Below are 57,671 nucleotides of genomic sequence, written 5' to 3' on the forward strand. Positions count from 1 at the left end.
GCCGTCAGGGCGTTGGACACGGCCGTGACGGCGTTCTGGATGCCGTTGGTCAACGGCGGCAGCGCCATGATGATCAGCAGGACGATTGCGCCTGAGATCACCGCGACCTCAATGGTTTCGAGACCATTCTGCGTATGCAGGCGTGCCGTCCACGCGGGGGTGTCGCGGAACGGGCCCGGCCCGCCGGGGGGCACGGAACCAGCCGTGTCGTCGTCCATGGCACATCCGCCTGTGCCCCCTCAAACGGACTCCCTCATGACGATGGGCGCAGCCCTCCGCTGCGCCCGGCACCGCGACGGCTCAGTTGACGTTGCCCGCGGCGGTGGTCAGCTGGTTCGCGATCGCCTGGAAGATGGCCTGCACCGGGCCGGCGGGGCCCTGGATGAGCGCAAAGGCGGCGACGATGATCGCGGCGACCAGCGCGGCGATCAGCGCGTACTCGATGGCTTCGATGCCCCGGTCGGACCGGAGTCGGGTGCGCAGCGGCGCGGTGAACGTCAGCAACGCGAGGTATAGAGCGGTCATGGTGAATGTCTCCGAGGTGGTGTGACAGTGATGTGACAAGACCCGCTACAGCCACGGCGGATCTGACCTTGCGCGCCAGTCTCGGAGCCGGCGTCACAGCCTTCATCATCAATTCTGATGAAGGGGCCCCCATCAGTGGGTCACGGGTGGCTCCCACCTGGCCTGTTGGGCACGTGCGACGGCGGCCAGTTGAGAGTTGACGCCGAGCTTTCCGAGGATCGAGCGGATCTGCGTCCGGATGGTCGCCACCGAGACGACCGATTCCTCGGCGATCGTGTCGGCCGCCTTGCCCTGCATCAGCTCGCCGAGCACCTCGGCCTCGCGTGCCGTGAGGTCATGGAACACCCGCAGCTGCTGATCCCGTTCGGCACGATGCAGGCGGAGCTGGGACAACAGCTCCTCGCGCTCGTGGCGGGTCATCAGCTGTTCCCCGCGCAGCGCCGCGTGGATCTGCTCCAGCAGCTCGTCGAAGCTGACCGACTTGTTGATCACGCCGACCGCGCCCTCCTCGAGGCACTGGGCCAGGACCAGGGGGTTGCGCTCGCCGGTGAGCATGACCACGTCGAGGCCCGCCGCGCTCATCGGCTCGATCAGGCCGAACGCCACGCCGACGTGGTCGCCCAGATCGAAGTCGAGCAGCAGCAGCCCGGGCGCGTTGGCGATCGCCTGTTGCGTCAGGTCCTCGCGATCGTCACTCCACACCCGCACGACATCGACGTCCTCGGCCTTGAGCGTGAGCTGCAGGCTCTGTGCGAGCAGCTCGTGGTCCTCGATCATGATCACACGCATTGCTTGTCCGTCTCCGCGCTCGTTCCCTCACGTGCGCAGTCTCTGCCCACGATCCGCTGTATACATGGGCCATGGAGGTGCACGACGCGACGAGGCGGCTGCTGATCGCGGTGGAACCACGGCTGCTCGCCGACACGCTGGCGCGTGCGTTCGCAGATGACTACGACGTTCTCGTCGCAGACACTGCCACATGGCACACCGATCCCGCCACCGCGCAGCACTTCACCGCGGCCATCGTCACCGAGGAGCCGCTGCCCGAACGGATGTCAGTCGATCGGGTCCTCGTGCTCGCGGCGCCGAGCCCGAGCCCGGACGTCGGCGTGCTCCGCACCCCCCAGGGTGAGTGGTCGGTGACCGTTGGCGGGCTTGCCGCCCTCGCCGCCGTGCTTGACGGGCCGGAGTCGCCCGCTGTCGGTGAAGGATGACGCCGTAGCCGTGGGACCGGCCGGTACGGCCATGATGAACGCCGCGCCCCCGTCGGCGGCATCCTCGACCCACAGGTTGCCGCGCTGCTGCTTCATCAGCTCGCGGGACACATAGAGACCCAGGCCGCTGCCCGGCGCGTGGGATGCCCGTCGGCCGCGTTCGAAGATCTCGTGACGCATGTCCTCAGGAACGCCGGGGCCGCGGTCCTCGACCGAGACGAGGATGTGATCGTCTCCGAGGGTCGCGCGCACGGTGATCGGGCCACGCCCGTGGATCCGGGCGTTGATCAGCAGGTTCTGCAGCACCTCGGCGAAGTCGGCCGGCTGCCCGTACGCGACGAGGTCGCCCGGCGTCGACGCCGACACCTGCGCTCCTTGTGCACGGGCCAGCTCCAGCTGTGGCGAGATGATGTCGGCCAGCCGGAACGAAACCGGGTGGTTGGTCCCCGCCGACGCGCCGACCAGCCGTTGCAGGCGGCCGATCTCGCTCGACACCGCCACCGCGAGGGACTGTCGGGTCTCGTCGTCGAGGTTCTCGCGGAACCGTTCCAGTGTCTGCGTCGCGCCCTCGATGGCGGTCAGCGCGTTGCGGGCCTCGTGGGCCATCTCCTGCTGGTGCTGCTGCGCGGCACGCAGGGACGCACTGGTCGACAACGTGTCGACGGTCGTCTGCAGCAGGCGGCTGCTCTGACTGGCGAACATGGTCTGCAGCTCGCGGGTCACACCGATGACGGCGTAGAGCAGCGCGATGGAGCGGATGAGCGCTGAGCCCAGTGGCAGCACCTGCCCGGTCGGCAGCACGCTGGTCAGCTCGGCAAGGGTCAGTCCGAACATCGTCAGGCCGTACCAGGCGAACAGCAGCCGTTGGTCGCGCATGCCGCGCAGCACGTAGATCGTTGCGAAGGTGGCCCACGCCACCCCGATCGCCGTCGAACCTGTCCCTGGGCCGAACAGCACCTGCGCGGCGAGAGCATCTTGCCCGACCCGCAGCAGCAACAGGATCGCGATGCTGATCGCGGTGAACCCGACGATCGCCAGGCCGAAGGTCCGCCCCGGCCGTAGCCGCGCGTCCACCTCCGGCGACCGCAGGACATGGGCGAACAGCGCGAGCGAGACGAGCAGGCTCGCGGGCCGCACCCAGTCGACCTGTTCACCGAGTGCGACAGGCAGCAGTTGGGCCAGGGCGATCGACAGCGCCGCGTAGGTCCCGACCGCGGTGCCGAGCCACAACGCTCGCGCGTCTCCGGCAAGGCGCCAGCGCACGACCAGCAGCGTTGCGGCCACGACGCCGAGGGCACCCGCGCTGAGCTCGAAGCTGGCAGCCAGCGTGGTGAGCTCGTCCCGCGCCGTAGCGGATGCCTGCAGCACGAACACCACGGCCGTGAGCACCACGAGACCGAAGCCGGCAATGAAGAACGGCCGCCCGGTCGCATCCGGGCGGGCGTTGATGATGCCGCGGCGGTCCCGCCCCCGGTAGGGCACGGCATCGTCGCGCGTGTATTTCCTGGGCTTGGGCACGAGGCGATCCACGAGGATTCGACGGCGTGACTGGCGCTATCGACCGGCACATGTCGCCGATCTCCGCATGTTGTATCGGCTGTCGTCGCGCCCGAGTGCATTGTCACCGTGGCCATGTGGACAGTCCCGCCGGCGCACGGCCCGTGGCTCGACCCACGGCTCGACCCGGACGGCGTGGCGTCGCCATCGCCCACCGTCACCCGACGCGCGCGCCGTCATCGCGCGCGTGTCGACGCTCCGCGCCAAGCCGACAGATGACATCCACACCAGACGCATCACGGATTACAATCCGCTGCAACGTGTGCGCAGGTCGTGCATGGGACATCAGGTCGGTGTGAGCGCGAACGGATGGAGAAGCCCATAAGGTCCGAGCACGCGTCCGGCCGGCGTGCCGATCGACGGGCGCTGGTCGAGATCGACGACCTCATCGACGATGGCATCTACGATGCTGCGAGCGTGCTGGCCTGGGAGGTTCAGCGCATCGCCCCCGGCGACCCGGCCGTCTGGCTGCTGCTGGCGCGCATCGATTACCTGCGCGAGCGGTTCGCCGCCGCGATGTACGCCGCGCGCATGGCGACGCGACTCGACCCGTCGTCGTCGGAGGCATGGCTCGCGCTGGCGATGACGGCTGTCACCCGCGCGCGCTGGCGCACCGAGGGCCTCGACGCCGCGCTGCAGGCCACGGCGCTCGCACCCTCGGATCCGCGCGGCTGGACGGTCCTGTCACAGCTGCACCTGGCCGGAGGTGCCGTCTACGATGCCGCGGTCGCCGCCGAACAGGCCATCCGTGTGGATCCGAATGACCGCGGCGGCCATCTGATGCTCGGTGAGACGGCGCTCGACGCCGGGGAGCTGGCGCACGCCGAGGCGGCGTTTCGTCGTGTGCTCGAGCTCGACAGCGAGGACCCCGACGCGCTCGAGGCGCTCGCCGAGGTGCTCGACGCGAGAGAGGTCCACGAGGTGGACCCGTCACCACGCGACGACGCACCCGACACCGGACGGGAGACCGCCGCGCCGGCCGACGCAGGCCACGTGCCCACGGACGCGGCGACGCGATCCGAGCTGGTCGGTCGGCGCATCGCCGCGCTCGCGGTCGCCGGCAGCGTGGTCGTGGGGCTGCTCGCCGGACTTGCGATCCCCGGACTGGGGGTCGTGCGCGGACTGATCGGCGGCATCGCGGTCGCGTTGATGTGGATCGCCGTCGGACCGGTCCGTGACCCGCGCCGCGACCGTCCGGTCAGCGTCGCGCAGGACGTCGATGACGCCCCCGAGCCCAGTGGTCGGCGATGGCGACCGGCGAGATCGCTCACGCGCGAGCTGGCGTCTGGGCAGGAAACGGCAGATCCTGGCGCCGGCCGGTCGGCCGCGTCCGGTGGCGCCCGTGGGGAGGATGCCGAGGTGCCAGCCCCGACGGGCACGGGTTCGGCGCTGGCGGTTCCGGGGTCCGCCGCTGAACAGCTGCCCGATTCGCGCGAGGAGCTGATCGAGCTCAGTCGCGAAGGCCTCGCGGAATCCGATGTCGAGCTGGCGCACGCGGCGGCGTCACGCCTCGACGCCGTCGCGCCCGACAGCGCGGAGGCACACCGGGCACTCGGAGCCGTGGCCCTCGCCGAGCAGGACTACGAGCAGGCGGCCCTGCACTACCGGCGGCTGCTGGAGCTCGAACCGGGCGACCGGGAGGCCACCGAACGGCTCGAGGTCATCGGCGACACGCCGGAACGCCGCGTCTCGCGGCTCACGCGCCGGGGGCAGTGGAGCCGGCGGTGAGCGCCGGGGACTGGTGCGTGGTCACCGTGCTGCCGCACATGGCCGCAGTGCTGGCGCGGGGCGCCCTGCTGGCGGAGGGCGTCGAGGCGCAGTTGGGTCGCGACGCGCTCGGTGCCGTCTACGGCCTCGACAGCGGTGGGCACGCCACCCGTGTGCTGGTGCGCACCGGTGACGCGGCGCGGGCCAGGCAGCTGCTGGCGGACCTCGACACCTGATCGTCGTCCGCACCGGTGTGGGTGGCCCGTGCCAGCCGGTCGCAGCCGCGCCACGGCTATCCTGCTACACGCCCGCCGGCGCCGGGGCGCCAGGGCCTCCACGCATGCCGACCAACGAGGTGATCATCGTGTCCAGCATCGTCGTCGCGCTGCCCGACGGGCGGACCGAGACGGTCGAGGCGCCCACCACGGTCGCCGACGCGCTGTCGGTGCTCGAGGCGCGGCGCGGGCAGGTGATCGCCGCGCTGGTCGACGGCGAGGAACGGGATCTCGACGCTCACCTGACGGCGTCGGCGACGGTCGAGCCGGTGCGGGCGGACAGCGACCGCGGGCGTCAGATCCTGCGCCATTCGGTCGCCCACGTCCTGGCCCAGGCTGTGACGGACCTGTTCCCTGACGCCAAGTTCGCCATCGGGCCACCCATCGCCGACGGCTTCTACTACGACTTCGACGTCGCCACGCCGTTCACGCCCGACGATCTCGCGCGCATCGAGGCCCGCATGCACGACATCGTCCGCGAGGCCCAGACGTTCGAGCGGCGGTCGCTGTCGCGTGGCGAGGCGCTCGAGCTGTTCGCGGACCAGCCCTACAAGCGGGAGATCATCGAGGCGGTCGACGCCGACGAGGGTGCCGTCGGCAGCGAGGTGAGCGTGTACGCCAACCTGCGTGCCGACGGCACCGAGTGGGTGGACCTGTGCCGCGGTCCGCACCTGCCGTCGACCCGCTGGGTGCCGGCGTTCGCGCTGCAGCGCGTCGCCGGCGCGTACTGGCGCGGCGACGAGTCCAACCGGCAGCTGCAGCGCATCTACGGAACCGCGTGGGAGTCCGGCAAGGCGTTGCGCGCCCACCTGGAGCGGCTCGAGCAGGCGCGCGCCCGGGATCACCGCAAGCTCGGACGCGAGCTCGACCTGATCAGCTCGCCGGAGGAGCTCGGCACGGGGCTCACGCTGTTCCACCCGAAGGGCGGTCACATCCGCCTGGCCATGGAGGACTACAGCCGCCGGACGCACCTGGAGCGAGGGTACGAGCCGGTCTACACCCCGCACGTGGGCCGCAGCACCCTGTGGGAGACGTCAGGGCACCTCGACTTCTACGCCGAGGGGATGTTCCCGCCGATGCGGATGGCTGACAAGGGCCACGGCGAGGTCGGTGACTACTACGCCAAGCCGATGAACTGCCCGTTCCACGTGCTGATCTTCCGCAGCGGCACGCGCAGCTACCGCGAGCTCCCGCTGCGGCTGGCCGAGCTCGGCACCGTCTACCGCTACGAGCGCTCCGGCGTGGTGCACGGGCTGCTGCGTGCGCGGGGGTTCACCCAGGACGACGCGCACATCTTCTGCACCGACGAGCAGGTGGTCGACGAGGTCGTCGAGGTCATCGACTTCACGCTCGCGCTCTACCGCGACTTCGGCTTCGTCGACGGCCCCTCGCGCGTCGCGTTGTCGACGCGACCGCCCAAGGCGGAGACCGTCGGTACCGACGAGGGCTGGGCGCACGCCGAGGCGGCGCTGGCCGAGGCGCTGGACCGGTCGGACCTGGAGTACGTCGTCGACGAGGGTGAAGGGGCATTCTACGGCCCGAAGATCGACTTCCAGGTGACCGACGCGATCGGACGGTCCTGGCAGCTGACCACGATCCAGGTCGACTTCAACCTCCCGCAGCGCTTCGGCCTGCGCTATGTCGCCCCGGACGGCAACGCCCGCCAGCCGTTCATGATCCACCGGGCGCTGTTCGGCTCGCTCGAGCGGTTCTTCGCCATACTCGTCGAGCACTTCGGCGGCGCGTTCCCGACCTGGCTCGCGCCGGTGCAGGCCGTCGTCGTCCCGATCGGCGAGGCGCACCAGGACTACGCGGTGCACGTCGGCCGGCGCCTGGCGGCCGCACAGGTGCGCCTGGACGTCGATCGCAGCGACGACACCCTGGGCGCGAAGATCCGTCGCCACCAGATGGACAAGGTGCCCTACCAGCTGATCGTCGGTGACGCGGAGGTCGACGCGGGCACGGTGGCGGTGCGCGCGCGCGACGGGCGCCAGCGCAAGGGCGTCGACGTCGCGACGTTCGTCGACGAGATCACCGCAGAGATCGCCGAGCGGCGCGGGGGCGGCTCGGCGTGAACGCCGACCCGGCGGACGTCGCCGGCAGCGAGCAGCGCCTCGACACGCTGCAGCGGCTGTGGACGCCCTGGCGGGCGGCTTACGTCACCGACCCCGACGCGTCGTCGCACGGGTGTCCGTTCTGCCGGCTGCCCGGACGTGGGCGGGAGCACGACGAGCAGGCGCTGATCGTCCACCGCGGTACCAACGTGTTCGTGATCCTCAATGCCTTCCCCTACAACCCGGGACACCTGATGGTCGTCCCGTTCCGACACACCGATGACTACGTGGGCCTGACGGACGCGGAGCTGCAGGAGATGGCGTTGCTGTCCCGACGCGCTGTCCGCGTGCTGCGGCGCACCGTGGGCGCCCACGCCTTCAACCTGGGCATGAACCTCGGCGGTGTCGCGGGGGCGGGCATCGCCGACCACGTGCACCAGCACGTCGTGCCCCGCTGGGGCGGTGACACCAACTTCATGCCCGTCATCGGCCAGACACGCGTGCTCCCCGAGCTGCTGGCCGAGACGTACGCACGTTTGGCTCCGGCCTTCGCCTCTGCATGAGGCGCTACGCTGCCAGTCGAGGCATCCCGTCGAACAAGAGTGTCCGCCGTGGTCATCAACGCGCACGCCCGCACTGCAACCGACCGTCTGGTCGTGCCCATCGGGCGCAGCCTCGCCCGGCTGGGTGCGACGCCCGACGGTCTGACGACGTTCGGCGTGGTCGCGACGCTGGCCGGAGCCGCGGTGGTGGTGTCGGGCCACCACCTCGTCGGCGCGTTGGTGCTCGCCGTGGCCACGGCTGCGGATGCGTTGGACGGCACGGTCGCCCGCTTGCGCGACGGCGCCACCCCCTGGGGGGCGTTCTTCGACAGCGTCAGCGACCGCGTGAGCGATGTGGCGCTTTTCGGTGCCGCGCTGTGGGTCGTGCGCGGCGACGCCGTGCTGTTCAGCGTCGGTCTGGTCGCGCTCGCCGCGGCGGTGGTGACGTCCTACATCCGGGCCAAGGCGGAGTCGCTCGGCTGGGAGGCGACCGTCGGCCTGCTCGAACGTCCCGAGCGTGTGATCGTGCTGATCGCGGGCATCGGCCTCGGTCTGTTGACCCTGGCCCTGTGGGTGCTGGCGATCGGTGGGTCGATCACCGTGGCACAGCGGCTGCGGGCCGTGCGAGGCCAGGCCGTCGCGCGGTGACGGTGGCGCGCACGGTCCCGAACGGCCGACGGCGATGGCGGTGACCGACAGGACCGACGCACGGCCGTCCGCGTACCGGGGCACGGGGATGCCCGGCAGGGGGGTGGACCGCCGGCCCGGCGCTGCCGGGCGGGTGCCACCGCGCCGTCCCGACACCGCGCGGCAGCGCGCGGTCGGCGCGATGTGGCTGGCCGCGTGGCAGATCGTCCGGTGGCTGCCCGAGGCGGCTGCGTTCGGCGTCGCTGACGTCGCCGGGCGGGTCGCCGCGTGGCGTGGTGGGGCCGGCAGCGAGCGTCTCCGCGCCAACCTGGGCCGTGTGGTCGACCGTGATGCCCTGGATGCCGCGGTGGTCGACGCCCACCGGTCGTACGCGCGCTACTGGGTCGAGGCCTTCCGGGCCGCGGACATCGGCGAGGACGACATCGCGCGGCGCGTGACGACCGACGGGTTCGAGCACCTCGATTCCGTGCTTGACGAGGGCCGCGGTGCCGTCGTGCTGCTCGCCCACCACGGGTCTTGGGACATCGCCGCCCGTTGGGCGGAGGTCCACGGCTACCACCTCGCCGTCGTCGCCGAGATCGTGCGACCGCGCAGGCTGTTCGCCCGGTTCGTCGAGTTGCGGGAGGCCATGGGGTTGGAGGTCGTGCCACTCGAGCCGCGCGCACGCATCGGCGGCCGTGGCATCGGCCCACGGCTCGGAGAGGTGCTCGCCGAGAACCACCTCGTCGGCCTGCTGACGGATCGGGATCTGTCGGGCCGGGCACCACTCGTCGACTTCTTCGGCTCGCCGTGCCGCATCCCCATCGGTGCGACCGTGCTCGCCAGGCGCCATGACGCGCCGATCGTGCCGATCACGATGTTGCAGCGGCCGGGACGCCGGTGGCACCTCCAGGTGCTGGAGCCGCGCCGCATCCACGACATGGAGATCCACGACGCCCAGCAGCAGGTGGCCGTCGCGCTCGAGGAGATCATCCGCCTGGACCCCACGCAGTGGCACGCCTTCCAGCCGATCTGGTCCAGACCGACCCGGTCGGACGGCCCGTGAGGATCGCACTGGTCTGCCCGTACGACTGGAGCCGCCCCGGCGGCGTGCAGGCGCACGTCGCCCAGTTGGCGACGCACCTGTCGTGCAGGCACGAGGTCGCGGTGTTCGCACCGCACCGGCGGGGCGCACCACCGGCCTTCCCCGCGCCGGCGGTCGTCGACGTCGGGCGCCCGACGCCGTTGCCCTACAACCGGTCGGTCGCGCCGGTCGCGATCGCGCCCACCTCCGCGGCGCGGGTCCTGCGGCAACTCCGCCGGTTCGCGCCGGACGTGACGCACGTGCACGAGCCGCTGTCGCCGCTCGTGTCGTCCACAGCAGCGGCGCTGGGGCGCCATCCGGTCGTCGCCACCTTCCACTCGTGGTCCGACAGCGACCGCCTCTACCGCCTGATCGCGCCCGTCGGACGACGCGTCGTCCGACGGCTCGATGCGTGCGTGGCGGTCTCACCCTCGGCGCAGGTCTACGCGGCCGAGGCGCTCGGCGTGCCGATCGGTGCGTTCCGGGTGATCCCCAACGGCATCGATGTCGGTGGCTTCGTCGCCGAGCCGATCGACGCCCTGCGCGACCCGGAGCGGCCACTGCTGCTGTTCGTCGGCCGGCTCGAACCACGCAAGGGTCTGGACGTGCTCGTCCGTGCGTTCCTCCGCGTGCGCGCCGCCATGCCGACGGTGCGCCTTTGTGTGGTCGGTGAGGGCGCGCAGCGCGAGCGCTGCCAGCGGATGATCCCCGGCTCGATCCGCCACGACGCGTTGTTCGTCGGTCACGTCGACGAGGCCGAGAAGCCGCGGTACTTCGCGAGCGCCGACCTGTTCGTCGCACCGAACACCGGTGGTGAGTCGTTCGGCATCGTGCTGCTCGAGGCGATGGCTGCCGGACTCCCGATCGTCGCGAGCGACATCGCGGGGTTCCGCAACGTCATGCGCGACGGGCAGCAGGGCCGGTTCGTGGCCCCCGACGATGCTCCCGCGCTGGCCGAGACGATCCTGACCCTGCTGTCGAACGACAAGCTGTGCCACGCGATGGCCAGCGAGGGCCGACGCCACGCCGCCGAGTTCGACTGGGGCGTCGTGGCCACCCAGCTCGAGGAACTGTACGAAGCTGTCGCCTGATCCGGTCGGCGGCGTTGCCCGATGGACGCGGCGTCTACGTACAATCGGGGTCCCGGTCATCACGAAAGGTCGGTCCGATGTCGACGCTCGCCATCATCCTGGTCGCGATCCCCCTCATCCTCGTGGTCGTCGCCCTGGTCTGGGCGGTCGCGGGCTACAACGGGCTCGTCACGCAGCGCAACCGCGTGCAGAATGCGTGGTCGACGATCGACGTCCAACTCAAGCGGCGCTACGACCTCATCCCCAACCTGCTGGAGACCGTCAGGGGATACGCGGAGCACGAGCGCGACGTGTTCACCGCGGTCACCGCAGCGCGCTCCAGCGCGATGGAGGCGCACGGGGTTCGGGAGAAGGCGGACGCCGAGAACGAGTTGTCGCGGGCGCTGTTCGAGCTGCGCGCGACGGCCGAGGACTACCCCGAACTGCGTGCCAGTGAGCAGTTCGGGAAGCTGGCGGACGAGCTGACGAACACCGAGGACCGGATCTCGTTCGCGCGTCAGGCCTACAACGACACGGTCAACCGCTACGACACGAAGCGCCAGCGGATCCCGACGAACATCATCGCCAACCTCGCCAACTTCGACGCGTACGAGTACTTCGAGGCCGACACCGACAGCCGCACGCCGGTCCAGGTCAAGTTCTGACGCCGCACGATCGACTGCACGGCCGGTGGTGTCAGCGCGTCGGCGTGCGCTGACCACCCTCGTGGCGGCGCTCATCGTGGTGTCGTGCACGGCGCCCGGCCCTGCCGACCGGGTCGCGCCGACGCCATCACGTGCGGCCAGGCGTGACCACGCGCCCACGCCGACCCGGCCGGCGGCGACGCCGCCGGCCGGCCCGGAGCGGTCCGCGCGGATGTTGGCGGTTCCGGTGCGCGTCGACGGACCATCGGCGTCGCTGGCCGGGTTGAACTCCGCCGACACCGTCGTCGAGTACCCGCGGCGGCGGGCGGGGACCGCGGTCGTCGCGCTCACCCGCGAGACCGGGGGCGTGGTCGGGCCGCTCCGGGATGCGACGGCGGACGACGTCGCGGTCGCCCGCGCCTGGGACGCCGCGATCGTCACGACCGTCGCGCCGGTCTCCGCACGGCGGAGCGGCGCGGTCGTCGCGGAAGAGGGTGCGCCGCCCGGCGTCGTCGTGCGCGATCCCGCACGGCGGGCTCCGCACAACGCCTATGCGGTCATCGAGGAGGCGCGCGCGCTGCGGCCGTCGCGTCGGGAGCAGGCCGACGAGGCTGGTGGCTGGCCGACCGGTCCGCCGCCGGTTGCGGCCGGTCGGCCGGTCACCGAGATCGTCGTCGCGGCCGGGGCGTCCGCGCGCGCCCGATGGGCGTACGACCCCCGCAGGGGCGCCTGGATCCGTGGTGCCGCAGGCGGCGACGCGCCGGCATCGCAGATCGACGGCGTCGCCGTGGCCGTGGGCACCGTCGTCGTCGCTGAGACGAGCCGGGGCACCGGGTGGCGGGGCGCTGGCCCCGCCGTGGTGCTCAGAGCCGGGCGTCGCCACACCGCGCGATGGGTCGCCGAGGCACCCGGATCGCCGCCGGACATCGAACAGGCGGACGGCACGCCGTTCCCGATGGCCGGCACGGTGTGGCTGCACCGGTGTCCGACCCCGTGCGCGCAGCAGATCGCACCCTTGACGCGGCGCCCGGACGGTGCCCCACGATAGGCTCGAAAGGGACGCATCAGGTGTCCCCCAGCCGTCACGACGCCGGGGGATGAGCGTCCACATCCCAGCGGCAGAGCCCGTCGCGCACCCACCGTGCCGGGACGTGGCTCCGCCGCACACCGCACGTGCGTGAAAGGCCGGCAATGACCGATGCAGCAACGCCCGCGACCGCCGCCGGGACGCCGCAGCGTGGCACCGACCGGGTCAAGCGTGGCCTGGCCGACATGCTCAAGGGCGGCGTGATCATGGACGTCGTGACCCCCGAGCAGGCACGGATCGCCGAGGAGGCGGGCGCCGTGGCGGTCATGGCCCTCGAGCGGGTCCCCGCCGACATCCGCGCCGACGGCGGCGTCGCGCGCATGAGCGATCCGTCGGTGGTCGACGCCATCATGCAGGCCGTGTCGATCCCGGTGATGGCCAAGGCCCGCATCGGCCACTTCGTGGAAGCGCAGGTGCTCGAGTCGCTGGGTGTGGACTACGTCGACGAGTCGGAGGTGCTGACCCCGGCCGACGAGGCCCACCACATCGACAAGCACGCGTTCACCGTCCCGTTCGTGTGCGGCGCCACCAACCTCGGCGAGGCGTTGCGACGGCTCGCCGAGGGCGCGGCGATGATCCGCTCGAAGGGCGAGGCCGGCACGGGCGATGTCAGGGAGGCCGTCCGCCACATGCGGGCGATCACGACGGGGATCCGGCGGCTGACCGCCATGTCGCCCGACGAGCGCTACCGCGCCGCGAAGGACCTGCAGGCCTCCCACGACCTGGTCGACGAGGTCGCGCGGACCGGCAGGTTGCCCGTCGTGCTGTTCACCGCCGGAGGCATCGCGACGCCCGCGGACGCCGCGCTGATGATGCAGCTCGGTGCGGACGGCGTGTTCGTCGGGTCGGGCATCTTCAAGTCCGGTGACCCGGCCAAGCGTGCCCGCGCCATCGTGGAGGCGACCACCTATGCCAACGACGCCGAGATCGTTGCGAAGGTCTCCCGCGACCTCGGCGCGCCGATGGTCGGCATAGCGAACGAATCGCTGGCCGAGGGACAGCGGCTCGCCGGTCGTGGCTGGTGACGTGCGGCTCGGTGAGGTCGCACGACGCCGGGTGACTTCTGTGACCCCTGACCACCACCGGCAGCGGGCGCGGCTCCCCGGTCAGCCGCTGATCGCCGTCGACGACGAGCGTCCGCTGAGCACGCTCGGCCCCGTCGTCGGCGTCCTCGCGCTGCAGGGTGACGTGCTCGAGCACGTCCGCATGCTGTCCCTGGCGGGCGCGCGGGCCGTCGCCGTGCGTCATGCCGAGCAGCTCGACGACCTCGACGGCGTGCTGCTGCCAGGCGGCGAGTCGACGACGATCGGCACCATGCTCGAGCGCTTCGGACTGCTCGAGCCCCTGCGGGCCCATCTCACAGCGGGCCTTCCGGCACTCGGGACGTGCGCGGGTGCGATCCTGATGGGGACCGAGGCGCTGCTGCACGACGGGACCCACAGCGACCAACCGCTGCTCGGCGTGATGGACACCACCCTGCGGCGCAACGCGTTCGGACGACAGGTCGCCAGCTTCGAGGGCACGCTCGACGTCGAGGGCATACCCGCGCCGGGGTTGCGCGCCGTGTTCATCCGAGCGCCCTGGTTCGAGCGTCTCGGTCCGGACGTCGAGCCGCTCGCAGAGGTCGACACACCGCTCGGTGCTAAAGTCGTGGTCGCGCGCGCGGGACACCTGCTGGCCGCCGCCTTCCACCCCGAGCTCACCGGCGACCCGCGCCTGCACGCGCTGTTCGTCGACGTCATCCGCGCGCGGCAGCGCTGATCCACCGTACCAGCCGAAGAGGAGCAGCTGTGTCCGGGCACTCCAAATGGTCAACGATCAAGCACAAGAAGGGCGCTGCCGACGCGAAGCGCGGCAAGCTGTTCGCGCGGTTGATCCGCGCCATCGAGGCGGCCGCGCGCGACGGTGGTCCCGACCCCGACGCCAACCCCACGCTGGCAACCGCGGTGCAGAAGGCGAAGGACAACTCCGTCCCCAAGGACAACATCGAGCGGGCGCTCAAGCGTGCCGCCGGACGCGACGGCGGCGGCGTCAGCTGGGAGACGGTCTACTACGAGGGGTATGCGCCCGGCGGCGTGGCGATCTACGTCGAGTGCCTCACCGACAACCGCAACCGCGCCGCGAACGACGTGCGGGCGGCCTTCAACAAGCACGGTGGTGCGCTGGCCGAGCCGAACGCGGTCAACTACCTGTTCACGCGCACCGGTGTCGTCATGGTGCCGGCCGGCGAGGTCGACGAGGACGACATCCTCATGGCCGGACTCGAGGCGGGCATCACCGACGTGGTGGTGGAGGGTGACAGCTACCGGATCACCTCCGAGCCCGCCGACGTCAACGGGGTGCGCGAGGCGCTCGCGTCGGCCGGCGTGCCGATCGAGTCGTCGGAGTCGACCATGCTGCCCAGCGTGAACGTGCCCGTCGCCGAGGAGAGCGTCGCACGCCAGGTGCTCCGGCTGGTCGAGGCGCTCGAGGACTGCGACGACGTGCAGAACGTGTACGCCAACTTCGACATCCCCGACGAGGTCCTCGAAGCCGTCGCGTGACGGTTGCACAGGATGACGGTCCCGTCGTCCGCTCGACGGCGCCCGGCGGCCGAACCGTTCGAACCGCCGGCGCCCGTCACGACGTGCGGACGCTGAGGCGCCGGCCGTGCTAGGGTCCGGAACGAACATGCGTTCGCCTCATGCCGCAACACCGCGTGGCATGGTGAGGAGTGGGATCGTGCGGGTGATGGGCGTCGACCCCGGTCTCGCACGCTGTGGCGTCGCGATCGTCGAGGGCGATGTCCGGGCCAGCGCGCTCGTCGCCCACCACCTCGTGCGCACCGCGGCGGACGACGCCGACGAGCAGCGCCTCGCCGCCGTGCACGATCAGGTGGTGGACCTGGTCGCCACCCACCGGCCCGACGTCCTCGCGATCGAGCGCCTGCTGTTCAACGCCAACGCCCGGTCGGCGATGGCCGTCGCGCAGGCGGTCGGTGTCATCCTGCTCGCGGCCGCGCACGCCGACCTGCCGGTGGTCCACTACACACCCACCCAGGTCAAGGCGACGGTGACCGGCCACGGCGACGCGGACAAGGCCCAGGTCAAGTACCTCGTGCAGGCGCAGCTGCGCCTCGATCGTGCGCCGCGCAGTGCCGACGTCGCGGACGCGGCGGCGGTCGCGCTGTGCCACATGTGGCGCAGCGGAGGCATCGCGTCGGACACCGCACTCCAGGGCGCGGGGTACGCCACCCGGCTTGCCGCAGCGATCGCCGCGGCGGGTCCGGGCGCGCAGGTCGTGCAGCGAGCCGGTGGGAGCGAGACAGGGGTGAGGGCGAGCGTCAGCGAGCCGCTGGGCGGGGAGTGTGCATGATCGCGCGGTTGCGGGGCCAACTGGTCGACGTCGACGTGTCCGGTGTCGTGGTCGACGTGTCCGGTGTCGGGTACCGGGTGCTCGTACCGGCCGGCGCGTTCCCACAGCGGTTGGGTGAGCAGGTCGTCATCCACACCCACCTCGCGGTCCGGGAGGACGCACTCACGTTGTTCGGGTTCCCGGACATCGACGCACTGCGCCTGTTCGAGCGGCTGCTGGGGATCAACGGCATCGGACCGAAGCTGGCGCTGTCGGCCCTGGCCACGCTGGGCGCCGGCGGCCTCCGCGACGCGATCCTGGCGGAGGACACCAAGGCGCTGGTGACGGTGCCCGGTCTGGGCCGCAAGACCGCGCAGCGGTTGATCCTCGAGCTCGCCGGCACGCTGACCTCCGACCGCACGGGCGCGGGAGCGCCGCCACCCGCCACCGACGACGATCCCCGCGCGGAGGTGCGCATTGCGCTCGCGTCGCTCGGCTACGAACCGTCCGAGATCACGCGCGCGCTGCAGACGGTCGGCGACGGCGGCGCACAGGACGCCGAGACGCTGCTGCGCCGGGCCCTGCAGGTACTGGCGGCCGCACGATGACCGGTCCCGCGGGCGCCGACGACCAGGAGATCCTGACCGGTCAGCCAATCCAGGGCGACCGTGAGCTCGACGCGTCGCTGCGCCCCCGGCAGCTCAACGACTTCGTGGGGCAGGAACGGATCAAGGAGCAGCTCGCGCTCGTGATCGAGGGTGCACGTGCGCGGGACGGCGCCGTCGATCACCTGCTGTTCAGTGGACCGCCCGGGCTGGGCAAGACCAGTCTCGCCGGCATCGTCGCCGCCGAGATGGGTGCCGACATGCGTGCGACCAGTGGGCCCGCACTGGAACGTGCCGGCGACCTCGCGGCGATCCTGTCCAACGTCGCGCCTGGGGACGTGCTGTTCATCGACGAGATCCACCGGCTGCCGCGCGCGGTCGAGGAAATCCTGTATCCGGCGATGGAGGACTTCTCCCTGGACATCGTGATCGGCAAGGGCCCTGGTGCGCGCGCGATCCGCCTGCCGCTCCCACCGTTCACCCTCGTCGGCGCCACCACCCGTACCGGGCTGATCACGTCGCCGCTGCGCGACCGGTTCGGGTTCTCGGCACACCTCGAGTTCTACGGCGCCGTCGACCTCGCCGAGATCCTGCTGCGCAGTGCCGCGATCCTCGGTGTCGAGGTCGAGCGACCGGGCGCCCGGCAGATCGCCGCGCGCAGCCGGGGCACCCCGCGCATCGCCAACCGCCTGCTGAAGCGCGTCCGTGACTACGCCGAGGTGCGGGCCGGCGGCGTGGTCAACGCCGACGTCGCGGCCAGCGCGTTGGAGCTGTTCGACATCGACGGTCGCGGTCTGGATCGGCTGGACCGTCGCGTGCTCGACGCGCTGTGCCGCCACTTCGCGGGTGGGCCGGTGGGCCTGTCGACGCTGGCGGTCGCGGTGGGGGAGGAGTCGGACACGATCGAGGACGTCGTGGAGCCGTTCCTCGTGCAGCAGGGGCTGCTGGCGCGCACGCCCCGCGGCCGCGTGGCGACGCGGAGCGCGTTCGCGCACCTCGACGTACCGGCGCCCGATCCCGACACGACGGTTTCGCTGTTCGACTGACGGGCGGGAGCCCACCGGGCGTGAACGCAGGAACGCAGCGTGTCGACACGCGCGCCGTCGTGCTGTCGCCCGCGCCCGCCATGGTCGTCGAGGACGGCGGGTGCGACGGTGGCGGTGGGGACGTTCGCCGTGGCGGCCTGCGCTATTGTGGTGAGCCCGCAGGCTGCAGGCGGCCGCGGGCTTTCGCATGGTCGTCGCCGGGATCGTTCCACCAGGAACAGGTCACACGCGACGCGACGACGCGCAACCGTCCCAGATCGAAGGCGTCATGGAGATCTCGCATCTAATCGCTCAGCAGTCCGGTGGGGGGCTGGGTCAGTTCATCCCGATCCTGCTCATCGGTGCGCTCTTCTACTTCCTGCTCATCCGTCCTCAGCAGAAGCGGGCACGTGCGCAGCGTGAGTTGCACGGCTCGATCGAGATCGGCGACATGATCGTCACGATCGGTGGCCTCCACGGTACGGTCAAGACGGTCGACGAGGGGACCGTGCGGCTCGAGCTGAACCCCAGCACGGTCGTGACCCTGTCGAAGCAGGCGATCGCGCGTCGTGTGGTGCCGTCGAGCGCCGACGCCGAGGAATGAGCGATCGTTCACTGGATGTGACGTGGACACCGAGCTGCTGACGAACCCGGACGGCGTCCCGGTCGGCGGCCGCACGGAGAGCGGTCACGAGCAGGTCGAGCCAACCGGTGGCGACGAGCGCATCCGGCTGCTGCATCGCGTGCGCGAGCACGCCATGATCAGCGCCTTCATCGACGCGGCCGACGAGTTCCTGGACGCTCAGGGCTACACCGAGCACGGGCGTCGTCATGCGAGCCTGGTCGGGCACATCGCGTACAACGTGCTCACGCACCTCGGACACGACGACAGGTCGTCGGAGCTCGCCGCGGTCGCGGGCTACCTGCACGACGTCGGCAACGTCGTCACGCGGACGAACCACGGCATCTCGTCGGCGTTCCTGGCCCTCGACGTCCTGCGCGGGCTCGACGTCCCGCCGCGCGACATCGCCCACGTGATGAGTGCGGTGGGCAACCACGAGGAGCACTACGGCGAATCGGTCTCGACGATCGGCGCGGCCGTCATCCTGGCCGACAAGTCCGACGTCCACCGCAGCCGCGTACGCAAGAACGCATCGATCGAGATGGACATCCACGATCGCGTCAACTACGCGGTCGAGTCGAGCTTCCTGCGCGTCGACCCGGCGGCGCACACCATCACGCTGGAGCTGTCGATCGACACCAGGATCAGCCAGGTCCTGGAGTACTTCGAGATCTTCCTCGAACGCATGGTGATGTGCCGCCGTGCCGCACGGACCCTCCGGTGCGACTTCAAGATCACGGTCAACAACGTCCCGGTCCTCTGAACGGGGTCTGAGATGATGACGTCACTCAACGAAGCGGTAGGACGCACCTCATGAGCAGGCAGGCACTGATCGTGTCGCTGGTCGCGTTCGTCGTCGCGGTCGGCGCCATGTGGGGCGTCATCCTCACGCTGGGGTGGCAACCGCAGCTCGGTCTGGACCTGCGCGGCGGCGTCGCGATCACGCTGATCCCGGCCCCCAACCAGCAGGAGGTCGACGAGAAGCTCGACCAGACGGTGTCGGTCATCCGTCAGCGGGTGGACGCGCTCGGGGTCGCCGAGCCCGAGATCGCGCGCCAGGGCGAGACGATCCAGGTGCAACTGCCCGGTGTCGCCGACCAGGAGCGCGCCGAGGACGTGATCGGCCGCACCGCCGTGCTGCAGTTCCGGCGTGTGCTCGAGGTGCTCCCGCCGGATGCGCCCGGGTATGAGGACGCAGGGGACTGCGACGCGTTCGTTGACGCGCCTCCACCGGCCGGCGAGGAGGTCGTGCTGTGCGGGCAGGATCCGCTGGCTCCGGACGCCGAACAGGACGCCGAGTCCGCCGCCGTGCCGCAGATCAAGTACCGGCTCGGCGTCGTCGAGGTCGGTGGTGACGACGTCGAGGACGCCACCGCCGAGCTCGAACAGACCGGTCTGAGCTGGTTCGTGTCGCTCGACTTCTCGCGCGCCGGCGACCAGGCGTTCCAGCAGCTGACGGGTGAGCTGGCGTGTGAGGAGCTGGGATCGCCGACCCGGCAGCTCGCGATCGTGCTGGACGGTCGTGTGGAGTCGGCGCCCGAGGTCGCGCAGGACGTCGCCTGCGGTCAGGGGATCAGCGGCGGCGGCATCATCACCGTCGGCGGTGAGCAGGAGGCACGCGACCTGGCGGTCGTGCTGCGCACCGGAGCCCTCCCGCTGCAGCTGGAGTTCGCGCAGTCCCAGTCGATCTCGCCGACGCTGGGTCGTGATTCGCTCGTCGCGGGCCTGCAGGCCGGCTTCATCGGACTGCTGCTCGTGGCGCTGTACATGATCGCGCTGTACCGGGGTCTTGGTGCGCTCGCGGTGCTCGAACTCGTGATGTTCGGTGTGATCGTCTACGGGCTGATCATCGTGATGGGCAACACGGTCGGGTTCACGCTCACGCTGGCCGGCATCGCCGGTGTTATCGTCTCGATCGGCATCGCAGCGGACTCGTCGATCATCTACCGGGAGCGCTACCGTGACGAACGCCGGGCGGGTCGGACGGTCCGCAGCGCCGCCGAGCACGCGTTCGGCAAGGCGTTCCGCACCAACCTGACCGGCAACACCGTGTCGTTCCTCGCGGCGGTCGTGCTGTGGTTGCTGGCGGTCGGCCCGGTCAAGGGCTTCGCGTTCACCCTGGGGCTGTCGACGTTGATCGACACCTTGCTGTTCGCGACGTTCACCAGGTCGACGTTCGGCCTGCTCGCGCGGTCGCCGAGGCTGGCGAACGCGTCGTGGACGGGCCTGCGCACCGTGGTACCCGTCAACGACAACCGCAACCGCCGCCAGCGGCAGAAGGTGAAGTCGCGATGAGCGCGCGGCAGCGCGGTCATCGGGCAGGCCGGGGGGCAAGCTGCTCGCGTCAGCGAGGAGGTTGGGCTATGACCTCACGAGGTGGCACCTCGACCATCGGCAGCGGGAGGACGTGCACGTGACGACGACGACGGCGGAGGGCACCGGTTCGCGCGTGCGCCGGTTCTTCGAGGGTCAGACCGACTTCGACATCGTCGGCCGGTCGCGCATGTGGCTGATCGTCACGCTGATCGTGCTGGCCGTGTGTGCACTGGCACTGGGGGTGCGGGGACTCAACTTCGGCATCGACTTCACCGGCGGCACGTCGATCATCATCGAGGACGCGTCGGTGTCGTTCACGGCCGACGATCTCCGCGACGCGTTGGGAGGGCTCGGCGTCGGCGAGGCGAGCGTCCAGCTGACGACCGACGGCGCGGGCGCCCTGATCTCGACGACGGCGTTGGACGAGGTCGCGGGCGTGCAGCAGCGCGAGGTCATCGGTGCACTCGCGGAGCTCACCGGCACCGACCGCGAACGCATCGAGGTCAGCTCGATCGGGCCGCGCTGGGGCCAGGAGATCAGCCGGCAGGCAGTCGAGGGACTGATCGTGTTCCTGCTGCTGGTGACCGTCTACATCTCGATCAGGTTCGAGTGGCGGATGGCGATCGCCGCGCTGCTCACCCTGCTGCACGACGTCGCCGTCACGATCGGCATCTACGCGCTGGTGGGGTTCGAGGTTACACCCGCCTCGGTGATCGCGTTGCTGACGATCCTCGGCTACTCGCTGTACGACACGGTGGTGGTGTTCGATCGCATCACCGAGGACACCCAGCAACTGGGTTCGAGCGCCTCCCGGACGTACTCCGAGGTCGCCAACGAGTCGTTGAACAGCGTGCTTGTGCGGTCGCTGTCGACGTCGGTCACGTCGCTGCTGCCGGTCGGCGCGCTGCTGTTCATCGGCGCGCAGCTGTTGGGTGCGACCACGCTGGAGGACCTGGCGCTGGCACTGTTCATCGGCATGGCCGTCGGCACGTACTCGTCGCTGATCGTCGCGACGCCCATGCTGTGCTGGCTCAAGGAGCGCGAGCCGCGCTGGGCGGAGCTCCGCCACCGTCTGGAGACGCGCCGAGGCAGGACGGCCTGACGTGGACGTCGGGTACGTCGTGGAGAGCGACGCGATGATGACGCGCGCAGGAGGGTGCGACCGTTGAGGATCCAGTTCGACGCGACGATCCTGGCGGATCACGTGCGGGACGTGCCGGACTTCCCGACCGACGGGGTGACGTTCAAGGACATCACGCCGCTGCTGGCGAACCCGACGGCGTTCTCGAGCGCGGTCGACGCGATCGTCGTGAGCTTCGGTCGTGGTTCGATCGACAAGGTCGTCGGCATCGAGGCGCGCGGGTTCATCGTCGCCACACCGGTGGCGTACCACTTTGGGGCGGGCTTCGTGCCCATGCGCAAGCAGGGTAAGCTCCCGCGCGCCACGTATGACAAGACCTATGAGCTCGAGTACGGCACGGAGACGATCGAAGTGCACGCCGACGCGTTCGCCGCTGGTGACCGCGTGCTCATCGTCGATGACGTGCTCGCGACCGGGGGAACGGCGGCGGCGGCGTGTGAGCTGGTCGAGCGTGCCGGTGGGCAGGTCGCCGGATTGGCCTTCCTGGTCGAGCTGAGCTTCCTCGAGGGCGCGGCGCGGATCGCCAGGTACGACTACACGAGCCTGCTGACCTACTGATCGGGGGGGAACGCCCGCGGCCGGCGCCGTGCGACGGGCAGTCAGATGAGGCTACGTAGCGTGACGTCGTTGTTGGGTCGTTCGGGCCCTGGCTATCATGGTCTTCGAACAGCCCGGCAACGAAGGATCGTTGGGCGTGGATGATGGTGTAGCGCACTCGGAGGGCCGCAGCGCGGCCGACATCATCAGTGCACACCACGATTCCACCGCTCTCGAGATCACCCAGCCGCTGCCGCGGATCACCAGCGGCGGCGTGGCTGCATCGAGTGTCCAGGACCGGCGCGAGGCCGCCGAGCTGATCGAGGGGCTGCCGCGCGCCCGACCGTCCGGCGTCAAGGCCGTCCTGTCGCGCCTGCCGTTCGACATCGGCCTGCAGGTCCCCGAGCTGCTGCAGCCGTTGGTCGGCAAGCTCAAGCAGCACTCGCCGAAGGTCGACGTCCGTGAGGTCGTCCGCGCGTACATCTGCGCGGAGCGGGCCCACGAGGGCCAGATGCGCAAGTCCGGCGACCCCTACATCATCCACCCGGTCGGGGTCGCGGAGACCCTGGCCGAGCTGGGCATGGACACGCCCACGATCGTCGCCGCGCTGCTCCACGACACGGTCGAGGACACCGTCATGAGCTCCGCGGAGCTGGCGGCCGAGTTCGGTGACGAGGTCGCGATGCTCGTCGACGGGGTCACCAAGCTCGACAAGGTGCAGGTCAGCTCCTCGCTCGAGCGTCAGGCCGAGTCGCTGCGCAAGATGCTGCTGGCGATGGCCCGCGACTACCGCGTGCTCCTGATCAAGCTGGCCGACCGGCTGCACAACATGCGCACCCTGCACCACATGCCGCGGCACAAGCAGGAGCGGATCGCCGACGAGACGCTGCAGATCTACGCCCCGCTCGCGCACCGCCTCGGCATGCAGAACTTCAAGTGGCAGCTCGAGGATCTGGCGTTCCAGACGCTGCACGGCAAGCGCTACGACGAGATCAAGGCGATGGTCCGCGAGCGCCAGCCCGAACGGGACCGCTACCTCGATCGGGTGGTCGGCGACGTCGAGCAACTGCTCAAGGGCGTCAAGATCAAAGCCGACGTCAGCGGTCGGCCCAAGCACTACTACTCGATCTACGAGAAGATGGTGCGGCGCGGCAAGGAGTTCTCCGACATCTACGACCTCGTCGGCATCCGCGTGATCGTCGACAGTGTCAAGGACTGCTACGGCGCGCTCGGCATGATCCACTCGCGATGGCATCCGGTCCCGGGCCGGTTCAAGGACTACATCGCGATGCCGAAGTTCAACCTGTACCAGTCGCTGCACACGACGGTCATGGGTCCTGCCGGCATGACGCTGGAGGTGCAGATCCGCACGCAGGCGATGCACCGCACGGCCGAGTTCGGCGTCGCCGCCCACTGGAAGTACAAGCAGGCCAGCCGCTCGGAGCAGTCCGAGGCGCAGTGGCTGACGCAGATGATCGACATGCACCAGACCACCGCGGAGCCCGACGAGTTCCTGTCGAACATCCGCCTGGACCTCGACGCCGACGAGGTCTTCGTGTTCACGCCCGACGGCGACATCAAGTCGCTGCCGAAGGGATCGACCCCGGTCGACTTCGCGTACGCCATCCACACCGAGGTCGGACACCGCACCGTCGGCGCGCGCGTCAACGGGCGCCTCGTGTCGCTCGAGTACGAGTTGCACAATGGCGAGACGGTCGAGATCCTGACGTCAAAGGCGCAGGAGGCCGGTCCCAGCCGCGACTGGCTCGACTTCGTCGGGTCGTCGCGTGCGCGGGCGAAGATCCGCCAGTGGTTCTCCCGTGAGCGCCGCGTCGACGCCATCGAGAAGGGCCGCCAGGCGCTGCGGGGCGAACTCGGTCGACAGAGCACGGGCTGGCGACGGCTGATGACCGGGTCGGAGCTGTCCGCTGTCGCGGCGGACATGAACTACCACGACCTCGACGCGCTGTACCGCGCGATCGGCGAAGGCCACCTGTCGGCCCAAACCGTGATCGGTCACCTCATCGGCAGGCTGACCGACGAGGAGGAGGGCGAGGAGATCCTTCCGCCGACGATCGTCGGCCCCCCGCCGCGGGACATCAACGCGGTGCTCGTCGACGGCCTCGACGATGTCATGGTCTCGCTGGCGCAGTGCTGCCACCCTGTGCCCGGCGACGACATCCTCGGGTTCATCACCCGCGGTCGCGGTGTCAGCGTCCACCGGTCGGACTGCACGAACGCCGAGGACCTGCGCAGGCAGTCGGACCGGCTGATCGATGTGACCTGGGACACCGGTGTCCTGGCGATGTTCCGCGTGACCATGCAGGTCGACGCTCTGGACCGCAAGCACCTGCTGCGCGACATCACGACGGTGCTCGGCGACCTGCACGTCAACATCCTGTCCGCCCAGGTGACGACCCGGCGCGACCGCGTCGCCAAGCTGCGGTTCACCTTCGAGCTGGCCGACATCGCCCACCTCGACCACATCCTGGCGCAGGTGATGCGCGTCGAATCGGTGTACGACGCCTTCCGCGTCATCCCCCGCAAGAACGGCGGCTGAGGCTCACCCGGGGGCAGTTGCCGACGCTCACCGATCCGGCTCGTCCGGCGGTCGCTGTCCGTCCGATCCACCCGCCGGTGGCTCCGCGCCCTGCAGGTTCGGCGTGTTGCCCGTCTCGGTCGCCTGTGCGATGTGCTCACGCCGTTCGATCTCGCGCTGCGCTTCGATCGCGTCGCGGTGGGCGGCCTCACCGGTCGCGCCCGTGCGACGATCGTCCAGCTCGGCGAGACGCTCGACCGGCCCGTAGACCATGAGCGTGTCGCCGGTGCGCACCAGGTAGCTGCCCTTGGGCGCGCCGAAGTAGTGGTCGCCGCGGATGATGCCCAGCACCAGCAGCCCTTCGTGGGACAGATCGAGCTCCGCCAGCGTCTTCTCGGTCATCCAGTCGTCCGTCTCGACCAGGAGCTCGGAGATCCCGTAGTCGCCGGACAGGCGGAGCATGTGCCCGTAGTCGCGGATGTCGACATCGGTCATGCGCTTGACGATCCCGGCGAACACGCGGGCCAGGGTGCGGTCCAGGGTCGGGATGCGCAGGATCAGCCACAGCACGAAGACCCCGCCGATGATCATGAGTCCGCGCTCGAATCCCGCGCCGAACCCTGACACGTTCCACATCGATGCGATCAGCGTCGCGATGATGGCCGCGCTGCCCAGGCTGCCGACCGTCATCAACATCATGACGATGCGCCGGCGCGCCGGATGGCTGACGACCGACTCCGACTCGTTGGTGGTGTAGCCCGCGCCCGACAGCGCCGACCGTGCCTGGAACTTGGCGATCGGTCGCGGGAGGCCCGTCGCGGTCAGTGCGATCGTGCCCAGCCGGCCGATGAGCAGCGTGAAGGCCGCCACGAGCAGCAACGAGACGACCTGGAACACCGTCGCTCCTTCCACGCTCCCGCGCGCCAGGTGAGGTTGTGCCGAGTGTGTCCGCGGCCGGCCCGTGGCGCCAGGGGTATCGTGCGATCGACCGACCGGAGACGACGTCGTGCCCCGACCGTGGGCAGCCCGCTGGTCACGGTACCGCCGCCGCCGTGGTCACGGGAGCAGGTTCGGCGCCAGAAGGGCAGAGGATGTCGGAGCGTGTGATCGACCGTTTGGTGCTGGGGATCTGGCAGGCGAACTGCTTCATCGTGGGTGACCGCGAGCACGCCACCGCGGTCATCGTCGACCCCGGCCAGGACGGTGCCGAACGCATCGCCGGCCGGCTCGACGCGCTCGGCCTGACGTGCGAGGCCGTGCTGCTGACCCACGGCCACCTCGACCACCTGTGGTCGGCGCCGACGTTGGCCGACAAGCTCGACGTCCCGGTGCTGCTGCATCCCGAGGACCGCTGGCTCTGGGACAACCCGGCCGCCGGCTTCGGGGCGCCCCTGGCGGGGCTGGAGCAGCAGTTCGGTCTCCGGTGGGCACCGCCGACGGAGCGGCTCGAGCCGATCGCCGACGGGCAGGTGCTGCCGCACGCGGGCCTGCGACTGCGGGTCCGCCACACGCCGGGGCACACACCCGGCTCGTGCGTGTTCGTGACCGAGGACGACGAACCGATCATGCTCTCGGGCGACCTGCTGTTCGCGGGATCCGTGGGTCGGACGGACTTCCCGCGCGGATCGATGAGTGAGCAGAACGACTCGTTGCGCCGGGTGGTCCTGCCATTGGATGACGGCACGACGGTCCACCCCGGCCACGGACCGGACACGACGGTCGGGACGGAGCGCTCGACGAACCCGTTCCTGCGCGCCCTCTGACGCCCCACCACGCGTTCCGGCAACCACCTTTCTGCACGGATCGCGGGGTGGTTGTCATTTCGCGGGTATATGCGGTGATTCTGCAACCACCCCGCTGCCGGGGCGCCCACCCCGGGTTCCGGCTACCACCTTTCTGCACGGATCGCGGGGTGGTTGTCATTTCGCGGGTATATGCGGTGATTCTGCAACCACCCCGTCCCGGGCGTCCACCCCGTCCCGGGCGACGCCCCGACGCCGGCTTTGCCGCGCCCAACCCCGTCCCGGAGCGACCCGGGTCCGGATCAGGTGATCCGGGCGCCGCTCAGCACAACGCCCAGCGCCAGCAGGAGCAGCAGCGCCACGACCCCGCGGAACGCTGCGCGTTCGCGTCCACGCGCGGTCGCGACGACGACCCACGCCAGGCCCAGCGATCCCGCTCCACCGATCGCCAGCCCCGCGGGCCACAGCGGGACGCCGGTGGCGACCAGCGCGATGCCGACGGCCACGAGCGTCGTGGCGAGCCACGAGGCGCGGCGACGTCCCAGACGGTGCGGCAGGCCCTCCACGCCGGACGCCCGATCCTGCGCGAGATCCGGGATGGCGTTGGCGAGGTGTGCGCCACCACCGAGCACGGCACCGGCGGCGACGATCCACCAGGCCGGCCAGCGCTCCAGCGGCCTGGTCAGCGTGACCACCGCCGGCAGCAGACCGAACGCCACCATCCACGGCACGATGCTGAACGCCGTGCGCTTCGCCACGGCGTTGTACAGCCAGCCCGCCGCGACACCGACCAGGTGCGCTGCCGCGGCGGCAGGACCAAGCGCGAGCGACGCGACGACGCACACGGTCAGCGCGATCACCGCTGCGGCGAGCACCGTCCCGGCGCCCACGTCGCCCCGCGCGACGGGCTTGTCCACCCGCCCGCCCGCACGGTCACGGTCACGATCGAGCCAGTCGTTGCTCCATCCGATGGACAACTGGCCGGTGCCGACGGCCACGGCGACGAGCACAGCACGTGAGCCCAGCCCTGCACCGACGGCCAGTGCCGTGGCGGCCAGCGTCACCGCGGCCGACGGCTCGGGGTGGGCGGCGCGCAGCAGCGCTGTCGCTCGGCGTAGCATGGGCCGCCGCACCCGCCGGGGTGCCTCGCGTTCGCCGCTGCTCATGCGGCACGTCCACACACAAGGATCATCCGGTGACCCCCTACGGAGCAATGCGGACCCACGGCGCAGGAACGCTGCGGGCGGGTGACGACGGTACCGCAGTCGTGCTCGCCGGTTGGGTGGCGCGCCGCCGCGATCACGGTGGGGTGGCGTTCCTGGATCTGCGTGACCGCACCGGCATCGTCCAGGTCGTGGCCGACCCCGAGGCCGACGAGGCGCTGCAGGCCGCGCACGACGTCCGCAGCGAGTACGTCATCCGGGTCCACGGCGACGTGCGGCTCCGCCCGGAGGGCATGACCAACGAGCGGCTGGACACCGGCGACGTCGAGGTCGCCGCATCGAGGCTGGAGGTGCTCGCCCCCGCCGACACGCCGCCGTTCCCGATCGACGACCGCGTTGAGGTCGACGAGCTGATGCGGTTGCGCTACCGCTATCTGGACATCCGTCGGGCACCGGTCTCGCGGGTGCTGGCGGTCCGGTCGCAGACGACCCGGATCATCCGCGAGGTCATGGACGCACACGGGTTCGTCGACGTCGAAACCCCGCTGCTCACCCGGTCGACGCCCGAGGGGGCGCGCGACTTCCTGGTGCCGTCCCGCATGCGCTCCGGCGCGTTCTACGCGCTGCCGCAGTCACCGCAGCTGTTCAAGCAACTGCTGATGGTCGCCGGGATCGAGCGCTACTACCAGATCGCGCGGTGCTTCCGCGACGAGGACTTCCGCGCCGACCGCCAGCCCGAGTTCACCCAGCTCGACGTCGAGGCGAGCTTCATCGACGAGGAGGACATCTACGCCCTCGTCGAGGAGTTGCTGTCCACGGTCTGGGCACGCGTCCTGGACGTCAAGCTCGACCCACCGTTCCGGCGCATGCGCTACGCGGAGACGATGTCGCGCTTCGGGACGGACCGCCCCGATCTGCGGTTCGGTCTCGAGCTGGTCGATCTGCGCGAGGTCTTCGGCGCCACCCAGGTCGGTGTGTTCTCCGGTGCGCTCGACGCCGGGGGCACGGTCATCGCCGTGTGCCTGCCCGGTGGGGGATCGCTCACGCGCAAGCAGTTCGACGGCTGGGTCGACTTCGCCCGGGCGCGTGGCGCGAAGGGGCTGGCGTGGGCGGTCGTCAACGACGATCACACCCTGCGCAGTCCGCTGGCCAAGTTCATGAGCGACGACGAGGTTGCTGGCCTGCTGGCGGCGACCGACGCAGGGCCGGGTGACGCAATCTTCTTCGGCGCCGGCGTCGAACGTGCCACGCAGGAGCTCATGGGCGCGCTGCGCGTGGCTCTGGCGCGTGATGGCGATCTCGTGCCGACGGACCGCTGGGAGTTCGTGTGGATCACCGAGCCGCCGGTGGTCGAGTGGAACGACGGCGAACGACGCTGGGATGCGGTGCACCATCCGTTCACGGCGCCGACCGACCAGGCGCTCGAACTGCTCGACAGCGATCCGGGTGCCATGGCCGCCCGCGCGTACGACATCGTGCTCAACGGCACGGAGCTCGGTGGAGGGTCGATCCGGATCAACCGGGCGGACCTCCAACGGCGGATCTTCGACGTCCTCGGCATCGATCCCGGGACGGCCGTCGAGCGCTTCGGGTTCCTGCTCGACGCGTTCTCCTACGGCGCGCCCCCGCACGGTGGCATCGCGTTCGGGCTCGATCGGCTGGTCATGCTGCTGGCCGGCGAGGACTCGATCCGCGACGTCATCCCGTTCCCAAAGACCCAGACGGGTGCCGATGTCCTGACGGGCGCCCCGTCACCCGTCGACGACGACCAGTTGCGCGCCCTGGGTCTGCGCGCGCGTCCGGTCCGCTGACCACACGGCATGGCCGAGTAGATCACGTCGTTGCATGGGGACGATGCCCGTTGACGACCAGGTTTGCCATACTGGACCGGCGATGAGTGCGACACGCCCGACCACGCCGCGCAACGATGACGTGCGCGTGGAGACCGATCCGGAACTCCCGCTGCTCGGCCGTCTGAACCGCCGCGGGTTCCGCCTGCTCATGGCGGCCGACATGCTGGTGATCGTCGCGTCGATCATCGTGCCGGTCGCCATCGGTGTCGCCTTCGGACTGCTGCGGCTGACGTGGCCGACGAGCTACTACGTCGTGGGGTATCTGCTCGCGGTCGGCATCCACTTCGTCAGCTTCTACTTCGGTGGCCTGTACGAGCGCGAGCAGCGGCTCGGCAGCCGGCCGGTGCTCCCGCGGATCGTCAGCATGTCGATCGGCGCGATGCTGCTGGTCGCGCTCGTACAGCAGTTCACGGTGGTCCGCACGGAGATCCGTGTGGTCCCGCTGTCGGTGCTGCTGTTCGTCCCGGTGCTCGTGTCACTGGGACTGGCAGCCAACCGCCGGATCTCCCGGACGATGCGGGCGCGTCGCGAGGGTCCGCCGCGGGTCCTCCTGGCCGGCGTGCCCGACGACGTCAACCTGGCGCGTGAGCACATCGAGGACGTGGGTGGCACAGCGGACATCGTTGGCTCGACCACGAAGGTCACGGACCTGCTGGCGTTACAGCAGCAGACGGGGGCGACCGATGTGCTGGTCGTGACCTCGCGGCTGATCGACGACGCCTACCCCGAGCCGTTGTCGACGCTCGAGACGCTGGGCGTCAACGTGCTGCGCCGCATCTCGGCGCAGGACACGCTGCTCGGGCTCAGCGGCGTCCGCGAGGTGGCGGGCCTGCCGTTCGTGGTCCTCGGCGGCTCGGCCCTACCCTCGTCACGCGCGCGGTTCAAGCGGACGATCGAACTGCTGGAACTGCTGGTCCTCTCGCCGCTGTGGGTGACGGCCGGCGTCGGCATCGGGCTGTACGTCTTGGCGACCGCCGGCCGTCCCGTGCTGTTCTGGCAGCGACGCGTCGGGATGGATGGACGCCCGTTCCACATGGTCAAGTTCCGCACGATGCGCACCGATGCCGAACTCGCCGTCGGTCCGGTCCTGGCCGCGGCCGACGACGCGCGGGTGGTGCCGGCCCTGGAGTGGCTGCGGCGGACGAGGCTCGACGAGCTGCCGAACCTGTGGAACGTGGTGCGTGGCGAAATGTCGATCGTCGGACCGCGACCCGAACGACCCGAGCTGACCGAGCAGTTCGAGGGCGTCATCCCGGGCTACGACCGTCGTCACGAGATCCCGCCGGGTCTGACCGGTCTGGCACAGGTCCACGGCCGCTACCACACGGATCCGGAGTACAAGCTCGGCTACGACCTGCAGTACCTCGTCAACTGGTCGCCCGTGCTGGACCTGCAGATCCAGCTGCGCACCATCTGGGTCATGGTGACCCGCCGGCTGTGATGTCCACACCCTCACGCGGTGCGGCCTTTCATGATGTAACGTGCATTCTCAGTCTATCTGGGGGTGTGGCGAATGCAGCGAGAGGTCAACGCCAGTGGTCCGGTCTACGGTCCGTCGTGGCGCCGGCACGGTGGCCGCCGGCAGGTCGCCGCGCGCGTGGCCCGGTCGCTGCGGCCGGTCGCCCACCTGCTCGGCGCGGTGGTCAGCACCGAGCTCGTCATGCCCTTCGCCGGGCACTGGTACCGGCCCGACGTCGGCGTCGTCGCCGCGGATGCGGTGACCCACGGCGGCGTGGTCTCGTCCGCACCGCACCTCGTGGTGAGCCTCGGTGGACCGCTGACGGCTCGCGACTGGCTCGCGGCCGGCGCCGACGTCGTGTGGGCACGACACGGCGAGGTCGTGGAGCAACTGACGCGCGGAGGCGTGCACCGACTGGAGCCCGGACAGTGGCTGGTGCATCCCCACCATCCGACGCTGCGGCTCGCCGCCTCCGATCTGATCCTGCCTGCGTCCGCCGATGCGCGGATCGGCGCGTGACCGTCTAGGCTGCGGAGCCATCCCCGCCAGCGGCGCGATCGACCCGTGCCAGCCGAAAGGACCATCCGTGCGCAGCTCGTTCATGATCGGACTGATCGTCGCGGTCGTCGCCGCGATCTTCGTCGTTCTCGGCCTGGCCTTCGACGGCGCGAGCTTCCTCGGTGTGGCGGCGATCGTTGCTGCGGTCGGGTTCGGGGCGGCGATGGTCGGCGTGCTGGCACTGCTCGCGAACCTCGTGACGACCGTCCAGCAGCTGACGACGACCGTCAAGCAGATCACCGACGAGACCGTTCCGCTGCTCGGCGGGATCAACGAGACCGTCGCGGGCGTCAACACCGAGCTCGCACGGATCGATACCATCGTGGCGAGCGTCCAACAGGTGTCGTACCGCGCTGAGGGTGTCGCGGGCGTCCTGCACGCAGCGGTCGCCAACCCCCTGATCAAGGGCATCGCGTTCGTCACCGGGACCCGTGCGGCGGCCAAGGCGGCACGCAGGGTCACCTGAGGACCCACAGCCACCGTCCCAGCTGCAGCGCAAGGATCCACCATGTTCTCTCGGATGTTCTTCGCCGTCGTCGGCCTGGGTGCCGGCGTCGCCCTCGGCGTGTGGACGATCCGCAAGATCGAGCACGCCGGCCAGCAGCTGTCGCCCGACGCGCTCGTGTCGCGCGCCGGTGAGCGCGCCAGCGGCCTGGGCGCCCGGCTCAACGAGGCACTCGCGGTCGGGCGCGTCGCAGCGCAGGAACGGGAGGCGGAGCTGCGCGCTGAGTTCCTCAACGGCAGCGGGAGTGGTCACGATGCGCTCGGTTGACATCCGCAGCACGTTCCTCGACTTCTTCGCCGAGCGTGGGCACCGGGTGTGGCCGTCATCATCGCTGATCCCCAACGACCCGACGCTGCTGCTGACGGTCGCCGGCATGGTGCAGTTCAAGCCGTACTTCCTCGGTCAGGCCACGCCGGAGACACCGCGTGCGGTCTCGGTGCAGAAGTGCGCGCGCACCAACGACATCGAGAACGTCGGGTTGACGACGCGTCACCTGACGTTCTTCGAGATGCTGGGCAACTTCAGCTTCGGCGACTACTTCAAGGCGGACGCGATCCGCTGGGCCTACGAGCTGTCGACCGAGGGGTTCGGGTTCGATCCCGAGCGGCTGTGGGCGACGGTCTATCTCGAAGACGATGAGGCGTTCGAGCTGTGGGTCGAGCAGACCGCGATCCCGCCGGAGCGCGTGCAGCGGCGCGATGCGAAGGACAACTACTGGTCCACCGGTGCGGCGGGGCCGTGCGGTCCCTGCTCCGAGCTCTTCTTCGACCGCGGTCCGGAGCACGGGCACGACGGCGGACCAGTCGTCGACGAGTCACGGTTCCTGGAGTTCTGGAACCTGGTGTTCATGCAGTTCGAGACCGGAGGGCGCGGAGATCCCGAGCTCAAGGGCTCCGATGACATCCTCCGCGAGCTGCCGGCGAAGAACGTGGACACCGGCATGGGCCTCGAGCGGCTCGCGATGCTGCTGCAGGACGTGCCCAACGTCTACGAGACCGACGTGCTGCGCCCGATGCTCGACCGCGCCGTGGAGGTCACGGGTGTGAAGTACGGGTCCGGCGACCGGTCGGACATCAGCCTGCGGGTGATCGCCGAGCACGCGCGCAGCGCGGCGTTCCTGATCGCCGACGGCGTCCTGCCGTCGAACGAGGCCCGCGGCTACATCCTCCGCCGTCTGCTGCGCCGTGCGGTCCGGCACCTGCGGTTGCTCGGCTCGGACCGCCCCGTGATGGTCGACATGGTCGACTCGGTCATCGACACGCTCCGTGGCGCGTGGAGCGAGCTGCACACCCAGCGGGAGCTGATCACCCGCGTCGCAGCATCGGAGGAGGAGAGCTTCACGCGCACGCTGCGGACCGGCATGACCCTGCTCTCGACGGCGATCGACGACGCCAAGCGGGAAGGTGTCACGCAGCTGTCCGGGTCGACGGCGTTCAAGCTGCACGACACCTACGGGTTCCCGGTCGAGCTCACGCTCGAGATCGCCGCCGAGGAGGGGCTCGACCTCGACCGCGACGTGTTCGCGGCCGAGATGGAGGCCCAACGGGACCGTGCGCGCAACGCCGCCCGCCGCGCGGGGGACGAGGCGCTGGGCGCCGAGGTCTATGGCCCCGTCGCACAGCGTGGCGCGGTCGAGTTCGTGGGCTACACCCACGCCGGGGCGGACACGGCGATCACCGCCCTGCTGAACCGTACGGGCACGATCGATCGCGCGCAGGAGGGCGATGAGGTCGAGGTGGTCCTGCCGGTCACGCCGTTCTACGCCGAGGGCGGTGGGCAGCTCGGTGACCACGGCGTCATCGAGACCGCGACGGGACGGCTCGAGGTGGTCGACACCGTCGAGCCGCTCGACGGGTTGATCGTCCACCGCGCGCGCGTCGACGCGGGCGAGATCGAGACCGGTCAGGACGCCCGCGCCCAGATCGACGTGGCCAGGCGCACGTCGATCACGCGTGGACACACGGCGACCCATCTGCTGCACGCCACGCTCAAAGACGAGCTCGGTGACCACGCCGCGCAGGCCGGGTCGGCCATCGACGCCGGACGCTTCCGCTTCGACTTCCCGCACTTCTCGGCCGTGTCGACCGACCAGCTACAGCACGTCGAGGCACACGTCAACCGGCGCATCGGCGCCGATCCCGAAATCTCGACCGAGGTGATGAGCCAGGCCGAGGCGCGCGCGATCGGGGCGACGGCGCTGTTCGGTGAGAAGTACGGCGAGGTCGTGCGCGTCGTGCGCATCGGTGACTTCTCGGTCGAGCTGTGCGGCGGCACCCACGTCGCGCGCACACCCGACATCGGCGTGTTCTCGATCCTGTCAGAGGGGTCGATCGCCGCGAACCTGCGTCGCATCGAGGCGCTGACCGGACCTGAGGCACTCGAGCACCTGGGGCGTGAGCGACTGGTCGCCGAACAGGTGGCGCAGATGCTGAAGGTGTCGACCGACGAGGTCGTCGACCGGGTCGCCGGCCTGGTCGACCGGCTCCGTGCGGCGGAGAAGGAGATCGTACGGGTGCGCCAGGAGGCACTGCTGGCAACCGCCGGCAGCCTGCTCGAAGGGGCGGAGTCCGTCAATGGCGCGCGGGTGCTGGCCGCCGCGGTGTCCGGTGCCGACCGCGACGGGCTGAAGACGCTCGCGTTGAACCTGCGTGAGCGCCTCGGCGAGTCGGTCGTCGTGCTCGGCGACGTGACCTCTGACGGCAAGGCGCAGCTCGTGGCAGCAGTCAGCTCCGATCTGGTCGGGCAGGGGGTCGAGGCCCGCGAGGTGCTGCAGCCCGGTGCCCGCGTGGTCGGTGGCGGTGCCGGCGGCCGCGGTGAGGTCGCGCAGGCGGGTGGCCGGGACGGCGGCGCGCTCGCCGAGGCGCTCGACGCATGCCGCCGCACGGCGCGTGAGCTCGTCAAAGGCCTGGGTGCGGGCGAGCGGAGCGAGCTGGCGGGTGGGGATCGGTCTGGTGCGGGCGAGCGGAGCGAGCTGGCTGGTGGGGAGCTGTAGATGCGTGTGCTCGGCGTCGATCTGGGCACCGTCCGCATCGGGCTCGCGCTGACGGATCCGTCACGCTCGATCGCGAGCCCGCACGGCACGCTGCCCGCGGGTGACGCTGACGCGGACGACTGGGCCGAGCAGGTCGCGACGGCGCTCGCGGAGGTCGCCGACGACGTCGGGGCCGACACGGTGGTGATCGGCCTTCCGCGCGCGCTGTCGGGCCGTGAGACGGCCGCCGCCACCAGCGCGCGCAGCGTCGCCGACGCGCTACGGTCGACGACGACGGCAACCGTGCACCTGTGGGACGAACGCCTGAGCTCCGTCGAGGCCGAGCGCGTCATGATCGGTGCCGGTCGACGTCGAGCGCAACGTCGTGCAGAACGCGATCGCGTCGCCGCGGCCATCATCCTGCAGTCGTGGCTGCAGTCCAACGCCACGACCTGACCCCGCGCTCGTGTCGAACCTAGGACGTCGATGACCCTGTCAACCGGATCGAAGGTCTTCGGGCTGGTGATGCTGGCCATGCTCGGCGGCCTCGCGTACGGCCTGATGCAGTTCGACGACGCCGGCGACGCCGGCGCCACCGGTGAGGTCGTCACCGTGGAGATCCCGGAGGGGGTTGCCGCCGAGCAGGTGGGCGACATCCTCGTCGATGCGGGCGTCGTGGACAACCCGTTGAGCTTCCAGGTGAAGGTCCGCACAGACGCGCGCGCGGCCCAGATCCAGCCCGGCACGTACGACCTGCAGGTCGGGATGAGCAATGACGCGATCCTCGACAGGCTCACGGAGCAGGTCGACGTCGTCGAGGCCTTCACGGTCGTGATCCCCGAGGGGCTGACGGTGCAGCAGACGTTGCGGGCGATCGCGGACGCCGACGGCAGTCCGTTCAAGGTCGGCCAGCTGCGCAAGGCGTTGGCCGGCGTCGCCCTGCCCGCATGGGTACCCGCCGAGCTGCCGCAGAAGGCCGAGCCGTTCGAGGGCCTGCTGGCGCCGAACACCTACGAGTTCCGCGTGGACATCAACGCCCAGGAGCTGCTCAACCAGCTGGTGGTCGAGACCGACACGCACCTGCGGGACCTCGGGATCCCGCAGCGGCGCTTCTACCGCACGCTGACGATCGCCTCGTTGATCGAGCGCGAGGTCCGGGTTCCCGACGAGCAGCCCCTCGTCAGCTCCGTCATCACCAACCGGTTGCGCATCGACGAGCCGCTGGGCATCGACGCCACGCTGCAGTACGCCCAGGGCGAGACCGGAACCAGGGTGCTGACGTCAGACACCGAGATCAACTCGCCGTGGAACACCTACCGCACCATCGGTCTGCCGCCGACGCCGATCGCCGGTCCCGGTCAGGCCGCGCTGGACGCGGCCGCCAATCCCGCCGACACCAACTTCATCTTCTACGTGGTGTGCGACTTCGACACCGGCGAGCACGCGTTCACCGACAACCTCACCGATCACAACCGCAACGTCGCGCAGTACCGGCGCATCCGCGACGCCCAGGGCGGCTCCTACTGCAACGACGCAGCGTGATCGTCGACTGCCACACCCGCGGCCGCCTGCAATGACCACGGCGGCGACCGGACTGCTGTGCCTGCTCGGCGATCCGGTCGCGCACAGCCTGTCCCCGCAGCTGCACACGGCGGCACTCGCGGCGTGTGGGATCGATGCGGTCTATGTCGCGTGCCGTGTGCGCGACGTCCCGGCCGCGGTCGACGGGCTCGACGCGCTCGGCGCGCTGGGCGCCAACGTGACGGTGCCTCACAAGCGCGCCGTATGGGAGCATGTCAACCGCCGGACCGCCGAGGCGGAGCTCATCGGTGCGGCGAACACGTTGTTCCGTGACGGCGGGGCATGGATGGCCGACAACACCGACGCCGAGGGCGTCCGGCGGGTGCTTGCCGACGACATGGGCGTGGGATCGGATCACAGTGTCGTCGTGTTCGGTGCCGGTGGCGCCGCGCGGGCGATCGCCGTCGCGTTGGGGCGGCTGCGCGCCCGGGTGCGCATCGAGGCACGCCGGCCCGAGCAGGCAGACATCGTGGCGGCGCTGGCGCAAACGGTCGGCGCCCGTGCGCTGCCGGGCGGGGCGGCCCCGGACGTGGTGGTCAACGCGACGCCGCTCGGCCTGCACGGCGAGCGACTCCCTGAGCGTTACCACGACCTCGCGGACGGCCAGGCGGCGTTGGATCTGGTCTACGGGCCCTCGCCCACGCCGTTCGTCTCCGACGCCCGCGCGCGCGGGCTGCCCGCATGGGATGGCCTGGGGATGCTGGTCGGCCAAGCGGCGGCCGCGTTCGAACGCTGGACCGGCCGTGTCGCACCGGTCGACGTGATGCGTGCGGCCGCCACCGCTGCGGCGCGGTGACGCGACGGCGTCGGATCCTGTCCGTCGCCCCGCCGCGCGTCGGCGGACCTGCCGACGCCGTCGCTCGCGTGCCGTTGCGCGGAGCGCAGGACTGCTACCGTGCTGGGCCCATGCGTGGCTCAAACAGCGACCTCGGCGGGCACACATCGCGTGCCTCATGTGGCGGTAGCGGTGGGCATACGTCGCGTGCCTCATGTGGCGGTAGCGGTAGGCACACGTCATGAGCCTGCGCTACCTGACCGCCGGCGAGTCCCACGGCCCGGCGCTGGTGGGCATCCTCGAGGGACTACCCGCGGGTGTGCCCGTGGACCGTCAGATGATCGCCCACCAGTTGGCGAGACGACGTTCAGGACACGGCCGGTCGCCACGGATGCGCTTCGAGGCCGACGAGTTCGAGATCCTCGGCGGGGTGCGTCACGGCCTCACGCTCGGCTCGCCGGTGGCGATGGTCATCCACAACACCGAGTGGCCCAGGTGGCGCGACGCGATGGGGATCGATGCGCCCGATGATCCGGCGGCGGTTGCGGACACGGGACGCGGCCAGCCGCTGACGCGGCCCCGCCCCGGTCACGCCGACCTGGTCGGCATGCAGAAGTACCGGTTCGACGATGCCCGCAACGTGCTGGAGCGCGCGAGCGCCCGCGAGACGGCGATGCGCGTGGGTCTGGCCGCGGTCGCGCGTGGCCTGCTCGACGCGTTGGACATCCGGGTCGTGTCGCACGTCGTGCGGATCGGACCGGAGGCGGTGCCCGACGACATCGCCCCGCCGACGCCTGACCAGCAGCAACGCGTCGACGACGATCCCGTCCGATGCGCGGACCCGGGGGCATCGCAACGCATGCAGCGGGCCATCGATGATGCGCAGGCGGCCCGGGATACCCTCGGCGGCGTGGTCGAGGTGCTCGCATACGGCGTGCCGCCGGGGCTGGGCAGCCACGTCCACTGGGACCGCAAGCTGGACGCGCGCCTGGCGGCGGCACTGATGAGCATTCAGGCGTTCAAGGCCGTGGAGATGGGCGACGGACTGCGCCTCGGGAGGGTCCGCGGATCGCAGGCGCATGACGAGATCGTGCCGGCCGAGGCGTCGTCCGGTGACGATGACATGACCGGCGGTGGCGCCGCGGGCGACGACCTCGGACGCGCCCGACCGTCGGTGCGCCGCCTGAGTGACCGTTCGGGCGGTCTGGAGGGTGGCATGACGACGGGTGCCGTGCTGCGCATGCGCGCGACCATGAAGCCGATCTCCAGCCTGACCCAGCCGCTGCGCACCATCGACACCGCGACGGGCGACGAGGCCGTCGCGATCACCCAGCGGTCGGACGTGTGCGCCGTCCCGCGCGCCGGAGTCGTCGCCGAGGCGGTCATCGCGTTCGAGATCGCCCGCGCACTGCTCGAGAAGACCGGCGGCGATTCACTCGAGGAGGTCCGGCGCAACCTCGGCCACTACCTGGCCCAGGTGCCGGTCACCACGGTGCCGTGAGCCCGCGACCTCGCCGCCGGCCCGACGGGCATCTGGGACGCCCGGGCCGTTCCGCGACCCGCGGCAGTGGGCCAGTGCACCCGTGAGCGGCGTCGTCACGCTGATCGGTCTCATGGGTGCAGGCAAGAGCAAGGTCGGACGCCTGGCCGCCGTCAGCCTGGACCGCCCGTTCGTCGACACCGACCGGCTGGTCGAGGAGGCGACGGGCACGACGGTGGCGGAGATCTTCGCCGTACAGGGCGAGGCCGCGTTCCGCCAGCGGGAGGTCGCCGCCGTGCGTGTGGCGCTCGAGCGGCGCGGTTCGGTGGTCGCGGTCGGCGGGGGAGCGGTGCTCGACGACCGCAACGTGGCGCGCATGCGATCCGCGGGTCCGGTCATCTGGTTGTACGCCGAGCCGGAGACGCTGGCACAGCGGCTGGGCAAGTCGCTGCTGCGCGGCGACCGGCCGCTGTTGGCCGACGACGACCCGGTCGCCGTGCTCCGAGGCCTGCTCGACCGGCGCCGGGACGCGTACGCGTCCGCGGCGACGATCACGCTGCCCACCGACGGGCTGGCGGTGGAGGAATCGGCTGAGCTGCTGATCGACGTCATCCGGGAGCACGGGGCGTGAGCGGCTCCCGTGTCACGGTGTGGGTCGACGCGCCCTACGACGTCCTGATCGGCCGCGGCGTGCTGGCCGACGTCGGCGCATGGCTGCCGGAGACCGCGGCGCGCCGCGCCGCCGTCGTCACCACGGCAGCGGTCGCGGAACACCACAGCGACTCTGTCATCGCCGGGCTCCGCGCCACCGGACTCGATGTCCACGTGACGCGGGTGCCGGACGGCGAAGGGGCGAAGTCGCTGGAGGTCCTGGGCCGGCTCTACGACTGGCTCGCGTCGATCCCGCTGGGTCGCAATGACCTCGTGGTCGCGCTCGGCGGCGGCGTCGTCACCGACCTGGCGGGCTTCCTCGCGGCCACGTGGCACCGCGGCGTCGCCGTGGTGCAGCTGCCCACGACGCTGCTCGCACAGGTCGACGCCGCCATAGGCGGCAAGACGGCCGTGAACCTGGCTGCCGGCAAGAACCTGGTCGGCGCGTTCCACCAGCCGCTGTCCGTCGTCGCCGACATCGCGACGCTGTCGACGCTGCCGCGCAGGGAGCTCCGGGCCGGCATGGCGGAGGTCGTCAAGTGCGGGTTCATCCGTGATCCCGTGATCCTGGATCTCGTGCGGGGGGATGTGGACGCCGCGCTGGACCCCGGTGGGGACGCGCTGGTCGAGCTCGTCCGGCGTGCGGTCGATGTCAAAGCGCAGGTCGTGGCGGCCGATGCGCACGAGCAGGGTGAGCGCGCACTGCTCAACTACGGCCACACGCTGGGTCACGCGGTCGAGGCGCTGACCGGCTACCGCAGCTACCGCCACGGCGAGGCGGTCGCCATCGGCATGCGCTTCGCCGCGCGCGTCGGCGAGGAGGTTGGGGTCAGCGACGCCGGGCTGCACGAGCTGACCGTCGACCTGCTCTCGGCTGTGAACCTGCCGACGACGTGCCCGCCACTGGATGTCGACGCGGTGTTCGCCACGATGGCGCGCGACAAGAAGGTCCGCGACGGCTTGCGCCTGGTGCTGTGCGAACGACCTGGCGTGGCCAGGGTCGTCGACGCGCCGCCGCGACCAGTGCTGGAACGGGCGTTGGCGTCCGTCCAACGGCACTGAGCCGACGCGTCGTCGCATGATCGGGCCACTGGCGTTGATCATTCGTAGGATGCCGGGGCGTCGCAGAGTCAGGAGGACGTGTGCGCATCCTGATCGCCAACGGTCCGAACCTGTCGCAGCTCGGTCATCGTGAACCGGACGTCTACGGCACGGCGACCATCGCCGACATCGTCGCGGGCATCCGGGAGATCCACGACGACATCGAGGAGCTGACGACCGAGTACGAGGGGGCGTTGATCGAGCGGCTGCACGCCACCCGCACGGACGGCACGGCGGCGGTCGTCCTGAATCCGGGTGCGCTGACGCACTACAGCTACGCGTTGCGCGACGCCATCACGCTGCTCGACGTTCCCGTCGTGGAGGTCCATCTGTCGCAGACCGCCGCCCGTGAGCCGTTCCGCCACCACAGCGTGATCAGCGCCGTCGTCGACGTCACGATCACCGGTGCCGGTGCGTACGGCTACGAGCTGGCCGTGCTGGCGGCCCGCCGCCTGGTGGCCGCCCGGCGGGCGTGACGCCGACGCTACACTCCACGCCATCACCGGCCGGCCCACCGCCCGGCAGCGCGCGGCACGAGCGTCAACCCCCACCTGCGAGTCGAGGTAGCCATCCATGGTGTCCACCAACAGCCTGAAGAACGGCATGACGCTGAACCTCGACGGCGAGCTGTGGCGCGTCGAGTACTTCCAGCACGTCAAGCCGGGCAAGGGCGGGGCGTTCGTGCGGACCACCCTGAAGGGCGTGCGCAGCGGCAAGACGGTCGACCGCACGTTCCGCGCCGGCGAGAACGTCGACCAGGCCATCCTGACCCGTCGGCAGCTGCAGTACCTCTACCGCGAGGGTGAGCAGCTGGTGTTCATGGACACCGAGCACTTCGAGCAGACGTACGTGAGCCGCGAAGCGATCGGCGACGCGGTGCTGTGGTTCGTCGAGGGCGACACAATCGAGCTCGTGTTCCACGAGTCCGAGGTCGTCGGTGTCAACCTGCCCGCCAGCGTCGACCTCGAGGTCACCGAGACCGAACCGGGCATCCAGGGCGACCGCGTGTCCGGTGCGACCAAGCCCGCCACGCTGGAGACCGGGGCGGTCGTGCAGGTCCCGTTGTTCATCAACCCCGGCGAGCGCGTGAAGGTCGACACCCGCACCGGCGAGTACAGCTCACGGGCGTGACGAGCTCCCGTCACGCCGACCGGCAGCGTGCCGTCGCGCTGCTGTACGAGGCCGACGTCCGCGACGATGCCCTCGGCGACGTGATCGCGCGGGCCGAGGCGTCCGACGACCCGCCGGAGCCGTTCGCGGCATCGCTGGTCCTCGGGGTGGCCGGACGGCTCCACGAGCTGGACGGCCTCATCGAGGCGTACGCCCGGGGGTGGACGGTCGCGCGGATGCCGGTGGTGGACCGCAACCTGCTCCGGTTGGGGCTGTGGGAGCTGATCGGAACGGACACACCGGTCGCGGTGGTGATCGATGAGGCCGTCGAGCTGGCCAACGAACTGTCGACCCCCGACTCGGGCCGCTTCGTCAACGGTGTGCTGGCCCAGGTCGCGCGCAGCGAAGCCGGTGTCGCGGCAGCCCGCAGCTGACGTCACCGTCGCACCGGGTTGGTGGTGCGCCGCCATCGCACGGCGTGGCGCGGCGGGGCTCGTTGTCGCCGGCGCCGGCGACTGCTAGCGTCTCGCCGACGCCCTTTAAGCCTGGTCCCGCGAGGCCAGAAAGGTCGAAGGCATGACGTCTGCGCGCGCGCCCGGGCCCGGATCCGACGGCTCCGGCCATGCGGTCCGCGAGGTCCTTGACGACGATGCCATCCGTCGTGCGGTGCGCCGGATGTCGCATCAGATCCTCGAGCACCACGGCGGCGCGGATGGTGTGGTGCTGATGGGCGTCCACACGCGCGGGGTGCCATTGGCCCGCCGGTTGGCGCGCGCCATCCTCGACATCGAGCAGATCGCTGTGCCGACCGGCGTGCTCGATGTGTCGTTGTACCGCGACGACTACGCGCACATTGGTCCACGACCGCTCGCGAGCACCCACTTCCCGGTCGACACCGACGGGCACACGGTCGTGCTGGTCGACGACGTCCTCTATACGGGACGCACGATCCGTGCCGCGATGGAGGCGGTGATCGACCAGGGCCGCCCGGGCGCGATCGAGTTGGCCGTGCTGGTCGACCGCGGCCACCGTGAGCTGCCGATCCGCGCCGACTACGTCGGCAAGAACCTGCCGACGGCGCGCGACGAGGTCGTACGGGTGCGGCTGACCGAGCACGACGGCGTCGACCGCGTGACCATCGAGCACAGGGCGGGTGACCGATGACGACGTCCAGGGCGACGGTGTCCGAGACGACCGCCGCCGCCGGCGGTGGCGGGCTGCGCCACCTGCTGGACATGGCGGCGCTCGATGCCGACACGATCACGACCATCCTCGACACCGCGCAGGCCTTCGAGCAACTGGCGGCGCGACCGATCAAGAAGGTGCCGACCCTGCGGGGCCGGACCGTGTGCAACCTGTTCTTCGAGGACTCGACGCGCACGCGGGTCAGCTTCGAGATCGCAGCGAAGCGGCTGTCGGCCGACGTGCTCAACTTCTCGGCCAAGGGCTCGAGCGTCTCCAAAGGGGAGTCACTGAAGGACACGGCGCTGACGCTGCAGGCGATGGGCGTCGATGCCGTCGTCGTGCGCCACTGGGCACCGGGCGCGCCGTGGCAGCTCACGCACTGGCTGGACGCCCGTGTGCTCAACGCCGGCGACGGGCCGCATCAGCACCCGACCCAGGCGCTGCTCGACCTGTTCACGCTGCGGTCACACTTCGGCCGTCTGGACGGACTGCACGTGGCGGTCGTCGGAGACGTGCTGCACTCGCGCGTTGCGCGCAGCCTGGTCCAGGGGCTGCGGACGATGGGCGCGGGCGTCACGCTGGTCGGTCCACCGACGCTGCTGCCCATCCGTGCGGGCGGGTGGGGCGTCGACGTCACGCACGTTCTCGATCCCGTGCTGGACAAGGCCGACGTCGTGTACCTGTTGCGGGTGCAGCGCGAGCGCATGCGCGAGCAGTTCATCCCGTCGACGCGGGAGTACGCTCGGATCTGGGGCATGGACCGTCGGCGTCTCGGCCGGTTGTCGGACCACGCCGTGATCATGCACCCTGGCCCGATGAACCGCGGCATCGAGCTCACCGCCGACGTCGCCGATGCTCCGAACTCGCTGATCACACAGCAGGTCGCCAACGGCGTGGCGGTGCGCATGAGCTGCCTGTACCTGATGCTCGGCGGCGACCACCCGACCCAAGGCACCGAGTCATGACCTCATGCAGCGTCAGCGGTAGGTCACGTGGCCAGACCTCATGCAGCGTCAGCGGTAGGTCGTCCGCGTGACCGCCCGCTCGTTGTTCACCTTCACCGGCGTGCGCGTGGTCGACCCGGCCAGCGGCACCGACCGGATCGCCAACGTGGTGATCGAAGGCGACCGCGTCGCGTCGGTCGGCAACGAGTCCCGCGGCCTGCGGATCGATGCCGACGGCATGGTGCTGGCACCCGGCCTGGTCGACCTGCACGTGCACCTGCGCGAACCCGGCGGCGAGGACGCCGAGACCGTCGAGACCGGCACGACGGCGGCGGCGGCCGGTGGCTTCACCGCCGTGTGCCCGATGGCCAACACGGATCCCGTGGCCGATCACGCCGGTGTGGTCGAGCAGGTGCTGCGCCTGGCTCGCGAGGCGGGGATGTGCGACGTGTACCCGGTCGGCGCCGTCACGCGGGGGCTGGCGGGCGAGGAGCTCGCCGAGCTCGGCGCGATGGCCGCGGTCGGGGTGCGGTGCTTCTCCGACGACGGTCATCCGGTGGCGTCGGCACGCATGATGCGGCAGGCGCTGGCGTACGCGCGGACGTGGGACGCGATCGTGTGCAACCACGCCGAGGAGCCCACGTTGACGCGTGGCGCGCAGATGCACGAGGGCGACCAGTCGGACCTGCTGGGGCTGACCGGTTGGCCACGCGAGGCCGAGGAGTCGATGGTCGCCCGGGACCTCATCCTGGCGCGGGGGCTGGATGCGCGGCTGCACGTCCCGCACGTGTCGACCGCGGAGACGGTGGCGCTGATCCGCGCGGCGAAGGCCGACGGCACCCGGGTGACCGCCGAGGTGACGCCCCACCACTTCACGCTGACCGACGAGCAGGTCTCGTCCTACGACCCGGTCTACAAGGTCAACCCGCCACTGCGGTTGAAGACCGATGTCGAGGCGGTCCGGGCGGGACTGGCGGACGGGACGATCGACGCCATCGCGACCGACCACGCGCCCCACCCACCGGAGCACAAGGAGCGGGACTGGACCGCGGCGCCGTGCGGGATGCTGGGGCTGGAGACGGCGCTGGCGGTCACGCTGACCGAACTGGTGCGACCTGGTGTGCTGACGCTGTCGGAGGCCATCGCTGCGCTGTCGACCGGGCCGGCGCGCAGCCGTGACATCACGAGCCACGGGGGACCGATCGCCGCGGGCATGCCTGCGAACCTGGTCGTGTTCGATCCCGAGCAGCGCTGGACGGTCGCGGTGGGCTCCTCGCACAGCCTGAGCCGCAACACGCCGTTCGCCGGCCGCCAGCTGTGGGGTCGCGTGCACCACACGCTGCTGCGCGGACGCTTCACCGTGCGGGACGGGTATCCCGTGCGGCGAGGCGAAGCAGATGACGACGAAGAGATGGACGACGTGTCGTGATGATCCAACGACCGGCGCGGGCGTTGCTCGTGCTCGAGGACGGCGAGGTGTTCGTCGGGGAGGCGTTCGGCGCCCCCGGGACCACCACCGGTGAGGTCGTGTTCAACACGAGCCTGACCGGCTACCAGGAGGTGCTGACGGATCCCAGCTACCACCGTCAGCTGGTGGCGATGACCACGCCGCACCAGGGCAACTACGGCACCACCGGCGACGATGCCGAGGCCTCGTCGGTCCAGGTCGCCGGCTTCGTCGTGCGGGCGGCCAGCCGGATGCACTCGAACTGGCGTGCCACCGGCGGGCTGAGCGACGAGCTCGCCGACGCGGGCGTCGTCGGCATCACCGAGGTCGACACGCGGCGCCTCGCCCGCCACATCCGTTCGGCGGGGGCCATGCGGGCCGGCGTGAGCTCCGATCTCGACTGCGACGAACTGCTCGAGCTGGTACGTGCGACGCCGACGATGACCGGTGCCGATCTGGCGCGCGAAGTGACCACCGGCGCCCCCTACGACGCGGGTGACGCGGACGCGCCGTTCCGGGTCGTGGCCTACGACTTCGGCATCAAGCGCAACATCCTGCGCCTGCTGACGGATGCGGGTTGCGCCGTGCGGGTCGTGCCGGCCACCACGCCCGCCAACGAGGTGCTGGCGCACGAGCCGAACGGCGTGTTCTGCTCGAACGGACCGGGTGACCCGGCGGCCGTGACGTACGGCATCGCGGCCATCGCCGATCTGCTCGCGGAGCGGACGCCGGTGTTCGGCATCTGCCTGGGCCACCAGCTGCTGGGGCACGCCGTCGGTGCAACGACCTACAAGCTGCCGTTCGGCCACCGGGGCACCAACCAGCCCGTGCGCAACGCCGCGCGCCGCTCCGTGGAGATCTCGACGCACAACCATGGCTTCGCGGTCGACGTCGACTCCCTGGACGGGGCGGACCGGTTCGGGCGCGTGACGGCGTCACATGTCAACCTCAACGACGGGGTCAACGAGGGACTGCTGTGCCGTGACGTGCCGGCGTTCAGCGTCCAGTACCACCCCGAGGCCGCGCCGGGGCCCCACGACGGGCGCTACCTGTTCACCCAGTTCACCGACCTGATGCGTCGCTGTGGCCGCAGCCCGGTCGGCACCGGCGCGAGGGGGCACGACGATGCCGGCGCGTAGCGACATCGACACGATCCTCATCCTCGGCTCGGGCCCGATCGTCATCGGTCAGGCCTGCGAGTTCGACTACTCGGGCGCGCAGGCCTGCAAGGTGCTGCGCCGTGAGGGCTACCGGGTCGTCCTGGTCAACTCGAACCCGGCGACGATCATGACCGACCCGGCGTTCGCCGACGCGACCTACGTCGAGCCCCTGACGGTCGACATGGTCACCAAGGTCATCGCACGTGAGGTCGAGGGCGAGAGCGAGCGCCGGCGAGCCGGTGGGCGGGGATCTGCGGGTGCGGGCGAGCGCCAGCGAGCCGGTGGGCGGGGATCTGGTAGGCACCGCCTGGCGCTGCTGCCGACGCTGGGCGGCCAGACCGGGTTGAACGTGGCGATGGACCTCGCCGACGCGGGTGTGCTCGACCGGTACGGCGTCGAACCGATCGGCGCGGGCCTCGAGAGCATCTCGCTGGCCGAGGACCGCCGCAAGTTCGCCGAGGCCATGGGTGAGATCGGGCTGGAGGTCGCGCGGTCGGGCGAGGCCCGCGACCTTGCGACCGCCCGCGAGTTGGCGCGTCAGATGGGCTTCCCGGTGCTCGTGCGCTCGTCGTTCACGCTGGGCGGTGCCGGCAGCGGGGTGGCCGGGGACTGGGACACGTTCGAGCGTCTGGTGGCCGAGGGCCTCGACGCGAGCCCGATCACCCAGGTGCAGATCGACGAGTCGCTGCTGGGGTGGAAGGAGTATGAGCTGGAGGTGATGCGTGACCACGCCGACAACTGCGTGGTCGTGTGCACCATCGAGAACCTCGACGCGATGGGTGTGCACACGGGTGACTCGATCACCGTCGCGCCGGCGATGACGCTGTCGGATGTCGAGTTCCAGCAGTTGCGCAACGCGTCGTTCGCGGTGATGCGCAAGATCGGTGTCGAGACCGGCGGTAGCAACGTGCAGTTCGCGATCGACCCGGCGACCGGCCGGATCCGGGTCGTGGAGATGAACCCGAGGGTCTCGCGGTCGAGTGCCCTGGCGTCGAAGGCGACGGGGTTCCCGATCGCCAAGATCGCCGCCCAGCTGGCCGTGGGCTACCGCCTCGACGAGATCGGCAACGACATCACCGGTGAGACGCTCGCCGCGTTCGAGCCGTCGATCGACTACGTCGTCACGAAGATCCCGCGGTTCAACCTCGAGAAGTTCGCCGGTGTCGACCCGACGCTGACCACGCGGATGAAGAGCGTCGGCGAGGTCATGGCGATCGGCCGGACGTTCACCGAGTCGCTGGGCAAGGCGCTGCGCTCGCTCGAGGACGGCACGGTCGGCCTGGTGGGCGCCAACGACGAGCGGACCGACGACGAGCTCGCCGACGCGCTGCGCACGCCCACGCCGACGCGGCTCCACGACGCCGACGCGGCGCTCACACGCGGATGGGAGTCCGCGCGCGTCGCGGCGTTGACCGGCTACGACCCCTGGTTCTGCGATCAGCTCGCCCAGATCGTCCAGCTGCGACGTGCGCTGCGGGCGTGTGAGACCCTGGCGAACGTCGACGCATGGCTGTTGCGACGCGCCAAGCGCACCGGCTTCGGTGACGCGATGATCGCCGGCCTGTTCGGCGTGGACGAGGCGGCCGTGCGCCGCCGCCGCCGTGAGCTGGGCGTGGTGCCGGTGTTCAAGACCGTGGACACCTGCGCCGCCGAGTTCGCCGCGTCCACGCCCTACCACTACTCGACGTACGAGGACACCACCGAGGTCCGCCACAGCGACCGCCCACGGGTCATGATCCTGGGCTCCGGCCCGAACCGCATCGGGCAGGGGATCGAGTTCGACTACTGCTGCGTCCATGCCGTGCAGGCCCTGTCCGAGGCCGGCTACGAGACCATCATGGTCAACTGCAACCCCGAGACGGTGTCGACGGACTACGACACCGCCGACCGCCTGTACTTCGAGCCGCTAACGGTGGAGGACGTGCTGGCCGTCCACGACGCCGAGGTGGCGGCCGGCGGCGGGGACATCGGGGTGCTGGTCCAGTTCGGCGGACAGACGCCGCTGAAGCTGGCGCACGCGCTGGAGGCCGAGGGCGTGCGCATCCTGGGCACGGCTCCGGAGGCGATCGACCGGGCCGAGGACCGCGGCAGGTTCGGCGCGCTGCTCGCAGACCTGACGATCCCGCAGCCCGAGGGCGGCATCGCGACCTCGCACGACGACGCGCTGGCCGTCGCGCGGCGCATCGGCTTCCCCGTGCTGCTGCGACCCTCCTACGTGCTGGGCGGCCGCGCGATGGCGATCACCTACGACGACGAGCAGTTGCGTGACTGGCTCGAGGCCAATGCCGCCGAGGGCGCCGTGCTGGTCGACAGGTTTCTCGAGTCGGCGGTCGAGCTCGACGTCGACGCGGTCTACGACGGCGCCGAGGTCTTCGTCGGCGGCATCACCGAGCACATCGAGGAGGCCGGAGTGCACTCTGGCGACTCGGCGTGCGTGCTGCCGCCGTTCACGCTGGGTCGCGCGCAGCTGGCGCTGCTGCGCGAGCAGACGCGCGAGATCGCGCACGCGCTGGGGACGCGCGGTCTGATCAACATCCAGTTCGCCCTGCGCGACGACGTGGCGCTGGTGCTGGAGGCCAACCCCAGGGCGTCGCGCACGACGCCGTTCGTCTCCAAGGCGACGGGTGTCCCGCTGGCGAAGCTGGCGGCTCGGGTGATGGTCGGAGCGACGCTCGCGGAACTGCGCGACGAGGGGATGGCGCCACCGCTGGACATGGTCACGGCGGCGCCGCTGGGCTACACGGCCGTGAAGGAGGCGGTGCTGCCGTTCAACCGCTTCCCGGGCGTCGACACGCGCCTGGGTCCGGAGATGCGCTCGACCGGTGAGGTCATGGGCATCGACGCCAACTTCGGCGTCGCGTTCGCCAAGAGCCAGGCGGGCACCGGCGCGATGGTGCTGCCCGAGAAGGGCACGGTCTTCGTCTCGATCGCGAACCGTGACAAGCGGGCGCTGATCTTCCCGGTCAAGCGCCTCGCCGAGCTGGGCTTCAACATCGTGGCGACGGAGGGCACCGCAGCCACGCTGCGCCGCAGCGGCGTCGACGCGCAGGTGGTGGCCAAGTACCTGGAGGCGCGGGTCCACGGCGGGACGTCGATCGTCGATCGCATCGAGGCCGGGGAGGTGGACCTGGTGTTCAACACGCCCCGCGGTGGCATCGGCCCCCGCGCGGACGGCTACGAGATCCGGACCGCCGCGGTGCGCCACGGGGTGCCATGCATCACAACGCTCTCGGGCATCCTGGCCGCCATCCAGGGCATCGAGGCCCTGCGCGTCGGTGGGGTCGGCGTACGCAGCCTCCAGGAGTTCCACACCGAGGCGCGGACGGCGCTGGGCGTCGAGGCCCGCTGATGACCGGCACGGTCGACGTCACGACCGGCGCGCTCGTCGCGCGCCGTCCGGTCGGCGCCTACCACGCGTTGTCGATCGCGGCGCCGGCCATCGCGGCCAACGCCGCGCCGGGCCAGTTCGTCAGCGTGGGAGTCGACGCGGCGGACACCGTGCTGCGTCGTCCGTTCGCCATCGCAGGCGTCGACACCGGCGCCGGCACCATCGAACTGGTCATGGCCGTCGTCGGAGCCGGCACCGCATGGCTGGCGTCCCGACCGGTCTCGACGCCACTGGACATCGTAGGACCGCTGGGCACCAGTTTCGTCCCGCCGGAACGACCGGCGCGCTGTCTGCTCGTCGGCGGTGGGTACGGGGTGGCGCCACTGGCCTGGTCGGCGTCCCGGCTCGCAGCCGGCGGCAACGCGGTGGAACTGCTCAACGGCGCGCGCACCGCGTCCGTGCTGTACCCCGTCGCCCCGCGGCCGGGGCAGGTCACCATCCACGAGGTGACCCAGGACGGCAGCCGGGGCGCCACGGGCCTGGTCACTGACGCGTTGCGTGCCCGGCTGGCCGACCATCCGGGTCAGCACGACGGAACGCCGACCGTGGTGCACGCCTGCGGACCGATGCCGATGCTCGTCGCCGTCGCCGGGGTGTGCGCCGCCCATGACGTCGCCTGCCAGGTGGCCGTCGAAGAGCACATGGGCTGTTCGATCGGGGTGTGCATGACGTGCGTCGTGCCCACCGTCGCCGGCAACGTCCGCTCCTGCATCGACGGACCGGTGCTCGACGCCGCTCGCATCGAGTGGACGTCGGTGCTCGGCCGTCGATCGGGACCGACGGCACGGGCGACGTCCACGAACCGCGGCGACCACGCCGGGAGTGGGCGGCCGTGAGCGTCGATCTGGCCGTCGAGCTCGGACCGCTGCGACTGCGCAACCCGATCATGACCGCCAGCGGCTGTTTCGCCAGTGGGCGCGAGATGGCGCGCTTCTTCCCGCTGTCCACGCTCGGGGCGATGGTGACCAAGTCGGTGACCCTCGAGCCCCGGGAGGGTCTGCCGACGCCGAGGATGGCCGAGACCCCGGCGGGCATGCTCAACGCAATCGGCTTGCAGAACCCCGGTGTCGACGTCTGGCTCGAGCGCGATCTGCCGTGGCTGGCCGCCCGGGACGTTCCCGTGATCGCCAGCATCGCGGCACGCACCGTCGACGAGTACGGGTTGCTCGCCAAGCGCCTCCGCGACGTGCCGGGCCTCGCTGCGCTCGAGGTCAACATCTCGTGTCCGAATGTCGAGGACCGTGGCATCGTCTTCTCGTGCCGGACCGGCCCGACGGGCGAGGCGATCGCGGCCGTCACCTCCACCGTCGACCTGCCAGTCTTCGCCAAGCTGACGCCGGACGTCACGGACATCGCGATCATCGCGGCGGCGGCGGTCGACGCGGGCGCGACCGGCGTGAGCCTGATCAACACCCTGCTCGGCATGGCGATCGACGTCGAGGCACGTCGCCCGAGGCTGGCGGCAGGGACCGGCGGACTGTCGGGTCCCGCGATCCGGCCGGTCGCAGTGCGCGCCGTCCACCAGGTGCACAGCGCACTCGGTCCCGTGCCGATCATCGGGCTCGGTGGCGTGCGTACCGCGTCCGACGTCCTCGAGATGGTCATGGCGGGAGCCAGCGCCGTGGCGATCGGAACGGCCACCTTCGCCGACCCGCTGGCCATCCCCCGCGCCGTCGAGGACCTCGAGACCTGGCTGGCTGACCACGACGAGCCGTCGATCGCCGGGCTGCGCGGCGCCGTGTCGGACGGAGGCCGGTGATGGCACCCGCGCGAATCGCCGTGGCGTTGGACACAGACGACGAGGCGCGCCTGACCACGCTCGCCGCGGCGGTCGCCGACGAGGTCGATGTGCTGAAGATCGGCCTGCAGGCGCTGCTGTCGCTGGGGCCGCGCGCCATCGGTCTGGCGGCGGCGCACGCGCCGGTCTTCTGCGACGCCAAGCTGCATGACATCCCGCACACCGTCGCGGGTGCGGCACGCGCCGCCGCCGCGCACGGCGCCGCCATGCTGACCGTGCATGCCGGCGGTGGCGCGGCCATGGTCGCCGCCGCCGTCGATGCCGCGCCGGACGTCGACATCCTCGCGGTCACCGTCCTGACGAGCATCGACGATGACGAGCTGTCGGCGCTCGGCGTCGGTGGGGCGGCGCGACTGGTGCCCCGTCTCGCGTCCCGTGCGGTGGCGGCGGGTGCAGCCGGTATCGTGTGCGCTGGAGACGAAGTTGCGACGGTGCGTGAGACCGTCGGCGGCGACGTGACACTCGTCGTGCCGGGCGTCCGGCCGGAGGGAGCAGCGATGCATGATCAGGCTCGTGTCGTGACGCCGCGGGCGGCGGTCGAGGCGGGCGCGGACCTGCTGGTCATCGGACGCGCGGTCACGACCGCGGCCGACCCGGCCGCAGCTGTCCGCCTCATCCGTCGGCAGATCGCGGCGACGTCGTCGGTCGGCGGGGCGTCACGGCCGTGACACGGGAACGCCTCGCCCGGCGGATCCGCGCACGGTCGCACCTGACCGGGCACTTCGTGCTGCGTTCGGGTGCGACCAGCACCGAATACTTCGACAAGTACCTCTTCGAATCGGATCCCCCGCTGCTGTGGGACATCGCCGAGGCGATGGCCCCGCTGGTCCCCGACGACATCGACGCGTTGGCCGGCCTCGAGCTCGGCGGTGTGCCGTTGGCCGTCGTGCTGTCGCAGGTCACCGGGCTGCCGACGCGCTTCGTGCGCAAGGAAGCGAAGACCTACGGGACCGCCCGGTTCGCCGAGGGTGGTGCGGTCGACCGACTGCGGCTGGTCATCGTGGAGGACGTCATCACGACCGGCGGCCAGGTCCGGGCGTCCGCCGGCGACCTTCGTGAACTCGGCGCGATCGTCGACCAGGTCGTGTGCGTGATCGACCGTGAAGCCGGCGGTGCACAGAAGCTCGCCGAGGACGATCTCAAGTTGTCGGCGCTGTTCACCGCCAGCGAGCTGTAGATGGGCGGCCGGGTGCGGTACTCGTTGGTGGACGGCGGTGCGTCCGACGGGTCGCGCATGCCGGCGTGTCCGCCGCGACCGGGAGTTGAAGATCGCCGCCACGAGGTTCACCCGCTCAGCGCGGCGGATAGTATGCGCGCACGTTCCGGCGAGTCGTCCGAGGAGGACCCATGCCGTTGCCCGAACTCGATGACGACGCCCGGCGAGAGGCGCTCAACAAGGCTGCGGAGGCACGCAAGCTCCGTGCCGAGATGAAGCAGCGGCTGAAGGCGGGTGAGATCCACCTCGGAGAAGTGCTCGCGCGAGCTGACGACGACGAGGTGATCGCCAAGACCCGGGTGTCCGAGGTGCTGGAGTCGATGCCGAAGGTCGGCCGGGTGCGGGCCCGGCGGCTGATGGAACGTCTCGACATCTCGCCGTCGCGACGCCTGCGCGGCCTCGGCGTCAACCAGCGGGAGCGGCTGCTCGCCGAGTTCTCCGGGCAGTGACCGGTCACGTCCTCCGACGCGGCGCCTGACATGGGATCGGGCAGCACCACGACGGCGGGTGACGGATCGCGGATCGCTGTCCTCAGTGGCCCCGGGGGCGTCGGCAAGGGCACGGTGATCGCCGCGCTGCGCGACAGGCTCGAGGGCTGGACCGTCTCGGTGTCGGCCACGACCCGCCGCCCGCGCGAGGGGGAGCGCGACGGTGTCTCCTACCACTTCGTGACGGATGCCGAGTTCGATCGCATGATCGCCGAGGACGAGCTGCTCGAGTGGGCCCGGTTCGGCGGCAACCGCTACGGCACGCCGTGGCGCAGCGTCCGGGAGCCGCTGGCGGCCGGCCGGCCCATCCTCTTGGAGCTGGAGATCAACGGTGCGCTGGCCGTCCAGAAGGAGTTCCCCCAGGCGTTGCTGATCTTCCTGCATCCGCCGGATCTGGACACACTGGTCGCGCGCATGCAGGGGCGGGGCGCTGACGACGAGCGGCGGGTGGCCGAACGCATGGCACTCGGGGAGTGGGAGCTGGCCCAGGCGTCGGCCTTCGATCACCGGGTGGTGAACGACGACATCGACGCGGCCGCCGACGAGATCGCCCGTATACTGGCTGCGGGCGCCGGTTGACATCCGGGTGCCCGCTTTCGCATTCACATCGACGCCGCACGCAAGGAGCACCTCATCGCTACCATCGACGATCTGCTGTCGAAGGTCGACAGCAAGTACACGCTGGTGCACCTGGCGGCACAGCGCGCGCGGGAGATCAACGACTACTACCACTCCCTCGGCGAGGGACTGGGGCAGTACACGCCCCCGTTGGTCGAACAGGTGGACTCCAACAAGCCCCTGTCGATCGCCCTCGAGGAGATCGCCGCGACCAAGATCGTGCCGCAGTACGCCGGCGACCGTCGACGTGCCGCCGAGGATCTGCTGGGAGGCACCGAGGAGCAGGGCGGCGCCGAGATCTACGCCATCGGCGACGCCACGGTCGACGAATCCGACGTGACCGCTGACGACGGCGACGAGGCGGCTCCGGCCGACGACGACGCCCCGGCCTCCTAGCCTGCCAGTGTGAGCGACGCCCGCAAGGACCTGGCGGGGCACCACGTCCTGCTGGTCGTGTCCGGCGGGATCGCCGCCTACAAGGCGGCCATGCTCGCCCGCGCGCTGATCCGTGCGGGTGCAACCGTGCAGGCGCTGCTGACGCCTGCCGCCGCCACGTTCGTCGGTCCGGCCACGTTCGAGGGCCTGACCGGCCGCAGCGTGCCGGCGGACGTGTTCTCGCCGACCGATCACGCGCCGCACATCCACCTCGCACGCGAGGCCGACGTCGCCGTGTTCGCTCCGGCGACCGCGAACCTGCTCGCCAAGCTGGCTGTCGGCCTCGCCGATGACCTCGTCACGAGCACGGCGTTGATGCTGGACTGCCCCGTGGTGGTCGCGCCCGCGATGCACACCGAGATGTGGCGCCATCCCGCGACGCGTGAGAACACGTCGACGCTCCGCGGCCGTGGCGTGCACATCGTCGGGCCCGACGAGGGCGAGCTGGCCGTCGGCGACGTGGGGGAGGGGCGACTGGCGGAGGAGGATGCGATCGTCGCCGCGGTGGTGACGGCCGTCAGGGGGACCGACAGCTCGTTCGAGGGTCGGCGCGTGATCGTGTCGGCCGGTGGCACACGGGAGCCAATCGATCCGGTGCGTTTCATCGGCAACCGGTCCAGCGGCAAGATGGGGTACGCGTTGGCCCGCGAGGCGGCGCGCAGGGGCGCGCAGGTCGACCTGGTCGCCGCGCCGAACAACCTCGACGACCCGCCCGGGGTCCGGGTGCACGACGTCGAGACGGCCGAGCAGATGCGGTCGGCCATCGTGGGCCTCGTCGACGAGGCCGACATCGTCATCAAGGCCGCTGCGGTCGCCGACTTCCGCCCCGAGCGCTACAGCGCCAGCAAGATCAAGAAGGACAGCGACGAGCTGTCGACGGTCACCCTGGTGCGCAACCCGGACATCCTCGCCGAGCTCGGCGCGTGCAAGGGCGGTCGGGTGCTCGTTGGGTTCGCGGCGGAGACCGATCTGGCCGAGGATCACGGACGTGAGAAGCTGCACCGCAAGGGCCTGGACCTGATCGTCGTCAACCGCGTCGACATGGCCGATGCGGGGTTCAACGTCGACACGAACCAGGCGGTCCTGCTCCGCGCCGACGGCGGGCGTCGCGAGGTGCCGCTCACGACGAAGGATCGGTTGGCGGCGGTCGTGTGCGACGAGGTGTCCGAGCTCCTGGCACAGCGGCGGAACGCCTGACGACGAGATCCGGCCCGGCGACCGCGTGGTCGATGACATGAGAAAGGACGTGACGTGAGCGACGGGGTTCGCCTGTTCACGTCGGAATCGGTGACCGAGGGGCACCCGGACAAGGTGGCCGACCAGGTGTCGGACGCGGTGCTCGACGCCGTGCTGGCCGGCGATCCCGATCCGGCGAGAGCCCGGGTGGCGTGTGAGACGTTCGTGACCACGGGACTGGTGCTCGTCGGCGGCGAACTGCGTACCGGCACCTACGTCGACATCGCCGACATCGCGCGGTCGACGATCACCGACATCGGCTACGACAGCCCGGCCAGCGGCTTCGACGGTCGCACGTGCGGCGTGCTGGTCGCGATCGACGAGCAGTCGCCCGACATCGCCGCCGGCGTGGACCGGTCCTACGAGCTGCGCGAGGGCGCAGGTGGCGCCGATGCCGACCTCGACGGGCTCGGCGCCGGCGACCAGGGCATGATGTTCGGCTACGCGTGCCGTGAGACGGACGCACTGATGCCGCTGCCCATCCAGCTCGCCCACCGGCTGGCGGAACGCCTCGCCGAGGTCCGTCGCTCGGGCGTCGTGCCGTACCTGCTGCCGGACGGCAAGACCCAGGTGACCGTCGCGTACGAGGGCGACAAGCCGGTCCGCATCGAGCGGGTGCTGATCTCGGCACAGCACCGCGCGGACATCGACGTCCGGACGCTGCTGCTGCCGGACCTCGTGGAGCACGTCGTGGCGCCGACCGTCCCGGCGGGCATCGCCTGGGACGACCGGGAGGTGCTCGTGAACCCCAGCGGCCGGTTCGAGCTGGGCGGCCCGCAGGCCGACGCCGGGCTGACGGGACGGAAGGTGATCGTCGACACCTATGGCGGCATGGCCCGCCACGGTGGTGGCGCGTTCAGCGGCAAGGACGCCACCAAGGTCGACCGGTCGGCGGCCTACGCCGCCCGGTGGGTGGCCAAGAACGTGGTGGCGGCCGGACTCGCCGACCGCGTAGAGCTGCAGGTCGCCTACGCGATCGGTCGTGCGCGGCCCATGTCGCTGGGCGTCGACACGTTCGACACCGCCCACGTCGATCCCGACCGGATCGTCGCGGCGATCGACGAGGTCTTCGACCTGCGCCCCGCCGCGATCATCCGCGATCTGAACCTGCTGGCACCGGTGTTCAGAAAGACGGCGGTCTACGGTCACTTCGGGCGCAACGGTCCAGGGTTCACCTGGGAGCGCACCGACCGGACCGACGACCTGGTGCGGGCCGCCCGCGCGTGACCGCTCGGCGCTACGCACGGGTGATCGTCGACGTCGAACCGCTGCACCTGGACCGGCCGTTCGACTACTCCGTGCCCGACGGCGTGACCGTCGGACCCGGCCACGAGGTGCGCGTGAGCTTCGCGGGACGCCGGCGCAACGGCTGGGTCGTGGACGTCGGGACGTCCACCAACGCCGACCCGGCGCAGATCAAGGCGCTCGTCGACGTCCGCGGCCCGGTGGCGCGGTTCGACGCGGACGATCTGCGCCTGTGCCGCTGGGTCGCACGGCGGTGGGGTGGCACGCTGGCCAGCGTGCTCCGCCACGCGATCCCCAGGCGTGTGGCCGCCGCCGAGGACGCCATCGCCGGATGGGGCGACCCCGCGGACGTCACCGCCGCCGAGCGGCCACCGTGTCCGACGCGCGCATGGGCCCACTACGCGGGGTCGGCGCTGCTGCGTGCGGCGGCGTCGCCACCGGACGGCGCAGGTCCGGCGCCGGCCTTCTGGCTGCGGCCCCTGCCCGACGACGACGTCGCGGATCTGGTCGTCGACCTCGTGGACCGCTGCCTGGCCGCCGGGCGTAGCGCGCTCGTGCTGGCGCCGGATCCGCATTCGCCGGTGCCCGACGCCTGCCTGGCGCGGGTCGGACGTGACGGCGCGGACCTGCGGGGTGCCCGTTCGGACCGTGCGCGCTACCGCGCATTCCTGCGCGGCCGGACCGGTCACGCGCGGGTCATGGTCGGCGAGCGCGGTGCGGTCTTCGGACCACTGCGGCACCTGGGGCTGATCGTCGTCACCGACGAGGCCAACCCCGCCTACAAAGAACGTCGCAGCCCGCGCCACCACGCGCGTGACGTCGCGCTGGCGCGCGGCCGGATGGTCGGTGCGACGACGGTCCTGACCGGAGCGCTGCCCAGCGCGGCGGTCCATCGCCTGCTGAGCCGGGGTGACGTCGTCGTGGTCGACGCGCCGCGGGCCCGCGTGCGGGAGCAAGCCCCACGCGTCGACGTGGTCGACCCGCATGAGCGCCAGACCGTCCGCAGCCGCCTGTCGGCGCCGGCCGACGACGCAGTGCGCGCCGCGGTCGCCGCCGAC

The 57,671-nt window shown here is 70.9% G+C and carries 58 protein-coding genes (1 of these 58 running past the window's edge); 52 read left to right on the plus strand and 6 right to left on the minus strand.

Annotated features, from left to right (window positions below):
- From VFZ70_13415 to VFZ70_13430, 4 genes are all read right to left on the minus strand, one after another.
- Positions 1-218 (minus strand): hypothetical protein (locus VFZ70_13415; GenBank protein ID HEX6256798.1); only part of this gene is annotated, 218 nt, incomplete at its 3' end.
- Between the two features lie 82 nt (positions 219-300).
- The gene (locus tag VFZ70_13420; protein HEX6256799.1) at positions 301-525 is read right to left on the minus strand and encodes a Flp family type IVb pilin; all 225 of its coding nucleotides are present in this window, start codon (positions 523-525) and stop codon (positions 301-303) included.
- A 132-nt stretch (positions 526-657) separates the two neighbouring features.
- Entirely contained in the window at positions 658-1,314 is a 657-nt protein-coding gene (locus tag VFZ70_13425; protein HEX6256800.1) for a response regulator, read from the minus strand.
- Between the two features lie 266 nt (positions 1,315-1,580).
- Positions 1,581-3,257 carry a HAMP domain-containing sensor histidine kinase gene (locus VFZ70_13430; protein ID HEX6256801.1) on the minus strand — a complete coding sequence of 559 codons (1,677 nt, stop codon included), beginning with the start codon at positions 3,255-3,257 and terminating at the stop codon, positions 1,581-1,583.
- A gap of 348 nt (positions 3,258-3,605) precedes the next feature.
- Between VFZ70_13430 and VFZ70_13435 the strand changes: the two genes are divergently transcribed.
- The 21 genes from VFZ70_13435 to VFZ70_13535 all read left to right on the plus strand — a co-directional run bounded on the left by VFZ70_13435 (position 3,606) and on the right by VFZ70_13535 (position 24,525).
- A complete protein-coding gene (locus tag VFZ70_13435) occupies positions 3,606-5,024 on the plus strand; it encodes a tetratricopeptide repeat protein (GenBank protein ID HEX6256802.1) in 1,419 nt (472 codons plus the stop codon).
- Positions 5,021-5,239, plus strand: a complete 219-nt coding sequence (locus VFZ70_13440) for a hypothetical protein (protein HEX6256803.1) — start codon at positions 5,021-5,023, stop codon at positions 5,237-5,239. The genes VFZ70_13435 and VFZ70_13440 overlap by 4 nt, the downstream gene beginning before the upstream one ends.
- Before the next feature lie 128 nt (positions 5,240-5,367).
- A complete protein-coding gene (gene thrS, locus VFZ70_13445; protein ID HEX6256804.1) occupies positions 5,368-7,353 on the plus strand; it encodes a threonine--tRNA ligase in 1,986 nt (661 codons plus the stop codon).
- Complete coding sequence (locus VFZ70_13450) at positions 7,350-7,895, plus strand: HIT domain-containing protein (GenBank protein ID HEX6256805.1); 546 nt, start codon at positions 7,350-7,352, stop codon at positions 7,893-7,895. The genes thrS and VFZ70_13450 overlap by 4 nt, the downstream gene beginning before the upstream one ends.
- Before the next feature lie 39 nt (positions 7,896-7,934).
- Positions 7,935-8,522 carry a CDP-alcohol phosphatidyltransferase family protein gene (locus tag VFZ70_13455; protein ID HEX6256806.1) on the plus strand — a complete coding sequence of 196 codons (588 nt, stop codon included), beginning with the start codon at positions 7,935-7,937 and terminating at the stop codon, positions 8,520-8,522.
- Between the two features lie 40 nt (positions 8,523-8,562).
- Positions 8,563-9,567 (plus strand): phosphatidylinositol mannoside acyltransferase, encoded by a 1,005-nt coding sequence (locus VFZ70_13460; protein ID HEX6256807.1) that lies wholly within the window; start codon positions 8,563-8,565, stop codon positions 9,565-9,567.
- Positions 9,564-10,676, plus strand: coding sequence for a glycosyltransferase family 4 protein (locus tag VFZ70_13465; GenBank protein ID HEX6256808.1), 1,113 nt, complete (start codon positions 9,564-9,566; stop codon positions 10,674-10,676). Before VFZ70_13460 ends, VFZ70_13465 begins: the two co-directional genes overlap by 4 nt.
- A gap of 77 nt (positions 10,677-10,753) precedes the next feature.
- On the plus strand, positions 10,754-11,320 hold the full coding sequence (locus VFZ70_13470; protein HEX6256809.1) for a LemA family protein: 567 nt from the start codon (positions 10,754-10,756) through the stop codon (positions 11,318-11,320).
- Between the two features lie 211 nt (positions 11,321-11,531).
- On the plus strand, positions 11,532-12,347 hold the full coding sequence (locus VFZ70_13475; GenBank protein HEX6256810.1) for a DUF3048 domain-containing protein: 816 nt from the start codon (positions 11,532-11,534) through the stop codon (positions 12,345-12,347).
- A gap of 143 nt (positions 12,348-12,490) precedes the next feature.
- Positions 12,491-13,411: a pyridoxal 5'-phosphate synthase lyase subunit PdxS gene (gene pdxS / locus VFZ70_13480; protein ID HEX6256811.1), complete on the plus strand. Its 921-nt coding sequence runs from the start codon at positions 12,491-12,493 to the stop codon at positions 13,409-13,411.
- 31 nt (positions 13,412-13,442) lie between these two features.
- Entirely contained in the window at positions 13,443-14,147 is a 705-nt protein-coding gene (gene pdxT / locus VFZ70_13485) for a pyridoxal 5'-phosphate synthase glutaminase subunit PdxT (protein ID HEX6256812.1), read from the plus strand.
- Between the two features lie 29 nt (positions 14,148-14,176).
- The gene (locus tag VFZ70_13490; GenBank protein HEX6256813.1) at positions 14,177-14,929 is read left to right on the plus strand and encodes a YebC/PmpR family DNA-binding transcriptional regulator; all 753 of its coding nucleotides are present in this window, start codon (positions 14,177-14,179) and stop codon (positions 14,927-14,929) included.
- A 187-nt stretch (positions 14,930-15,116) separates the two neighbouring features.
- Complete coding sequence (gene ruvC / locus VFZ70_13495) at positions 15,117-15,740, plus strand: crossover junction endodeoxyribonuclease RuvC (GenBank protein ID HEX6256814.1); 624 nt, start codon at positions 15,117-15,119, stop codon at positions 15,738-15,740.
- Complete coding sequence (gene ruvA, locus VFZ70_13500; GenBank protein ID HEX6256815.1) at positions 15,737-16,327, plus strand: Holliday junction branch migration protein RuvA; 591 nt, start codon at positions 15,737-15,739, stop codon at positions 16,325-16,327. Before ruvC ends, ruvA begins: the two co-directional genes overlap by 4 nt.
- Positions 16,324-17,370 carry a Holliday junction branch migration DNA helicase RuvB gene (ruvB, locus tag VFZ70_13505; GenBank protein HEX6256816.1) on the plus strand — a complete coding sequence of 349 codons (1,047 nt, stop codon included), beginning with the start codon at positions 16,324-16,326 and terminating at the stop codon, positions 17,368-17,370. The genes ruvA and ruvB overlap by 4 nt, the downstream gene beginning before the upstream one ends.
- A 268-nt stretch (positions 17,371-17,638) precedes the next feature.
- Positions 17,639-17,953, plus strand: a complete 315-nt coding sequence (gene yajC / locus VFZ70_13510; GenBank protein HEX6256817.1) for a preprotein translocase subunit YajC — start codon at positions 17,639-17,641, stop codon at positions 17,951-17,953.
- 22 nt (positions 17,954-17,975) lie between these two features.
- Positions 17,976-18,734 (plus strand): HD domain-containing protein, encoded by a 759-nt coding sequence (locus VFZ70_13515; protein HEX6256818.1) that lies wholly within the window; start codon positions 17,976-17,978, stop codon positions 18,732-18,734.
- 50 nt (positions 18,735-18,784) lie between these two features.
- Entirely contained in the window at positions 18,785-20,266 is a 1,482-nt protein-coding gene (gene secD / locus VFZ70_13520) for a protein translocase subunit SecD (GenBank protein HEX6256819.1), read from the plus strand.
- Between the two features lie 118 nt (positions 20,267-20,384).
- A complete protein-coding gene (gene secF, locus VFZ70_13525) occupies positions 20,385-21,389 on the plus strand; it encodes a protein translocase subunit SecF (GenBank protein ID HEX6256820.1) in 1,005 nt (334 codons plus the stop codon).
- 63 nt (positions 21,390-21,452) lie between these two features.
- Positions 21,453-21,986 carry an adenine phosphoribosyltransferase gene (locus VFZ70_13530; GenBank protein ID HEX6256821.1) on the plus strand — a complete coding sequence of 178 codons (534 nt, stop codon included), beginning with the start codon at positions 21,453-21,455 and terminating at the stop codon, positions 21,984-21,986.
- A 136-nt stretch (positions 21,987-22,122) separates the two neighbouring features.
- Positions 22,123-24,525, plus strand: coding sequence for a bifunctional (p)ppGpp synthetase/guanosine-3',5'-bis(diphosphate) 3'-pyrophosphohydrolase (locus tag VFZ70_13535; protein ID HEX6256822.1), 2,403 nt, complete (start codon positions 22,123-22,125; stop codon positions 24,523-24,525).
- A gap of 27 nt (positions 24,526-24,552) precedes the next feature.
- Here the strand turns inward: VFZ70_13535 and VFZ70_13540 are convergent, their stop codons facing one another.
- Positions 24,553-25,401, minus strand: coding sequence for a TrkA C-terminal domain-containing protein (locus VFZ70_13540; GenBank protein ID HEX6256823.1), 849 nt, complete (start codon positions 25,399-25,401; stop codon positions 24,553-24,555).
- Between the two features lie 206 nt (positions 25,402-25,607).
- Between VFZ70_13540 and VFZ70_13545 the strand changes: the two genes are divergently transcribed.
- Positions 25,608-26,267, plus strand: a complete 660-nt coding sequence (locus VFZ70_13545) for an MBL fold metallo-hydrolase (protein HEX6256824.1) — start codon at positions 25,608-25,610, stop codon at positions 26,265-26,267.
- Positions 26,268-26,548: 281 nt separating this feature from the next.
- Here the strand turns inward: VFZ70_13545 and VFZ70_13550 are convergent, their stop codons facing one another.
- Positions 26,549-27,412, minus strand: a complete 864-nt coding sequence (locus tag VFZ70_13550) for a UbiA family prenyltransferase (protein ID HEX6256825.1) — start codon at positions 27,410-27,412, stop codon at positions 26,549-26,551.
- Positions 27,413-27,441: 29 nt separating this feature from the next.
- Between VFZ70_13550 and aspS the strand changes: the two genes are divergently transcribed.
- From aspS to VFZ70_13700, 30 genes are all read left to right on the plus strand, one after another.
- A complete protein-coding gene (gene aspS, locus VFZ70_13555; protein ID HEX6256826.1) occupies positions 27,442-29,220 on the plus strand; it encodes an aspartate--tRNA ligase in 1,779 nt (592 codons plus the stop codon).
- An 82-nt stretch (positions 29,221-29,302) separates the two neighbouring features.
- A complete protein-coding gene (locus VFZ70_13560) occupies positions 29,303-30,703 on the plus strand; it encodes a sugar transferase (protein ID HEX6256827.1) in 1,401 nt (466 codons plus the stop codon).
- Between the two features lie 72 nt (positions 30,704-30,775).
- A complete protein-coding gene (locus tag VFZ70_13565; GenBank protein HEX6256828.1) occupies positions 30,776-31,240 on the plus strand; it encodes a hypothetical protein in 465 nt (154 codons plus the stop codon).
- Between the two features lie 67 nt (positions 31,241-31,307).
- A complete protein-coding gene (locus tag VFZ70_13570) occupies positions 31,308-31,745 on the plus strand; it encodes a DUF948 domain-containing protein (protein HEX6256829.1) in 438 nt (145 codons plus the stop codon).
- Between the two features lie 42 nt (positions 31,746-31,787).
- The gene (locus tag VFZ70_13575; protein ID HEX6256830.1) at positions 31,788-32,051 is read left to right on the plus strand and encodes a hypothetical protein; all 264 of its coding nucleotides are present in this window, start codon (positions 31,788-31,790) and stop codon (positions 32,049-32,051) included.
- A complete protein-coding gene (gene alaS, locus VFZ70_13580; GenBank protein ID HEX6256831.1) occupies positions 32,038-34,776 on the plus strand; it encodes an alanine--tRNA ligase in 2,739 nt (912 codons plus the stop codon). The genes VFZ70_13575 and alaS overlap by 14 nt, the downstream gene beginning before the upstream one ends.
- Positions 34,777-35,211, plus strand: a complete 435-nt coding sequence (gene ruvX / locus VFZ70_13585; protein ID HEX6256832.1) for a Holliday junction resolvase RuvX — start codon at positions 34,777-34,779, stop codon at positions 35,209-35,211.
- 30 nt (positions 35,212-35,241) lie between these two features.
- Complete coding sequence (gene mltG, locus VFZ70_13590) at positions 35,242-36,297, plus strand: endolytic transglycosylase MltG (protein ID HEX6256833.1); 1,056 nt, start codon at positions 35,242-35,244, stop codon at positions 36,295-36,297.
- Positions 36,298-36,328: 31 nt separating this feature from the next.
- Positions 36,329-37,132 carry a shikimate dehydrogenase gene (aroE, locus tag VFZ70_13595; GenBank protein HEX6256834.1) on the plus strand — a complete coding sequence of 268 codons (804 nt, stop codon included), beginning with the start codon at positions 36,329-36,331 and terminating at the stop codon, positions 37,130-37,132.
- 220 nt (positions 37,133-37,352) lie between these two features.
- The gene (gene aroC / locus VFZ70_13600) at positions 37,353-38,612 is read left to right on the plus strand and encodes a chorismate synthase (GenBank protein ID HEX6256835.1); all 1,260 of its coding nucleotides are present in this window, start codon (positions 37,353-37,355) and stop codon (positions 38,610-38,612) included.
- Between the two features lie 82 nt (positions 38,613-38,694).
- A complete protein-coding gene (locus tag VFZ70_13605; GenBank protein HEX6256836.1) occupies positions 38,695-39,222 on the plus strand; it encodes a shikimate kinase in 528 nt (175 codons plus the stop codon).
- The gene (gene aroB / locus VFZ70_13610; protein ID HEX6256837.1) at positions 39,219-40,304 is read left to right on the plus strand and encodes a 3-dehydroquinate synthase; all 1,086 of its coding nucleotides are present in this window, start codon (positions 39,219-39,221) and stop codon (positions 40,302-40,304) included. Before VFZ70_13605 ends, aroB begins: the two co-directional genes overlap by 4 nt.
- Before the next feature lie 80 nt (positions 40,305-40,384).
- The gene (locus VFZ70_13615; protein ID HEX6256838.1) at positions 40,385-40,819 is read left to right on the plus strand and encodes a type II 3-dehydroquinate dehydratase; all 435 of its coding nucleotides are present in this window, start codon (positions 40,385-40,387) and stop codon (positions 40,817-40,819) included.
- Positions 40,820-40,916: 97 nt separating this feature from the next.
- On the plus strand, positions 40,917-41,474 hold the full coding sequence (gene efp / locus VFZ70_13620; GenBank protein ID HEX6256839.1) for an elongation factor P: 558 nt from the start codon (positions 40,917-40,919) through the stop codon (positions 41,472-41,474).
- The gene (gene nusB, locus VFZ70_13625; protein ID HEX6256840.1) at positions 41,471-41,887 is read left to right on the plus strand and encodes a transcription antitermination factor NusB; all 417 of its coding nucleotides are present in this window, start codon (positions 41,471-41,473) and stop codon (positions 41,885-41,887) included. The genes efp and nusB overlap by 4 nt, the downstream gene beginning before the upstream one ends.
- A 142-nt stretch (positions 41,888-42,029) precedes the next feature.
- Positions 42,030-42,617, plus strand: a complete 588-nt coding sequence (gene pyrR / locus VFZ70_13630; protein ID HEX6256841.1) for a bifunctional pyr operon transcriptional regulator/uracil phosphoribosyltransferase PyrR — start codon at positions 42,030-42,032, stop codon at positions 42,615-42,617.
- Positions 42,614-43,603: an aspartate carbamoyltransferase catalytic subunit gene (locus tag VFZ70_13635; GenBank protein HEX6256842.1), complete on the plus strand. Its 990-nt coding sequence runs from the start codon at positions 42,614-42,616 to the stop codon at positions 43,601-43,603. The genes pyrR and VFZ70_13635 overlap by 4 nt, the downstream gene beginning before the upstream one ends.
- Before the next feature lie 67 nt (positions 43,604-43,670).
- On the plus strand, positions 43,671-45,011 hold the full coding sequence (locus tag VFZ70_13640) for a dihydroorotase (GenBank protein ID HEX6256843.1): 1,341 nt from the start codon (positions 43,671-43,673) through the stop codon (positions 45,009-45,011).
- Entirely contained in the window at positions 45,011-46,168 is a 1,158-nt protein-coding gene (gene carA / locus VFZ70_13645; GenBank protein HEX6256844.1) for a glutamine-hydrolyzing carbamoyl-phosphate synthase small subunit, read from the plus strand. The genes VFZ70_13640 and carA overlap by 1 nt, the downstream gene beginning before the upstream one ends.
- Positions 46,155-49,538, plus strand: a complete 3,384-nt coding sequence (carB, locus tag VFZ70_13650; protein ID HEX6256845.1) for a carbamoyl-phosphate synthase large subunit — start codon at positions 46,155-46,157, stop codon at positions 49,536-49,538. Before carA ends, carB begins: the two co-directional genes overlap by 14 nt.
- Positions 49,538-50,413: a dihydroorotate dehydrogenase electron transfer subunit gene (locus tag VFZ70_13655; protein HEX6256846.1), complete on the plus strand. Its 876-nt coding sequence runs from the start codon at positions 49,538-49,540 to the stop codon at positions 50,411-50,413. Before carB ends, VFZ70_13655 begins: the two co-directional genes overlap by 1 nt.
- A complete protein-coding gene (locus VFZ70_13660; protein HEX6256847.1) occupies positions 50,410-51,336 on the plus strand; it encodes a dihydroorotate dehydrogenase in 927 nt (308 codons plus the stop codon). The genes VFZ70_13655 and VFZ70_13660 overlap by 4 nt, the downstream gene beginning before the upstream one ends.
- Positions 51,336-52,043, plus strand: coding sequence for an orotidine-5'-phosphate decarboxylase (pyrF, locus tag VFZ70_13665; GenBank protein ID HEX6256848.1), 708 nt, complete (start codon positions 51,336-51,338; stop codon positions 52,041-52,043). Before VFZ70_13660 ends, pyrF begins: the two co-directional genes overlap by 1 nt.
- Positions 52,040-52,552: an orotate phosphoribosyltransferase gene (pyrE, locus tag VFZ70_13670; GenBank protein HEX6256849.1), complete on the plus strand. Its 513-nt coding sequence runs from the start codon at positions 52,040-52,042 to the stop codon at positions 52,550-52,552. Before pyrF ends, pyrE begins: the two co-directional genes overlap by 4 nt.
- Before the next feature lie 170 nt (positions 52,553-52,722).
- Entirely contained in the window at positions 52,723-53,040 is a 318-nt protein-coding gene (mihF, locus tag VFZ70_13675; protein ID HEX6256850.1) for an integration host factor, actinobacterial type, read from the plus strand.
- 30 nt (positions 53,041-53,070) lie between these two features.
- Positions 53,071-53,658 carry a guanylate kinase gene (gmk, locus tag VFZ70_13680; protein ID HEX6256851.1) on the plus strand — a complete coding sequence of 196 codons (588 nt, stop codon included), beginning with the start codon at positions 53,071-53,073 and terminating at the stop codon, positions 53,656-53,658.
- A gap of 72 nt (positions 53,659-53,730) precedes the next feature.
- Complete coding sequence (gene rpoZ, locus VFZ70_13685) at positions 53,731-54,093, plus strand: DNA-directed RNA polymerase subunit omega (GenBank protein HEX6256852.1); 363 nt, start codon at positions 53,731-53,733, stop codon at positions 54,091-54,093.
- A 9-nt stretch (positions 54,094-54,102) separates the two neighbouring features.
- Complete coding sequence (gene coaBC, locus VFZ70_13690; protein HEX6256853.1) at positions 54,103-55,329, plus strand: bifunctional phosphopantothenoylcysteine decarboxylase/phosphopantothenate--cysteine ligase CoaBC; 1,227 nt, start codon at positions 54,103-54,105, stop codon at positions 55,327-55,329.
- Positions 55,330-55,383: 54 nt separating this feature from the next.
- A complete protein-coding gene (gene metK / locus VFZ70_13695) occupies positions 55,384-56,595 on the plus strand; it encodes a methionine adenosyltransferase (protein ID HEX6256854.1) in 1,212 nt (403 codons plus the stop codon).
- Positions 56,592-57,671 carry the 5' portion of a hypothetical protein gene (locus VFZ70_13700; protein HEX6256855.1) on the plus strand. The gene runs 867 nt beyond the window's last position, so only the first 1,080 of its 1,947 coding nucleotides appear in the window; the start codon lies at positions 56,592-56,594; its stop codon lies off the right edge, out of view. The genes metK and VFZ70_13700 overlap by 4 nt, the downstream gene beginning before the upstream one ends.

It is taken from the genome of Euzebyales bacterium (assembly GCA_036374135.1).
Lineage (GTDB): Bacteria > Actinomycetota > Nitriliruptoria > Euzebyales > JAHELV01 > JAHELV01.

Excerpts from the sequence above, each read along its gene's own strand:
- VFZ70_13420 (HEX6256799.1), bottom strand. The coding sequence starts at position 525 with ATGACCGCTCTATACCTCGCGTTGCTGACGTTCACCGCGCCGCTGCGC.
- VFZ70_13550 (HEX6256825.1), bottom strand. The coding sequence starts at position 27,412 with ATGAGCAGCGGCGAACGCGAGGCACCCCGGCGGGTGCGGCGGCCCATG.
- VFZ70_13565 (HEX6256828.1), top strand. The coding sequence starts at position 30,776 with ATGCAGCGAGAGGTCAACGCCAGTGGTCCGGTCTACGGTCCGTCGTGG.
- pdxS (HEX6256811.1), top strand. The coding sequence starts at position 12,491 with ATGACCGATGCAGCAACGCCCGCGACCGCCGCCGGGACGCCGCAGCGT.
- VFZ70_13575 (HEX6256830.1), top strand. The coding sequence starts at position 31,788 with ATGTTCTCTCGGATGTTCTTCGCCGTCGTCGGCCTGGGTGCCGGCGTC.
- mltG (HEX6256833.1), top strand. The coding sequence starts at position 35,242 with ATGACCCTGTCAACCGGATCGAAGGTCTTCGGGCTGGTGATGCTGGCC.
- aroE (HEX6256834.1), top strand. The coding sequence starts at position 36,329 with ATGACCACGGCGGCGACCGGACTGCTGTGCCTGCTCGGCGATCCGGTC.
- VFZ70_13560 (HEX6256827.1), top strand. The coding sequence starts at position 29,303 with ATGAGTGCGACACGCCCGACCACGCCGCGCAACGATGACGTGCGCGTG.
- secD (HEX6256819.1), top strand. The coding sequence starts at position 18,785 with ATGAGCAGGCAGGCACTGATCGTGTCGCTGGTCGCGTTCGTCGTCGCG.
- ruvA (HEX6256815.1), top strand. The coding sequence starts at position 15,737 with ATGATCGCGCGGTTGCGGGGCCAACTGGTCGACGTCGACGTGTCCGGT.
- VFZ70_13655 (HEX6256846.1), top strand. The coding sequence starts at position 49,538 with ATGACCGGCACGGTCGACGTCACGACCGGCGCGCTCGTCGCGCGCCGT.
- ruvB (HEX6256816.1), top strand. The coding sequence starts at position 16,324 with ATGACCGGTCCCGCGGGCGCCGACGACCAGGAGATCCTGACCGGTCAG.
- ruvX (HEX6256832.1), top strand. The coding sequence starts at position 34,777 with ATGCGTGTGCTCGGCGTCGATCTGGGCACCGTCCGCATCGGGCTCGCG.
- alaS (HEX6256831.1), top strand. The coding sequence starts at position 32,038 with ATGCGCTCGGTTGACATCCGCAGCACGTTCCTCGACTTCTTCGCCGAG.
- pyrR (HEX6256841.1), top strand. The coding sequence starts at position 42,030 with ATGACGTCTGCGCGCGCGCCCGGGCCCGGATCCGACGGCTCCGGCCAT.
- aroC (HEX6256835.1), top strand. The coding sequence starts at position 37,353 with ATGAGCCTGCGCTACCTGACCGCCGGCGAGTCCCACGGCCCGGCGCTG.
- carA (HEX6256844.1), top strand. The coding sequence starts at position 45,011 with ATGATCCAACGACCGGCGCGGGCGTTGCTCGTGCTCGAGGACGGCGAG.
- ruvC (HEX6256814.1), top strand. The coding sequence starts at position 15,117 with ATGGGCGTCGACCCCGGTCTCGCACGCTGTGGCGTCGCGATCGTCGAG.
- gmk (HEX6256851.1), top strand. The coding sequence starts at position 53,071 with ATGGGATCGGGCAGCACCACGACGGCGGGTGACGGATCGCGGATCGCT.
- efp (HEX6256839.1), top strand. The coding sequence starts at position 40,917 with ATGGTGTCCACCAACAGCCTGAAGAACGGCATGACGCTGAACCTCGAC.
- mihF (HEX6256850.1), top strand. The coding sequence starts at position 52,723 with ATGCCGTTGCCCGAACTCGATGACGACGCCCGGCGAGAGGCGCTCAAC.
- VFZ70_13435 (HEX6256802.1), top strand. The coding sequence starts at position 3,606 with ATGGAGAAGCCCATAAGGTCCGAGCACGCGTCCGGCCGGCGTGCCGAT.
- pyrF (HEX6256848.1), top strand. The coding sequence starts at position 51,336 with ATGGCACCCGCGCGAATCGCCGTGGCGTTGGACACAGACGACGAGGCG.
- VFZ70_13475 (HEX6256810.1), top strand. The coding sequence starts at position 11,532 with ATGTTGGCGGTTCCGGTGCGCGTCGACGGACCATCGGCGTCGCTGGCC.
- yajC (HEX6256817.1), top strand. The coding sequence starts at position 17,639 with ATGGAGATCTCGCATCTAATCGCTCAGCAGTCCGGTGGGGGGCTGGGT.
- VFZ70_13635 (HEX6256842.1), top strand. The coding sequence starts at position 42,614 with ATGACGACGTCCAGGGCGACGGTGTCCGAGACGACCGCCGCCGCCGGC.
- VFZ70_13425 (HEX6256800.1), bottom strand. The coding sequence starts at position 1,314 with ATGCGTGTGATCATGATCGAGGACCACGAGCTGCTCGCACAGAGCCTG.
- carB (HEX6256845.1), top strand. The coding sequence starts at position 46,155 with ATGCCGGCGCGTAGCGACATCGACACGATCCTCATCCTCGGCTCGGGC.
- VFZ70_13470 (HEX6256809.1), top strand. The coding sequence starts at position 10,754 with ATGTCGACGCTCGCCATCATCCTGGTCGCGATCCCCCTCATCCTCGTG.